The following is a 55,629-nucleotide window of genomic DNA, read 5'->3' as shown; positions in this document are numbered from 1 at the left end:
AGCTGGTCCGCCAAGCAATACGTCGCTTTTGAAGATGAACGCACACGCCCGGCTCGCGATTTGCTGGCGGCGATCCCGCCCGTGGATGCACGCTCGGCCATCGACATCGGTTGTGGCCCCGGCAATTCGACCGAGTTGCTGGTAGAGCGCTTCACCAACGCCACGGTGCGTGGCGTGGACAGTTCGAGCGACATGATCGATGCCGCTCGCAAGCGCTTGCCGCAGCTGCAGTTCGACACCGTTGATATCGGCACTTGGAACGACAGTGGCCCGTTCGACGTGATCTTCGCCAACGCGGTGTTGCAGTGGTTACCCGATCACGCAACGTTGCTGCCATCGCTGGCCGCCCGCCTGACCGAAGGTGGCAGCCTCGCGATCCAGATGCCCGATAACCTCAACGAACCGTCCCATCGCCTGATGCGCGAAGTGGCTGCCGATGGCCCGTGGGCGGGAAAATTGGCAAATGCCGCCGGGCAACGCACGGAGATGGCGAGTGCCAGCGCCTACTACTCAATGTTGCGACCGCACTGCGCGCGCGTCGATGTGTGGCGCACCACCTACCATCACCCGCTGGCGGGCGGCGCGTCGGGCGTGGTGGAGTGGTTCAAGGGCAGCGGTTTGCGGCCGTTTCTCGAGCCACTGAATGACGCGGAAAAGACTCAATACCTCAAGCAATATCACGCTGCGATCGAGCAGGCTTATCCGGCGTTGAGCGATGGTTCGGTGCTGCTACCGTTTCCGCGATTGTTCATCGTCGCCACCCGCTAAGCGCAAAAAAGGGACGGCTAACGTTGAACGTTATCTGTCCCTGCGCCGGGCACTCAAGTAGTCGAAAAGAAACGAGGCAAAGCCGAACAACCCAATCATTGAAATGATCATGAGCCCCAACTCTGAATTGTCCATGCTTATCTCTGCGTGAAAGGTGAGAGGGCAGAGTAGGGTGTTTTTCGACGGGTTTGATGCTGTGCTACGGCTTCTTTTACTGGCTCGCGAGGATCTATATGCAAAACATACGAGGGCATCGCGCAAAACTGGTCAGCCCTGCTGCAACACCTTCAGTGCTGCTGACGCCAGGAACCCCGAACGGCTTTTCTCCTCCGGATGATGCAACACGTACTCATCGATGCGGTTGAGCAGGTAACCCGGCAGTGTGATGTTCAGTTTCTGGGCTTTGCCCAGGTATTTGGTGACATCAATGTCGACCAGCGCCCAGGTGCAGCCCGCGTATTGCGGATTGGCCGCATGCAAGGTGACTTTATTGGCCGTCGGAATCGGCGAGCCGTCCTCCGCCAGAATTTCGAAATGGCCTTCAATGGCTTCTCGAGCCATGGCCATCGCGTCGTCCAGATCGTCGCCTGCCGAGTAGCAGCCAGGAATATCGGGGACTTCCACGCCCCAGGCGTGCTCGTTGTCGCCCGTTGAAATTGCTATTGGGTAAAGCATGTTCACTGTCCTCCATGGCCCGCCTACTGAGATCGTCAGAGCAGCGCCTGTTGCAAAATACTCATGGCTGTTTTTTTGAGCAGATCCTTTTTCGGATGAGGAACCGTCACCAGCCCCGGCTTGGTCGGATGCTTGAAGTGATGGTGACTGCCCCTGATTCGAACCAGACACCAGCCATCCGCTACGATTTGGCCTATCAAAAACCGGCTATTCACATCACCTCCGTGTGGTGTGCTCAGGTGGTTACTATACCCACTGAATTTTTATGATCAACACTATAACCACTGGACCCGATCGGGCACCGATGGATAGTTGGCAAGAAGCGAGTCTAGGAGGGTGCGAAGAAGGGAGGCGGGGATGGCCATAAATGAGTGGTTTTCTGTATTGCAGGGTTTTGCGAGTACCCACGCCACAAAACGCCAGACATAAAAAAACCGGCCAACAAGGCCGGTTTTTTCTTTACCTGCATCTCCCGTCAAAACACGACGTGAGACAAAAATTCGATTGGAGCGGGTGAAGGGAATCGAACCCTCGTTATCAGCTTGGGAAGCTGGAGTAATGCCATTATACGACACCCGCTCAGAGCGGTGACTTTGTACCAGATGTGCGCTTGGAAATGAAGTTTTTCTTTGCGCAGTATCACTTTAGCGCGGGTGAAACAGGTTCTGGACCGAGTGACGGTCATTCGCGGGCAAGCCTCGCTCCTACAGGTCGGGGCTTGCTCGCGATGACGCTGTTTCAGATGGCCAGTGCATGGTGATCCTGGACGTAGTGGTAACGCGGTCGGCTTTCATGCTGCGAAGGTTTCAGGAAACCCAGCAGTGCATGGCGGCTGTCTCGGCAGGCGGCTTTGTGTTCCATGTCGAGAAAGTGACCGGTCGCTTCCAGCGTCGTGAAGGTGGCCTGTTTCACGTGGTTGGCGAACAGTCGCGCGCCATCGGCGGCGGTGTATTCGTCCCATTCGCCATTCATGAACAGCACCGGCACGTCGATTTTTTCTGCGGCCTTGAAGAAGCACTGGCGATCGCTGTGCAGCAAATCGCTGATGTGGAAGTGCATCTGCCCGTACTCATGATCGGCCAGGCTGCTGACGTGCCGGTAGTTGAAGCGCTTGAACAGGGTCGGCAAGTGTTTGCCGATGGTGCTGTTCACCAGGGTGCCGACCCGGTCGCCATCCCGGCTGCCGAGGTAGTCGACGCCGCGCTCGAGGTAGTCGAGCATGTGCGCGTTGATCTCAGGGGAGAACGAGCTGATCACGGCTTTTTCGATGCGTCGTGGCCGGTGGGCCAGGGCGACCAGGGTCGCGGCGCCACCCCAGGAAAACGACAGCACGTGTTCGGCGGCGAAGTGGTCGATCAGCTCCAGGAGGATCTGCCCTTCAACTTCCTTGGTCAGCAATTTCTCATGCAGGTTGTGGGCTTTTGACCGGCCCGCGTAGGGCTGGTCGTAGCAGACCACGTTGAACTGCGGGTGGAGGTTTTTCACGGTCTGTGCAAACGACGCAGTCGTGGCCATCGAGCCGTTGACTAAGATAATGGTCTTCTCTGCGGCGTCTGCGCGATAGAACTCCGTGTAAACCCGATACTGACCCTGTATATCCAGCACAGCGATTTCTGGCCTCATGTCATAAGACTCCTGGCAAGCGGGTATGCGCGCAAATGAGATTGCACGAGCTTTGTGACAGGTAGGCATATGCCTTGGAATTTTGCGGCCCATGTCGATCCGGTGCTGCAGGTCGACGGGTATTATTATTGGCGGGCAGTCTGCCGGTCTGAGGCGGAGCCCGTGGGCTCACTAACCGGCAAAAAGTTTCTTAGAAGTATGTAGTGACTCGTCAGTCACATTTCGGCTGACGACCTGATTCAAGCAGGGGCAACGGCATCGCGCAAGTGCCATTCGTAAATTGTTCGACAACTTCTGCTGAGCGGTCGCCCGCTTAGATCAATCCGATCTCTTCATCGCTCAGCGGGCGGTATTCGCCCGGTTTCAACGTGCTGTCGAGTACCAGCGGACCCATGCGCTCACGGTGCAGGCGCAGCACTTTGTTGTCGAAATGGCCGAACATCCGCTTCACCTGGTGATAGCGACCTTCGACAATACTCAGGCGCGCAGCCTTCGGCCCGAGCAGTTCCAGCTCGGCCGGCAGCGTGGTGAGGTCTTCGAATGCGAAGTACAACCCTTCGCTGAATTTCAAGGCGTAGTGCGGGCCGATCTCTTGCTCGGTCTCGACGTAATAGACCTTGGGCAGTTTGGTTTGCGGTTGGGTCAGACGCCGCGACCAGCTGCCATCGTTGGTGATGATCATCAGACCGGTGGTGTTGAAATCCAGGCGACCAGCGATGTGCAGCTCATCCTTGTCCGGCTCGTGGATCAGGTCGAGCACGGTCGGGTGCTCCGGATCACGGGTGGCGCTGACGCAACCGGCGGGCTTGTGCAGCATAAAGTGACGAATCGGTTTGCCGACTTGCAGCACCTCGTCGTCGACTTCGACCCGACTGAATTCCCGCACCTCGGCGTGAGGGTCGCTGACGATATTTCCGTCAATCCTGATGCGTTTTTCCACCAGCAACAGGCGAACCTGCTTACGGTTGAAGCGCGGCAGGTTGCTGAGGAAACGGTCAACACGCATGTCTGGGGATCGGCAGGGAAAGGGCCGCGTATCTTACGTGATCGGCCGAGGCGCTGCTTACAACTGCGTTTCGACCTGCGCGCAGCGCGGGCACAGGCAGGATGTGTCGCGCAGCTCGGCCGGCAGCGCCTTGAGGACTGCCGGGTCGATACTGACGCCAAAGCACCAGCAGGCTCGATCGGCGGTGCGCGGATCGGCCAGGGTGCAGTCGTTGGAGGCCCCGCAGGCGGGGCATTGTTCAGGCGGGTTCTTGATAGTCATAACGGGAGTGAGACAGTTCCACGCAGGTGCGGTTACGGCCGGATTGCTTGGCCCGATACATCGCATGATCGGCCCGGGACAGCAGGGTATGCAAGGTTTCATCGGGCTGCAACGTGGTCAGGCCGATGCTGACGGTCAGCTGCAGCGTATGACCGTTGTAGGCATAACGCTGTTGTTCCACATGCTGGCGAATTTTCTCGGCGATCATCAGACCGGTCTCACCGTCCGTGTCCTTGAGCAGCACGATGAACTCTTCACCGCCCCAGCGGCAGACGATGTCGGAGTGCCGCAGGCAACTCTCCAGGTCACGGGCAAAGCCGATCAGCACCTGATCGCCGGCGAGGTGACCGTAGGTGTCGTTCAAGGCCTTGAAGTGGTCCAGGTCCAGCAGCAGCGCGGTCAGCGGTTTCGGTTCGCGCTGGGCTTCGTGCAAGGCTTGCGCGGCCAACAGGTCGAAGCCACGCCGGTTGGGTAGCTCGGTCAGGCTGTCGAGGGTCGCTTGTGCCTGGATCTTGACCTGATAGCTTTTGATCACCCGGTTGAGCAGGGCCAGCACGATCAACGTCACCACCAGGCAAATCAGCAGGTTGAGGTACAGCGACTGACGGATTTCACTGAGGGCGCCGTCTTCACGTTTGTCGACAAACAGGTACCAGTTCAACTCTGGAATGAACCGCACGTTGAGGAAATGTCCCTGGCCCTGGACGGAATATTCGTAGCTGCCTGTGTGGGGTTTGGGCAACTGGCTGATGAGCGTGTTCATGCTCTCAAGCTCGTCGAGTTTCTGGCCGATGTGCGCACCTTGCGGGCCGCCGTCGGCACCGGTGAGCACCAGGCGCCCGAATTTATCGACGAAATACACGCTGCGCTGGTAGCGCTGCTGATACTTGTCGATCAGCTTGATCACCGCATCGACCGTCAGGCCCACGCCCGCCGCGCCGATGAAACGGTTGTGGTAGTCGTAGACCTTGTAGTTGATGAAGAAGGTCAGGTTGTCCTTGTTGGCAAGGTCCGGATCGACGTTGATCTCGTAGGGATCGGCCATGTCCCGCACGCGGAAATACCACGTATCGCGCGGCTCGCTGGCTTTGACCTGTTTGAGCACTCCCTTGGCGTGGTAGTAGGTGAGGCTGGCGTTGGAGACGAAAAACGCGGTGTAGGCGCCGTAGTGGGTCATCACCTCGTTGAGGTAACGGGTCATTTTTTCCGGGTCGTTTTCGCCGTTCACCACCCAGTCGCGCATGAAGGTGTCGCGGGACATCATCGAAGAAATCAGGATCGGCCTGACCAGGTCTTTCTGGATTTCCGAGTAGACCGTGTCCGACGTCAGCGGCAGTTCGGTGTTGACGATGTTGTCGCGGATCGACGCGCGCGAGGCGTAGTAACTGAGGAAAGAGGTGGCGAGGAAACCTGCGCCCAGCAGCGCGATCAGCGTGAGAACCAGCGAACGTTGGGAATACAGCGGCGAGCGAAGCGGCATGACAGTTCCGTTGGCAGTGACCCGATGGCAAGCATTCTAGTGGCACTGCGGGGAAATAACTCCAGGATTTGTAGGGTGAATCGGCAAGGATCAGAGACGGAGGCGCCCTGGACGCCGCCGTTCCCCTGTGGGAGCGAGCCTGCTCGCGATGGCGGTATGTCAGTAAAAACAGCGTCGACTGACACATCGCTATCGCGAGCAGGCTCGCTCCCACGGGTTTTGTACTTCGCTTTTAGAGCTGGGATTTCAGGTAAGCCCGCCACCCCCCCAAATGGCTGATGTCGACCGCACCCTCCAACCCATACCCCTCACAGATAAACCCGCTCTCCCATCGCCCATCCGCCAATTGCACTTTGCCCAATCCGAGGGGCGCCGGAATCCCGGTCAGGAACGAGCCCAACTCACTGCTCGGCAATTGCCAGACCTCGACCGCAATCGCCACGCCGCCATCCTTCACCCGAACCATCCCCGGACGAAACGGCGGGCCACCGGCCAACGCATACAGTTGATAGTCCGGTGAACTGAACGTCGACTCGACCAACGTCGCGCCACGGCGCTTCAATTGCCAGTTCAGCGCCAGGCCATCCAGATGTGCGCCGCACACCACCAAGCGTGCCTGATCATTGCGCGCGATGGCCGACGGTGCTGGCGTTGCCAACCCTTGCCGACGTTGGAAGGCATCCGCCACGCCGAGCAAATACTGATCCGTGAACGCTCGGCCAAACAGCGTCACGCCCCATGGCAAACCATTGGCCATGAACCCGCTCGGCACGGCCACGGCGGCGTAGTCCAGCAGGTTCATGAAGTTGGTGTAGTAACCCAGTTCCGAATTGCGCAGCACCGGTTCCGCGTCCAGTTCTGCCAGGGTGACGGGGCGGCCGATGGTCGGTGTGACCACGCAATCCAGGCCTTGCAGCGCCTTGTCGCACAGGGCTTTCAGGGCTTGCAGCCGATACTGGGCGCGGAAGGTTTGCACGCCGCTCACCGCCGGCGCCTTGGCCAACACGGCTCGAATCACCGGCAGCACGGCTTCAGGGTTCTGCTCCATCAACTCACCGGCGACGCTGTAGCGCTCGGCCACCCACGGGCCTTCGTACAGCAAGCGCGCCGCTTCGAGAAACGGCGACAGATCCAGTTCCACCGCCTCGCCACCCAAGGCCTTGAGCTGATCGATTGCATCTCCGAACAGCAACGGGCCTTCGCTGCAACCGAAAAACTCCAGGTCTTGCGCACGCGGTACGCCGAAACGGAAGGGGCGCGGCGTGCCGAACGCTGAACCGTCATTCCACAGCGGATTGCTGCGGCTGTACGCATCGCGTGGGTCGAGGTGCGCCGTGAGCGCCAATAGTTGACTGGCTTCCCGAGCGGTCGCGGTGAACGTGGTCACGCAATCCAGCGTGCGACAAGCCGGCACCACGCCCGCCGTGGAGATCAGCCCCTTGGTGGCTTTCATCCCCACCAGATTGTTCAACCCCGCCGGCACTCGCCCGGAACCGGCCGTGTCGGTGCCCAAGGAAAAACTCGCCACACCCAATGCCACCGCCAGCGAAGACCCGGCGCTGGAACCGCCCGACGGATACTCCGGCAGCACGCTGTTCGGGCAGGCACCGTACGGTGAGCGACTGCCATTGAGCCCGGTGGCGAACTGGTCAAGATTGGTCTTGCCCAGCGGGATCGCCCCCAGCGCCAGCAATTGCTCGACGATGGTCGCCGACTGCTCCGGCACATAGGCAAACGCCGGGCACGCCGCCGTGGTTGGAATGCCCGCCAGATCGATGTTGTCCTTGATCGCGAAGGGCACGCCGTACAGCGGCAGGCTGTCGACATCGCGACCGTCGAGTGCGGCGAGGTACGGCTCCAGTTCTTCGACACTGAGCAAGTGGATGAACAGGTGATAGTCCGGGTTCAGCGCGGCAGCCTTGTCACGCAGGCCCAGCAGCAGTTTGCGAGGTGTGGTGCTGCCGTCGCGGTAGGCGCTGCGCAGGGTGTCGAGTTGCAGATTGATGTTCATGACATTGATCCTTTTCAAAATGGGTTCACTCGAGTTCCAGCACCACGACGCGCTGTCCGGCGCGCACCGCCGACCCCGGTTGCACACGAATCTCGCGCACCACGCCAGCAGTCGGTGCGAGCAGCGGAATCTCCATCTTCATCGACTCCAGAATCACCAGCACATCACCGGCCTCAACCCGGCTGCCGGTCTCGACCTGAACCTGCCAGAGGTTGCCGGCGATGTGGCTGTCGACGCTCATTTCGCCGTGGGCGAGTGGTGTGTCTTCGGTCGCTTCCGGGGCCGCTTCTTCGCTGTCGAAATGTGCCTGGCCGCTGGCGATCCAGCGTTCGCGCTCGGCGTTGAACGCGCCTTGTTGTTGATCGCGAAACGCGGCGATGGTCTCGGCTTCTTTGGTCAGGAACGCCTGGTAATCGGCGAGGTTCAACTGGCTGTGCTCGATGTTCAGGTCGAAGCGCCCGAGCGGGAAATCCCGGCGGATGCGCAGCAGTTCATCGGCGCTCACCGGGTAGAAGCGGATCTGGTCGAAGAAGCGCAGCAGCCACGGTTTGCCGTCGAACGCGGCGACTTCGCGGTAACGGTTCCACATCTGCAACGTGCGGCCCACGAACTGATAACCGCCGGGACCTTCCATGCCGTACACGCACATGTACGCGCCGCCGATGCCCACCGAGTTTTCGGCGGTCCAGGTCCGCGCCGGGTTGTACTTGGTGGTCACCAGCCGATGGCGCGGGTCGAGTGGGGTGGCGACCGGTGCGCCGAGGTACACGTCGCCCAGGCCCATCACCAGGTAACTGGCGTCGAACACCGTGCGCTGCACTTCATCGAGGTTCGGCAGGTCGTTGATGCGGCGGATGAACTCAAGATTGCTCGGGCACCAGGGCGCGTCCTTGCGCACGGTGGTCATGTATTTTTCGATGGCCAGCTGGCAGGCCGGGTCGTCCCAGGACAGCGGCAAATGAACGATGCGCGACGGCACTTGCAGGTCCTTGGCGGCGCACACGGCGTCCCATTCACCGGCGACGATACCGAGCAGATCGGCCAGCGACAGCTGCTCGGGCTGGTAGTGTACTTGCAGCGAGCGGATGCCGGGTGTCAGGTCGATGACACCGTGCAGGTGTTTGCTTTCCAGCGCTTGCATGAGGGCATGGGCGCGGAAGCGCAAAACCAGATCAAGTTCGGGGGCGCCGATTTCCAGGAGCAGATGCGTGTCGCCGGACAGTCGCGCAACCAACCGCGTATCCCCCTGACCCAAATCCAGCACCACAGGCGACACTATTCCCTGTGGGAATACATTACCTGTGGCGAGCGAGCTTGCTCGCGCTGGGTCGCGAAGCGACCCCAACCCCAGCGACTCGGTTACGACAGGCTCACCGCATGCGACTGATGGCGAGTGCTTCGCACTCGAACGGGAGCAAGCTCCCTCGCCACAAAGGGGCTGTGTCGCCAGCGAACGGGCGGTCTTGATATCGACGGGGTGGAACTGAACTTTGTCGCCGGCCTTCAATTGCCCAAGCTGCCAAAGATCCGCTTCGATGACCGTCACCGGGCACACAAACCCGCCCAGGCTCGGGCCGTCCGGGCCCAGGATGACCGGCATGTCCCCGGTGAAATCCACCGCGCCAATCGCATACGGGTTGTCATGAATATTCGACGGATGCAGCCCGGCTTCACCCCCATCGGCACGCACCCATTCCGGCTTCGGCCCGATCAGGCGAACGCCGGTGCGGCTGGAGTTGAAATGTACTTCCCACTGGGTGGCGAAAAAAGTGCCGATGTAGTGTTCAGTGAAATATTCCGGCGCGCCATGAGGCCCATAGATCACGCGAATCTGCCGCACGGCCGGTAACGCGGTGACCTGTTCTTCTTCCAGTTGTTGACCGGCGCTGTGATCGCTCAAGGCCGGGATATGCAACACGTCGCCAGCCCGCAACGCACGACCGCCATGACCACCGAACTGGCCAAGGGTGAAGGTGCTTTTGCTGCCCAGGTAATCCGGCACTTGCAGGCCACCGCGCAGGCACAGGTAGCTGCGAGCGCCGGCCCCGGCAATCGTGCCGAGGCTTAGCGTGGCACCGGCGGGTACGGGCAGTGCGGTGTTCATCGCCACGGTTTCGCCGTTCAACGTCAGCGGAATCACCGCCCCGGTCACCGCCACCACCGCCTCGCAATTGAAGCGCAGCAATGGCCCGCTCATGGTGATCTCCAGCGCCGCGGCGCCTTCGTCGTTGCCCAGCAAGCCGTTGCCCAGTCGCAGCGCCCGACTGTCCATCGGGCCTGATGGCGGCACACCGACGGCCCAGTAGCCGAGGCGGCCGGGATAATCCTGCACGCTGGTTTGCGTGCCGCCGCTGAGCACTTCAAACGTGTTGGCCTGATAGACCAGGTTTTCCAGGCAACGGGTCCACGGCTGGCCGCTGGCGAAGGGCGCGTCGAGCAGGATTTGCCGCAGGTAATCGCGATTGGTTTCCACGCCATACAGCAGGCTGTCGCCCAACGCCTGATGCAGATCGGCGCGTGCTTGCTCGCGGGTGGGTGCCCAACTGATGACCTTGGCGATCATCGGGTCGAAGTACGGCGGGATCTCGCAACCGGCTTCGACCCAGGTGTCGATGCGCAGCTGCTTGCCGTCGGCGGACGGGAAGTGCACGGCGGTCAGCAAGCCTGGGCTCGGCTGAAAATCCCGTCCCGGGTCTTCGGCATACAGGCGTGCCTGAATCGCATGGCCGTCGGCTTTCAAGCCCTGGCTCAATTCGCTCAGTGGCGGCAAATCACCGGCCGCCAGTTCCACCATCCAGCGCACCAGGTCCACGTCCCACACCTGCTCGGTGACGCCGTGTTCCACTTGCAGCCGAGTGTTCACTTCGAGGAAGTAGAAGCGCTGGTCTTCGCTGTCGAAGACGAATTCCACGGTGCCGGCGCTGCGGTAATTCACCGCTTTGGCCAGTTTGATCGCCGCCGCGCACAGCTCATCGGCCATGCCGTCGGGCAGGTTCGGTGCCGGGGTTTCTTCGAGTACTTTCTGGTTGCGGCGCTGTACCGAGCAGTCGCGCACACCGAGGGCAATCACGTCGCCGCGACCGTCGCCGAACACCTGCACTTCCAGATGGCGGGCGCGCTGGATGTACTTCTCGATGAACACGCCGGCGTCGCTGAAATTGTTCTGACCGAGGCGTTTCACCGCTTCAAAGGATTCGCTCAGTTCGTCGGCACTGCGGCACACCCGCATGCCGATGCCACCACCGCCAGCGGTGCTTTTGAGCATCACCGGGTAGCCGACCTGTTCCCCCGCGATCAGGGCCGCGTCGAGGCTGTCGAGCAACTCGGTGCCTTCGAGCATGGGCACGCCGTGTTGTTTGGCCAGGGCGCGGGCCGTGTGCTTGAGACCGAACACCCGCAGTTGCTCAGGCGAGGGGCCGATGAAGGCAATGCCGGCGGTTTCGCAGGCTTCGGCGAACGCGGCGTTTTCCGAGAGGAAACCGTAGCCGGGATGGATCGCCGTGGCGCCGGTGGCTTTGGCGATGGCGAGGATTTTGTCGACCGCCAGGTAGGTGCCGGCAGCGGCGCCTTCGCCGAGGCTGAGGGCTTCGTCGGCTTGAAGGATATGCAGGCTCGCGGCATCGGCCTCGGAGTAAACGGCCACGCCTTTGACGTGCAGTTCACGCAGGGTGCGCAGGATGCGGCAGGCGATGGCGCCACGGTTGGCAATCAGGACTTTTTCGAACATGGCATAACCCCTGGAGGGGATGCGGGCCGTCCCGCAGTTTTTCGTTGGGCGCCGGGGTCGTCCCCGGCGGGAAAATCAATTCACCTCAAACCACCACCGACCCCTGTAGGAGCGAGCCTGCTCGCGCTGGTCGTGAACGATTTCGCGTAAAACCAGATGCCCCGCGGCGCACTTTGGTTTTTCGCGAGCAGGCTCGCTCCTACAGTGGGTGGTGGTGTTCTTGAGGTTTTAGGCACTGCCCGGAACGGGCCTGGCACAGGGCAAACAGCCATTTACGCAACCACGCCATTTTCAGTTCCATACCAATAACTCCGCAGGGGTCGGGTTGTAGGCATTGCACGGGTTGTTCAGTTGCGGGCAGTTGGAGATCAGCACGATCACGTCCATTTCGGCCCGCAGGTCGACGTATTTGCCCGGTGCCGAAATGCCGTCTTCAAAAGTCAGGCCGCCATCGGCCGTGACCGGCACGTTCATGAAGAAGTTGATGTTCGGCCCGATGTCGCCCTTGCCCAGTCGTCCGTCGTGCACGCAGGCGCGCAGGTAGTTGTCGCGGCAGCTGTGCATGTAGCGTTTTTCCAGCGCGTAACGCACGGTGTTGCTCTCTTGGGCGCAGGCGCCGCCGAGGGTGTCGTGGCGCCCGCAGGTGTCGGCGACGATGGTCAGCATCGGTTTGCCGAGGTTGGAATACAGCACGCTGCCGGTGCTGAGGTAGACGCTGTTCTGCCGGCGCAAGGTGCGCTGCACGTCGTAGCGTTCCTTGGGGTTGGCGACGCTGTAGAACAAGGTGTCGACGGCCTGGTTGCCTTCCAGGTCGAGGATGCGCAGGGTCTGGCCAGCCTTGACCTCCATCAGCCAGGGTTCGCCGGCCGGGATGGTAGCGCGGTAGACCGCGGTGTCTGGGTGCTGTTGAGCGGTGGCGATTGCGAGTGACATGGCAGCGATCCTCAGGCGAACAAACGGTCGGTGTTGATGAAGCCACGCTCGTTTTCCGGGCGCGAAGTGCGGCAATGCTCGGCGACGCTGGCGTCAGCGTTCATCCAGCTCAACTTCAAGGGTTTCGGTGCGTATTCCGGCGAGGGATCCATCGGATGCTGCAACGCGGTCAGCACCACCAGCGTGTCCATCGGTGCGTACAGCTCGATGTAGTCGCCGGCCTTGGAGTTGCCGTCGACGAAATGAAAACGCCCGGCTTCATCGACGTTCACGCGGCTGAACAGGTTGAGCGTCATCAGCAAATCCGACAGCCCCAACCCCCACTTGCCGAGCTCCACCAGCAGGTTGTCGGTGCCGTTGCGGAAGAAGCCATTGCGCAGTTCCTGATAGCGGCCGGCGCCGTATTTTTCCGCGACTTCTTCAGCGCAGAGCACGCCGCCGAGGCTGTCGCTCCAGCCACAGGTGTCGGCGGTGATGGCCGCCAGCACGCGGCCCATGTCCGAGTACAGGCAATGGCCGGTGGTGAGCTTGGCGGTGTGTTGGCATTTGAGGCTGTCGGGCAGGTTCAGGCGTTCGGTTTTTTCGTTGGCGTTGAGCAGCGTCAGGCTGACGTTGGCGCCGCCGCGCAAATCGGTCAGGCGCAGCAGTTGGCCGCGCTTCAAGACGAAAGAACGATGGCCGCCGCCAGGAAGCATTTCTTCGGCGAACGGGGGAAACAGTTGAGTCGAATCAGTCATTGCCAAATTCCTCTAAGCGATACGAAGCGTGCCTGCCAACGGAGCGGGCGGGGCGTCGACGGCGGCGCGCTGGACGCGGCGGTCGCTGTTCAAAGGGATGTCGTAGGTGATGCGTGCGCCATAGGCGCCGGGGGCGTGCGGATCGACGCGGACCTTGTCGAACACCAGCAAACGTGTGCCGAGGCTGAAGCCTTCGGACAGGTCGTGAGTGACCATGAACACCGTCAGTTGCGTCTCGCGCCACAGTTCCAGCAGCAGGTGATGCATGTCTTTGCGGATGCCCGGGTCCAGCGCACCGAACGGTTCGTCGAGCAGCAACACCCGGGGTTTCATGATCAGCGCCTGGGCGATGGCCAGCCGTTGTTGCATGCCGCCGGAGAGTTGTGCCGGGTACTTGTCCAGCGAATGGCCGAGGCCGACTTTGCGCAGCAGGATCGAGGCCTGTTCCCGTGCATCGCGCTTGGCGCTGCCGAACAACCGCCCCAGCAACGGCGAGCGCGGCAGTTCGAGGCCGAGGGCGACGTTGTCCAGCACCGTCAAGTGCGGGAACACTGAGTAGCGCTGGAACACCACGCCCCGGCTCGCGTCCGGTTCGCCGGCCAGGGCCTGGCCATCCAGCAGAATCTCGCCACGACTGGCGCGTTCCTGACCGAGCAACAGGCGCAGGAAGGTCGACTTGCCGCAACCCGAGGCGCCCACGAGCGTGCAGAATTCACCCTCGTTGACGTTCAGGTTCAGCCCTTCGAGCACCACCTGATCGGCGTATTGCTGCCAGACGTTTTTCACCGTGATGAAGCTCATGCGCGGGCTCCTTCATACCAGGGGAACGCGCGTTGGGTCAGGCGCTTGAGGCCCCAATCCATCAACCAGGCGAGCAGGGTGATCCAGACCACGTACGGCAGAATCACGTCCATTGCCAGGTAGCGCCGCACCAGGAAGATCCGGTAGCCGAGGCCATCCGTGGAGGCGATGGCTTCGGCGGCGATCAGGAACAGCCACGCCGAGCCGAGCATCAGCCGCAACGAGATCAGCAGGCGCGGTAGCAGTTGCGGCAACACCACGCGCAGCATCAGGGTCCAGGTTGATGCGCCGAGGGTCTGGGCCTTGATCAGCAGCTCGACCGGAATCTCCCGGGCGCGTTGTTCCAGGTCCCGCGCCAGGCACGGGGTGATGCCGATCACGATCAGCATCACTTTCGACAACTCGCCCAGCCCGAACACGATGAACAGAATCGGCAGGATCGCCAGGGGCGGCACCATCGACAGCACCGTGAGCAACGGCGACAACGGCGCGCCAAACAGCGGCAAGGTGCCGGCGGCGATGCCCAGGCACAGCCCGGCCAGTGCGCTGATACCGAGGCCGATGGCCAGGCGCCGCAGGCTCGACGCAGTGTCTTGCCACGATACGTATTCACCGGTGCGCGAGTCGGCAACGAAGGCCAGGCGTTTGACCGCGTCGCTCATTTGCACCGCGCTCGGCAACAGCTTGTCGTTGGGGTTGTCCGTCAGCCGCTCGGCCGAGCCCATGAAGTAGGCGAACAACACCAGGGCGAACGGCAGGATCACCAACAGCAGGCGACTCGGGCGATCCGGGTGGCGATTGATCAGGCGCATGGCCAATTCCTCTTTTTACAGCTTGGCGTCGGCGGCCATCTGCACGTAGGTCGGATCGAAACGCAGCTTGAGGTTGGTCTTGTCGCCGCTGGTCACGCCGTTGGCGAAGGCCATGCCGACTGCGCTGGTGTCCTTGGCGCCTTCACCCAGCAAGCCATGCTGGAATGAGAATTCGGCGACCTTGCGCATGGTGTCCGGCAGTTGCCTGCTGGTGGAAAACGCCAGGGCTTCGTTCGGCGTGGCGAACAATTTGGTGGTGTCCAGTTGCGCCTGGAAACCCGCCAGGTCAGTGCCCGAGGCTTTGGCCATGTGTTCGAGTGCGACTTTGCTGGCGGCGTTTTTCGCGTTCATCAACTCGACCACTTCGAACCAGGCGCCGGTCAGGGCCTTGCCCAGGGCCGGGTTGTCTTTGAGGGTGGCGCTGTTGACCACCATCATGTCCATGATTTCGCCGGGGATCTGGCTGGAGTTGAAGACTTCGGTCACGCCGGGTTTGGCCTTGATGTCCGAAAGCATCGGGTTCCAGGTGGTGACGGCGTTGACCTGCGCGGTATTGAAGGCCGCGGAAATGTCGGCGTCGGAGGTGTTGACCACTTTCAGGTCTTTCTCGGTGAGGTCCACCGAATCCAGCGCCCGGGCCAGCAGGTAATGGGACACCGAGAGCTCGACCAGGTTGACGTCCATGCCCTTGAGGTCGGTGACTTTCTTGCCGTCACCCTTGAGCACGATGCCGTCGTTGCCGTTGGAGAAATCGCTGACGATCAGCGCGGTGCTGTCGACGCCACCGGCCGCCGGAATGGTCAGCGCATCCATGTTGGTCATGGTGCAGCCGTCGAACTGGCCGGCGGTGTACTGGTTGATGGATTCGACGTAGTCGTTGAGCTGCACCACATCGATCTTGATGCCGTACTTCTTCGCCCATTTGTCGACGATGCCTTGGCTGCCGGCGTATTCCCACGGCATCCAGCCGGCGTAGATGGTCCAGCAGACGCTGAAGTGGTCTTTCTGAGTGGCCTGGGACGAGACGCTGACGAGGGCTGCGAACGCAGCGGCGAGCAGGGCGGGTAAACGAAGCTGGGGCATGGTGATTCTCCAGTTGATCTAGGGCGGGCAGGAGTCAACGCGGCACCGCGAACGGTGGCTTGTCTCCCGGGCTTTTGTCCCGCCGTGTAACCTCAACTGGAGGTCGCCAACTCTCGGACCAGCCACTCGCTCAAAGCGAGCCGGAACCCTAGTCAGCCATTGCAAATTGTGGTGCCGCGAACCTGTGATGACTCCTGCACGGGTTTGCTAAAGCGAGAGCCGTGCCAAGTTGGCCGAAACGCTCTGGGCCGGGGAGTTGCGCGATTTTTATCGCTGGAAGGGGCGTGAGGTTGCCTTGTGATGGTGCGTGGCTGCACCGCAATGGAACGTGCTTGCCGCTGATCTGATGGTTGATGCAGGCCAGCACTTGGTGCCGGTTTTCAAGTCAAAAGTAGTGTCAGCCGGATGTGTGCCGGCTGTTGTCGCTGGTCTTCCCGGAGGCCGTCATGTTCGTTCAGAAAAAACGTTGTCGCCTGCTGCTGGGGGCGTTTTTCGCGTTGGGCCTGTCCGCTTGTTATTACTACGTCGGTCCCGCCGATGTGTACACCACACCTTATTACTACCCCGGTTATTACTCGCCTTATTACTACGGTGGCGCTTACGGACCGCGCTATTACTGGGGCGGCTATCGCTACTATCACTACGGGGGCTATGGCGGGCGTTATTACGGCGGTGGATATCACCGCTGGCACCATTAATCAGGGTGTGAATAGATGAAAAACCTTTCATCGGTGAGATGTTTCAACTTGTTGCAAGACCGCACCAGATTTCGAAATCGATGTCTGATCTTTCGACAGTCACCGAATAATTGACTGTCGCTCGCCAGCGTCGCTGGTGTGGCTCACTCGCGGTCCAGGAGGCCGCCATGCTGTGTCATAAATCGCTCCGCCGAATTTTTCTGATGGCTGTGTTGGGATTATCACTGGGTGCCTGCGTGCCCTATTCCGATGGAGGAGCCAGCTACTACAGTTCCGAGGTTTACACCTCGCCAACGCCGACCTATTACTCGGGTGGTTATTATTCAGGCGGTGGAGGTTATTACTCGCCTCCGCCACGGTACTACTCGCCGCCAGCCCGGTATTACCAGCCAACCCCGCGGTACTACTCGCAGCCGCGGATCTACCAATCGGCACCGCGCTATTACCAGTCAGCCCCGCGAGCAGACTACCGCGCCTATCAAAACCACGGCTGGGATGGCCGCAATCGTGGCAACTGGAACAATGACGATCACCGGGGTGGTGGGCACAACAATCACAACGGTCGCGGCGACCATGATGGTCGCGGCGATCACGATGGCCGGGGAGGTCGTCGGTAACAACGAATAAACGAATATCTGTAGGAGCGAGCTTGCTCGCGATGGTGTGTCAGTCAACATCAATGTTGTTGACCCACCATCACGAGCAAGCTCGCTCCTACAGTTTTTTCAGTACTCGGAAAGGTCGGCCAGCGGATGCCGACCCTCCCAAACCTTGTGAAAATGCGCCTCAACCACCGCATCCGGCACGTTATTAATGTCCGGCCAATGCCAGTGCGGTTTCTGATCCTTGTCGATCAACCGCGCCCGAACCCCTTCACTGAATTCCGGATGCCGACAGCAATTGAGACTCATCGTGTATTCCATCTGGAAAACCTGAGCCAGCGACATGTGGCGGGCGCGGATGATCTGCTCCCACACCAGATGAGCGGTCAGCGGTGAACCTTCGCTCAGGCTTTTCGCGGCGCGGCTCAATAGAAGGTCCGTGCTGTCGCGCAAATGGCTGATGGCCTTCCAGGCGCAACGCACATCGCTGACATCCAGCAGCTCATCGATCTGCTGGCGCCGTGGCAACCATTGGGCCTCGGGCATCTGCGCGATCGCTTCTTGCTGCAAGGCCTTGAACAGGCTGTTGAGCTGCATCGGCGTCTGTTCCTGCCAGTTCAACTGCAGCAAACCTTCAATCAGCTCCTCCTGTTGTTCATCGAGCAGGAAGCGGTCGGCGAGGTCCAGATCAATTGCATCGCGCCCGTTCATGTGTGCGCCGGTCAGGCCGAGAAACAACCCAAGCTTGCCGGGCAGCCGCGACAGGAACCAACTGGCCCCGACGTCCGGGTATAAACCGATGCTGATTTCCGGCATCGCCAAGCGGCTGCTCGGCGTGACAATCCGAATGCTCGCGCCTTGCAACAGGCCCATGCCGCCACCCAGAACGTAACCATGACCCCAACAGATCAGCGGTTTCGGGTAGGTGTGCAGATTGAAGTCCAGGCGATATTCCGCCGCAAAGAAATGCGCGGCCAAGGGCGGTACTTCGCCCGGGTGCGCGCGACACGCTTCCACCAGGCTGCGCACTTCGCCGCCGGCGCAAAACGCCTTGGCACCCTTGCCGCGCAATAATACGCAGACGATTTGCGGATTCTTGGCCCAGGCGTCCAATTGATCGCGCAGGGCGTTGATCATTGGCAAGGACAGGGCATTCAGGGATTTTTCAGCATCCAGGCTGGCGACGCCGATACGAGCGCCGTCGGTGCCGGTGAGTTCTTCGAAGTGCAGATTCATCATGACCTCGATCGGGAATTTGAACGTTCAGTATGATCGCTATGGTGGAAAGTGCCGGATCCGCGTCAGATCAATTGACAAGCGTGATGCGCCTTCTTAGGGTTCGCCCCATTGTTTTTGCCGGATGTAACCATGACTGACGACGACCGTATCAAACTCGAACCAAGCTGGAAGGAGGCACTGCGTGCTGAGTTCGACCAGCCCTACATGGCAGAGTTGCGCAACTTCCTGCAACAGGAGCGCGCGGCCGGCAAGGAGATTTATCCACCGGGCCCGTTGATTTTCAACGCACTCAACTCGACGCCACTGGACAAGGTCAAGGTCGTCATCCTCGGTCAGGACCCGTATCACGGCCCGGGCCAGGCCCATGGCTTGTGCTTCTCGGTGCAACCGGGCGTGCCGGCGCCGCCGTCGCTGGTGAACATCTACAAAGAATTGAAGCGCGACCTGAACATCGACATCCCCAATCACGGCTATCTGCAGAGCTGGGCCGATCAGGGCGTATTGATGCTCAACACCACCATGACCGTGGAGCGGGCCAACGCCAACGCGCACAAGGACAAGGGCTGGCAGTTTTTTACCGACCGGATCATTGAAGTGGTCAGTCAACAGCAACCGCATCTGGTGTTCATGCTCTGGGGCGCCCATGCCCAGAGCAAGCAGAAGCTGATCGATGCGACCAAGCACCTGGTGCTGACCTCGGTGCATCCGTCACCGCTATCGGCGTATCGTGGCTTTCTTGGGTGCGGGCACTTCGGCCGGACCAACAAGTTTCTTGAACAGAATGGCGAGACGCCGATCGAGTGGCGGTTGCCGCCGGTTTGATGTGTAGACTTCAGAGGCTTTTGTGGCGAGGGAGCTTGCTCCCGCTGGGCTGCGAAGCAGCCCCAATATCTGCAATCTGATTCCTTCTGATACACCCTAAACTCCGGGTTACGACTGCTTCGCAGCCGAGCGGGAGCAAGCTCCCTCGCCACGGGGTGGGTGTCAGGGCTGCTCCGGCACCCGGTTCCAATACTTGAACAACGGCTCCGCCAGAAACAACACAAACAACAGCCGCATCACCTGCATTGCTGTCACCAGCGGCACCGACAATTGCAGGGTCTCCGCCGTCAGGCTCATTTCGGCAATGCCGCCGGGCATCATGCCCAAGGTCAGTGAGCGCAGATCCAGATGGGTGAGGGCACTCAAGCCCAGTGCCGCTGCCGTGGCAATCAGCATGGTCAACACCGTGCCGATCAAAGTCCGGCCCATGAACGACGGGGCGCGACGGAAAAACTGCCGATTGAAGTGACAGCCCAGGCCGCTGCCGATCAGCCATTGGCCAATCTGGCTGCCGCCGTGGGGCAAGCCAATGTGCAGATCCCAACTGATGCTCACCGCCGCACTCACCAGCAGCGGCCCGAACAGCCACGGATTCGGTTGACGCAGACGCTCCCAGGCCCAGGCCGCCAACGCGCCTGCGGGAAACAGAAGGGCCAGCCAGCGCCAGTCCACAGCGCTCGCATGCACCACCGGCGCGCCGTCACCCAACAAATACTTGAACGCCGCCGGCACACATAGCACCACCACCAGCACCCGAAGGCTTTGCCCCGCCGCCACACGGCTGAGCACCGCGCCATTGCGCGCGCCGAGGTTGACCATCTCCCCGGAACCGCCTGGCATGCTGGAAAAGAACGCGGTGGCGCGATCCTCACCGGTACGCCGCATCAACCAGACCCCGACCACCGCGGACAGGCTGGTGACCAAGGCCCCGAAGAAGATCAGGCCAAAGTGACTCAGCACCTGCTCCATCACCACCGGGGTGAAGTGCAGGCCGATACCGATGCCGACCACCCATTGGCCGCACTTGCGGCCGCCGGGGATTTCCGCCAGTTGCCAGGGTGTCAGGCAGCGCACGAGGATGATCGCCAGCAACGAGCCGACCATCCACGGCAGCGGCCAGCCAATCTGACTGGCGAGGTAACCGCCCAGCGCGCCGACCAGCGGCGTACCCCACCAGGCGTTGAGAGGTGCTCGATCAGACATCGGCAACCGCGCGACGAGAGACTGAACGTTTGCGCCAGATCCGCACGATCGGCACCAGCAACATCACTACGATCAACGCCCAGACACCGAGCGTGATCCCGCTGGACCAGAGGATCTCCAGCGAGCCGTTGGAGATCGACAGCGCCCGACGCAAGTTCTGCTCCATCAAGCCGCCGAGGATGAAGCCCAGCAACACCGGCGACAACGGGAAGTCGAGCTTGCGCAGGATGTAGCCAAAGATGCCGATGCCGATCATCAGGAACAGGTCGAACGTGGTGGCATGCACCGCGTACACGCCGATGGCGGTAATGATCGCGATCATCGGCACCAGCGCCCAGTTCGGGACGGCGAGGATGCGGGTGAAGATGCGGATCATCGGGATGTTGAGGATCACCAGCATGATGTTGGCAATGAACAACGACGCAATCAGGCCCCAGACGATGTCGGGTTGCTGCTGGAACAACAGCGGGCCCGGTGTGATGTTGTAGAGCGACAAGGCGCCAATCATGACGGCGGTCGTTCCCGAACCGGGTACGCCGAGGGTCAGCATCGGCACCAGCGCGCCGCAGGCTTCAGCCCCGATGGCGGTTTCCGGCGCGGCCAGGCCACGTTTGTCGCCCTGTCCGAATTTGCCACTGGGGCCGGCGATTCGTTTCTCGGTCATGTAGGCAACGGCGCTGGCGAGCGTTGCACCGGCGCCGGGCAGAACGCCCATGATGAAACCCAGCACTCCGCAACGCATGTTTACCCAGAACACCGAAGCGGCTTCCTTGAAGTTGAACATCATGCGGCCGGTGGCCTTGAACGCTTCCTGGCCACGGTGGGTTTTCTCCAGCAGCAACAATATTTCGCTGATGGAGAACAGGCCCAGCACCAACACCACGAACTGAATGCCGTCGGTGAGGTGGATGTTGTCGCCGGTGAAGCGGTAGACACCGCTGTTGGCGTCGATGCCGACGGTCGACAGGAAAAGGCCGATCAACGCCGCAATAAAGGTCTTCAACGGTCGATCACCGGCCATCCCGCCGAGACAGACAATCGCGAACACCATCAGCACGAAGTACTCCGCCGGACCGAAGGCAATCGCCCATTTCGCCAGGATCGGCGCGAACACCACCATGCCGCAGGTGGCGATGAATGCACCGATGAACGAACTCCACGCCGACAGCGAAAGCGCGACGCCGGCCATGCCTTGGCGGGCCATCGGGTAGCCATCGAGGGTGGTCATGACGGTGGACGCTTCGCCCGGAATGTTCAGCAGGATCGAACTGATCCGGCCGCCGTACTCGCAACCCAGATAAACCGCGGCCAGCAGGATCAGCGCCGACTCCGGTGGCAGCCCGAGGGCGAACGCAATCGGGATCAGCAGCGCCACGCCATTGATCGGCCCGAGGCCGGGCAGCAGGCCGACGACGGTACCGATCAATGTGCCGCTGAGGGCGGTGACCAGGTTGTAAGGGGTCAATGCGACGCCGAAGCCGTGACTCAAGTAACCAAGCGTATCCATTTCAGTTCTCCAGAACGTCGAGCAGACCCAGAGGCAGCGGCACGTCCATCACTTTGTCGAACAGCAGGTACAGACCGATGCTCATCAGGCTGATGATCACTGCGCTTGGCAACCAGCGTCCGCCGTACAGGCGCGCCATCGGAATGCCGATCAGGATGCTGCTGAGAATAAAGCCCAACGGTTCGAACAGGCCGGCGAACACCAGCAGCAGTACCACGCAGCGACCGATCTTGTGCAGGGTTTCACGGTCCAGCGGCGGGTCTTCTTCGGTGTGTTTGAGCGGTGACGGGCGAAACACCATGTAGATCAGGCCCAGCCCCATCAGCCCCAGCATCAGCAACGGGAAGGCGCGAGGGCCGATCGGTTCGTAGGAAAAAGGTGCCTGGTAAGGCCAGGCCATCAGCACCAGGCTGACACAGGCCAGCAGCAGCACCGATGCGAAAATGCGTTGTACGAGCATGGGGAACTCCTGTGCCACGACCCCGGAGTGCGGGGCCGCAGCCGCTAGACAGAGGCGATCACTGGATCAGGCCGAACTCTTTGGCCAGCACTTTGTAGTCCGCGACCTGCTTCTTCACGTAGGTGTCCAGCTCTGGGCCGGTCATGGCGAACGGGAAGAGCTCACGCTGATCGCGCAACTTGGCGAAGTCATCAGAAGCCAGCAGTTTGTCAAAGGAGTCTTTCCACCAGGCGTAATCTTCATCGCTGACTTTTGGCCCGAGATAGAAACCGCGAACCACTGGCCAGACGATGTCGTAGCCTTGCTCTTTGGCGGTCGGGATGTCTTTCATTTCCGGTTCGTCCAGGCGCTTCTCGGCAAACACCGCCAGCAGGCGCATGTCGCCGCTCTGGATGTGCGGCATGGAGTCGGAGATGTCGGTGCTGCCGACCTGGATGTGGCCGCCGAGCAGGGCGGTGGCGATTTCACCGCCGCCTTCGAGGGCAACGTAACGCAGGTCTCGCGGGTTGATCCCGGCGGCCTTGGCGATCAGGGCGGTTTGCATCCAGTCCTGGCTGCCGACGGTGCCGCCGGAGCCGATCACCACTTTGCTCGGATCTTTCTTCAGCGCCTTAACGAGATCGTCGAGGTTCTTGTAGGGCGAATCGCTTTTCACCGCGATGGCGCCGTAGCTGGTGCCAACCGCTGCCAGCCAACGGACGTTGGTTTCATCAAAACGCCCGAACTTGCCCTGAGCCAGGTTCAGCAGCGAACCGCTGGACCACGCCACCAGCGTGCCGGCATCGGCGGGGCGCTGGGCGACCACCGCGTTGTAGGCCACGGCGCCGACACCGCCGGGCATGTAGGTCACGCGCATCGGTTTGCTCAACAGCTTTTCGTTCATCAGCGCGCTTTGCGCCAGTTTGCAGGTCAGGTCGAAACCGCCGCCCGGCGAAGCCGGCGCGATGCATTCCGGACGCTTGGGCTCAGCCATCAGGGGGCCGGCAAACAGCACGCAGCTGGCGGCAAGGGCGAAACGGCGCAGTGATCGATTCATTGTTGTCTCCACAGGAGTTTTTGTTTTTGGGGATGTTTCAGGTGCGACGATTTCGCGCTATGCAGCCGACAATGGCGTGGGCCGGCGTCAACCATCGGGATCGATGAAAGGAGTGGGGCGGATAAGCCTGAAGCGGTATGGACGGCATGGTGAAGTACCTCGTTATTGTTCTTATTGGCGAAAACGCATCAAGGCATTTTTCGGGAGCTACATTTCAAAGCACGGCTGGATGGCTTGCAGGCGAAACCCTCCATGGGCCGACTCTAACCGTCCAACCTTTCACTAACCTTTCAGCGGAGTTTCACGGTTTTCGGGCTTCACAGCGGCCGATGCGGCTGTAAACTCCGCGCCAAAGAATGGCGTCGACCATCCCTGAACGAGGTAAAAATCCATGCGTGTCCTGCTCGTCGAAGACCATCTGCAGCTCGCCGACAGTGTCGCCCAGGCGCTCAAGAGCACCGGGCTGACCGTGGATGTGCTGCACGATGGCGTGGCCGCCGACCTGGCCTTGAGCAGCGAGGAATACGCCATGGCGATTCTCGACGTCGGCCTGCCGCGCATGGATGGTTTCGAAGTGCTCGCGCGTTTGCGGGCGCGGGGCAAGAACCTGCCGGTGTTGATGCTGACCGCGCGCAGCGACGTCAAGGACCGGGTCCACGGCCTGAACCTCGGCGCCGACGATTACCTGGCCAAGCCGTTCGAACTGACCGAACTGGAAGCCCGGGTCAAAGCCTTGCTGCGTCGCAGTGTGCTCGGCGGTGAGCGTCAGCAGACTTGCGGTGTGCTGGCTTACGACCTGGACACGCGGCGCTTCACCCTCGGCGACGAATTGCTGACCCTGACCTCCCGCGAGCAAGCGGTGCTCGAAGCCTTGATCGCGCGCCCTGGTCGGGTGATGAGCAAGGAGCAACTGGCTTCACAGGTGTTCGGCCTGGACGAGGAGGCCAGCCCGGATGCGATCGAAATCTACGTCCATCGTTTGCGCAAAAAGCTCGACGGCCAACCGGTCGCCATCGTGACCTTCCGAGGGCTCGGTTACTTGCTGGAAAGCCGCGATGCATAAGCCCAGCAGCCTGCGCTGGCGGTTGCTGTGGAACCTGGCGCTGTTGCTGGTGGTGTTGATGCTGGCGAGTGGATTGAGCGCCTACTGGAATGGTCGCGAAGCCGCCGATACCGCCTATGACCGGACCTTGCTGGCCTCGGCGCGAACCATCGCCGCGGGCGTGTCCCAACGCGATGGCAGCCTCAGCGCCGACGTGCCGTACGTGGCCCTCGATACCTTCGCCTACGACAGCGCCGGGCGGATTTTTTACCTGGTCAACGACATCAATCAGAAACTGATTTCCGGTTACGAAAACCTGCCGCCACCGCCACCGGGTACGCCGCGCACCGACGACTATCCGGCGTTGGCGCGTTTCTACAACGCGACCTATCAAGGGCAGAATGTGCGCGTGGTCAGCCTGCTCAAACCCGTGAGCGAGCCGAACATGAACGGCATGGCGGAAATCCGCGTGGCGGAAACCGATGAAGCGCGGGTCAGCATGGCCCGCAGCCTGGCGGCGGACACATTGTTGCGCCTGGGCATGTTGGCGGTCGGTGCGCTGATGATGGTGTGGTTCGCGGTCAGCGCGGCACTGAGGCCACTGGAGCGTTTGCGCACAGCAGTGGAAGAGCGCCAGTCCGACGATTTGCGGCCATTGCCGTTGGTAGAAGTGCAGCGGGAATTGTGGCCGTTGGTGCGGGCACTCAATCACTTTACCGAGCGGCTGCGCGTCCAGTTCGAACGTCAGGCGCAATTTATTGCCGATGCGGCTCACGAACTGCGCACGCCGCTGGCAGCGCTCAAGGCGCGACTCGAACTGGGTCTGCGCTCCAGCGATCCCGACACCTGGCGCGGCACACTGGAAGGTGCCGCCCAAGGGACTGACCGGTTGACCCATCTGGCCAATCAGTTGCTGTCCCTGGCGCGGGTCGAGAACGGCGCGCGAGCCATCGCCGAGGGCGGTGCGCAGTTGCTGGACCTGAGTCAGCTGGCGCGTGAATTGGGCATGGCGATGGCGCCACTGGCCCATGCGCGGGGTGTGGCGCTGGCGCTGGAAGCGGATGAGCCGGTATGGCTGCGCGGAGAGCCGACGTTATTGAATGAGTTGTTGAGCAATCTGGTGGATAACGCGCTGGCGCACACACCTTCGGGTGGCAACGTGATCCTGCGGGTCATGGCGCCGGCCGTGTTGGAGGTCGAGGATGATGGGCCGGGGATTCCTCTCGAAGAACGTGATCGGGTGTTCGAGCGCTTTTATCGCCGCAACCAGCAAGTGGCCGGCTCAGGTTTGGGCCTGGCGATTGTCGGTGAAATCTGCCGCGCGCATTTGGCGCAGATCAGCCTGCACGATGGCGAGCAGGCGGGGCTTAAGGTTCGGGTGAGTTTTATTGCCGGGTAGTTTGCATGCCCACCTGTGGCGAGGAAGCTTGCTCCCGCTCGGCTGCGCAGCAGTCGTAAACATGGCAATCGTGGCTTGCCGGAAAAAATGCGGTGAATGGTTTTGGGGCCGCCCCGCGCCACAGGTTAATAAAACATCGAGCGTGATTCTTCCAGATCCTTGCACGCCGCCTCGTTATCCGGGTCAATCCCCAGCTTTTTAAACGCGGGAACATTGAACGCATCGATACGGGCGAGGGGATGTTCGGTGCCCTTGTGGCAGTACAAGGTGGCCACCTGGACCAGGTCCACATAATCGACCTGCTCGGACTGGCGTTTGAAGTCCAGATACGACCCTGGCAACTGCACCAGCATTTCCGGAAAATCCCAGACCCTGAGCAGCTTGTCGCCGAGCAACGGGTGAATGCGGTCGATCACATGGTTAAGGCTGACCGGGTCGGACAGCAGTTCATAGTGATCTTCGGCATACGTCAGGATCGGCAACACGCCGATCTGATGCACCAGTCCACCGAGAGCGGCCTGATCAGGCTTGAGTTGGGTGAATTTGCGGCACAACGCATAACTGACCCCGGCGATTTCCAGGCTTTTGCGCCAGACCTCGCGCATCTTCTGTTCCACGACTTCGGAGCGCGCATTGAAAATCTGTTCCATCACCAGGCCGATGGCCAGGTTGCTGCTGTAATTGACGCCCAGGCGCGTGATCGCGGTGTGCAGGTCCGTGACTTCCTGGGTGGCGCGCAACAGCGGGCTGTTCACCACCTTGATCAGGCGCGCCGTCAATGCGGTATCGCGGCCGATCACTTTGCTCAAGGCGCTGACACTGACTTCCGGGTCTTCAGCGGCCTTGCGAATTTGCAGGGCCACTTCCGGCAACGTTGGCAGAACCAGGTCATCGTTATCGATGGCCTCAACCAAATCCTGTTGGACCTTATCCGCCAGCTCGCTCATTTCATTTCTCTAGGTATTGCGACAAGTGCTGCGGTTAACGCTGGATTTCGCGGTCGCGATCCAATTCGTAAGGCAGGTCGAGGAGGTGCAGGGCCGGGCCCTCGAGAGTGCCCAAATGGACATCGCCCCCTTCTGCTGCTTCGGCCTGCAGCACGGCCAGGAGTTCAATTTGTTGCCCGGCGTTCGCGGCCAGCACCACTTCACCGATGGAACTGCCATGGGTCGGGGAAAACAGCGGCGTGCCTGGCTCAGGCAGCTCGCTGGCATCCAGCGTCAGGCGATACAAACGGCGCTTGAGTTTGCCCAGGTACTGCATGCGCGCAACGATTTCCTGTCCGGTGTAGCAGCCTTTTTTGAAGCTGACCCCACCGACGGCTTGAAGATTGAGCATCTGCGGGATGAACAGCTCGCGCGTGCTCGGCATGACCTGGCCAATCCCTGCGCGGATCTGGCCCAGCAGCCATTGATTCAGATCGCCTTCGGCCAACAGCGCCGACAGCTTGCCCTTGATGACATCGGCCTGATCGGCCGCGACCCAGAGTTCAGCACGTTGCGGTGACACGCGGATGGCAATCAGGCCGTCATTTCGCGCAACACTGTCCGTTTCTGTCGGCAGTTCAAGGCCAAGACTGCTCAGTGCTGCATCGCCATGCTCGACGCCGAAGCGCACCCACTGGGCGCTTTCATCGGTCAGTTTGGATTTGGAAAACACTGCGTATTTTTTAAGGTCCGCCAGTTGCGGCTCCAGAAGCTCGGTGGCCATGGCCAACAGAACACCGTCGCCTTCCAGCAGGATTCGGAAGCTCGACTGCATCCGGCCTTTCTGCGTGCAGCGGGCGCCGAGGCTGGCCTGGGTGTCGCTCAGGTAATTGAGGTTGCAGGTCAATTGGCCTTGCAGGAATTTGCTCGCATCCGCGCCGCGGACAGCAAGAACACCTTCGTGAGACAGCGTGCAGAAAAAAGCAGAATCGGCCATGGGTCATCGCAGGGTAAAGAGACTGAGAGACATCATAAGGGGGCGCTCTCGAAATGGGTAGTTTACAAAGGTTCGGTGTTGCCCGACCAAAGCCGAGTGTTCGGCTCCGTTCAGGGCTGTATACTTGCCGCCTATTTGAGGAGCGCTCCATGGTCGAAGATGTTGAACTGAATCGCCTCTACTGGCACAGCCGTCGCGGCATGCTTGAGCTTGACGTGTTGCTGGTGCCGTTCGTAAAAGAGGTCTACCCGCATCTCAATGATGTCGACCGCGATTGCTACCGCAAACTGCTCGAGTGCGAAGATCAGGACATGTTCGGCTGGTTCATGGAACGTGCCGAGTCCGAAGATCCGGAACTCCAGCGCATGGTTCGCATGATCCTGGATCGTGTCCAGCCCAAGTAATACGTTCGAATGCCGCTGGCATGCCTCTCGGCAGTTGCTGGCGGCGTATCTTCTGGCCCAGCTGTTCGCGCTGGGTACGCTGTTTCTTCTTTCTCTACCGCTTTGGGCCTGTCTGCTTGGCGTTGCTTTGTGCATGGCACATGGCGTCTGGGCATTGCCGCGGCAGATTTTACTGACACACCCACACGCTTTTCGCGGCTTGCGCCGGGATGCCGATGGCTGGCAGTTGTGGAGTCAGGCGGCGGGTTGGCAGGCCGTGCAGCTACGACGGGACAGCCTGGCGCTGCCGTTGGTCGTGGTGTTGCGCTTTCGTTTGCGCGGCGAGCGGCGGGTCAGGGCGGTCTGTGTGCCCAAGGATGCGCAGGCGGCGGATGTGCACCGACGCCTGCGGGTTCGGCTCAAGTTCAGTCGACGTAGGTGGGCGGCACCAGAATAGTGTCGAGGGCGACCGGCAGCAGGTTCGGGTAGTCGAGGGTGTAATGCAGGCCGCGACTTTCCTTGCGCTCCATGGCGGACTGGATCATCAGTTCAGCCACCTGGGCCAGGTTACGCAGCTCGATCAAGTCCCGGCTGACCTTATAGTTGCTGTAGAACTCGTCGATTTCGTCGAGCAGCAGCCGCACGCGGTGCTGCGCCCGTTGCAAGCGCTTGTTGGTGCGCACGATGCCGACGTAGTCCCACATGAAGCGCCGCAGTTCATCCCAGTTGTGCGCAATGATCACGTCTTCGTCGGAGTCGGTGACCTGGCTGGCATCCCACACGGGCAGGGCGACGGGGATCGAAATCTGTGGCAGCTGTTCAAGAATGTCCGCCGCCGCTGATCGCGCATAGACGAAGCACTCGAGCAACGAGTTGCTGGCCATGCGATTGGCGCCGTGCAGGCCGGTGAAGCTGGTTTCGCCAATGGCGTACAGCCCGGGAACGTCCGTGCGGCCGTTCTGATCGACCATCACGCCGCCGCAGGTGTAGTGCGCGGCCGGAACCACCGGGATCGGCTGCTTGGTGATGTCGATGGAGAATTCGAGGCAACGCTCATAGACCGTCGGGAAGTGCGTCTTGATGAACGTTTCCGGCTTGTGGCTGATGTCCAGGTAGACGCAGTCGACACCCAGGCGCTTCATTTCATGGTCGATGGCTCGGGCGACGATGTCCCGTGGCGCCAGTTCGGCGCGCGGGTCGAAGCGCTGCATGAAACGCTCGCCGTTGGGCAGCTTGAGGTGCGCGCCTTCGCCCCGCAGGGCTTCGGTGATCAGGAAACTCTTGGCTTGCGGGTGATACAGGCAGGTGGGGTGGAACTGGTTGAATTCCAGGTTCGCCACCCGGCAACCCGAACGCCAGGCCATGGCGATGCCATCACCGCAAGCGCCGTCGGGGTTACTGGTATAGAGATAGACCTTGGCGGCACCGCCGGACGCGAGAATCACAAAACGCGCCGCGTAGGTGTCGACTTCCCCGGTGCCGCGGTTGAGCACATACGCCCCCAGGCAGCGGTCGCCTTCCAGACCCAGGCGTTTTTCGGTGATCAGGTCGACGGCGACGCGTTGTTCCAGTAGTTCGATGTTCGGCCTTTGCTTGGCCTGGGCGAGCAGTGTTCTGAAAATCGCTGCGCCGGTGGCATCGGCGGCATGGATGATACGTCGATGACTGTGGCCGCCTTCTCGGGTCAGGTGGAATTCGAACCCGCCATCTTCGGTGCCGGACTGTTCATCGCGCGTAAACGGCACGCCTTGGTCGATCAGCCATTGAATTGCCTCTTTGCTGTGCTCGACGGTAAAGCGCACGGCGTCTTCGTGACACAGGCCACCGCCGGCATTGAGGGTGTCGTCGACGTGGGATTCAACGGTGTCGGTATCATCCAGAACCGCCGCGACGCCGCCCTGGGCCCAAAAAGTCGAGCCATTGGCGAGGTCGCCTTTGCTTAGTACGGCGATGCGCAAATGATCGGGCAAGGTCAGCGCAAGACTTAAACCGGCAGCGCCGCTGCCAATGACCAGAACATCATGTTGAAACTGTTGGCTCATTTCAGGATTCCGCTCAAAGCGACCCGGGTCGGGGTTGGCGCAAGACACCGTGATTGGCACGTCAGGCAGCCACACAGCCCACTAGTATATAGAGGGGGGGAGCGGCACAATAGCCGGGCACATATGGCATTGTGAAACTACTGTGACGGAAAATACCCGACGCTTCGTCGGATGCTTTTTCGGGCGGTTCGACGACAAGGCGACTGTATCGTCGATTTAACAGTCTTTTTCTATTCACGGTTGCACAATGTCGGCACAGCCCGGCTATAAATATTTGGAACTTTTGCCAAAGGCCCAAGATCAATAGACGGTGCCTGAAAAGAAGGACAGTGTCGGCTTCAGTGAGGATCTGCAGTTGGATCCTTGCCTTCGAATCCGATGACAAGATTATTCGCGCAGCCGGGTCATGCCGAGCTGCGCTTTTCGTGCGTGCCAAATCAGAGCCCGCAGGAAACTTGCTTGGAGGGGGAGAACTTTTGCGAAAAGCCCGAGTCTATGTTTGCAAGCCTGGTCGTTTAGTTATGCAAGCCTCCTCCGAGCTTATCGAGGAGTGTTCATGCTAACCCAGGAAGAGGATCAGCAGCTGGTCGAGCGCGTTCAACGCGGCGACAAGCGCGCATTCGATCTGCTAGTGCTGAAATACCAGCACAAAATTCTCGGGTTGATCGTGCGTTTCGTGCACGACACCCATGAAGCCCAGGATGTGGCACAAGAAGCCTTTATCAAGGCATACCGTGCGCTTGGAAATTTTCGCGGAGACAGCGCGTTTTATACGTGGCTTTACCGCATCGCCATCAACACGGCGAAGAACTATCTGGTTTCACGCGGCCGTCGGCCGCCGGATAGCGATGTCAGTTCCGAAGATGCAGAGTTCTACGACGGCGATCATGGCCTCAAGGATCTCGAGTCGCCAGAGCGCGCATTGCTGCGGGATGAGATCGAAGGCACCGTCCATCGGACCATCCAGCAACTGCCAGAAGATTTACGTACGGCGTTAACTTTACGTGAATTCGATGGTCTGAGTTACGAGGACATTGCGGCAGTCATGCAATGTCCGGTGGGTACCGTGCGCTCCCGGATTTTCCGCGCTCGGGAAGCCATCGATAAAGCCCTGCAGCCGTTGTTGCAGGAAAACTGAGACAGCGGCGACAGCCAAGAGAGGAACGCCATGAGTCGTGAAGCCCTGCAGGAATCGCTGTCCGCAGTGATGGATAACGAAGCGGACGAATTGGAATTGCGTCGGGTGTTGAATGCCTTCGACGATGTTGAAACCCGTGAAACCTGGGCTCGTTATCAAATCGCTCGGGCAGTGATGCACAAAGATCTGCTGCTTCCACGTCTGGACATCGCTGCGGCCGTCTCTGCTGCGCTGGCTGACGAAACCGTTCCGGCAAAAGCGTCCCGTGGTCCATGGCGCAGCCTGGGTCGTCTGGCAGTCGCTGCGTCGGTTACCCTCGCCGTATTGGCAGGCGTTCGTCTGTACAACCAGGACGAGATCGCTGGCGTTGAACTGGCTCAGCAATCCAGCCAGACAAGCTTGACCGCTCCTCAGGTCAAGGGTCCAGCTGTATTAGCAGGCTATAGTGAGAGTTCGGACGCCACAGGCCCTATGGCCAACGGCGTATTGCAAGGACAGCCAGGCTGGCACGATCAGCGCCTTCCAGGCTACTTGCGCCAACATGCTCAACAAGCTGCACTGAAAGGTACTGAGAGCGCTCTGCCTTACGCTCGTGCGGCCAGTATGGAAAACCGTTAAGGAGGATCATGCGCGCCATACCTCTACTATCGCTTCTGCTCGGTGGCTGGTTTGCAGTTCCAGCCCATGCTGATGAAGCCCAGGACTGGTTGACACGTCTTGGCCAAGCCGAGCAACAGCAAAGCTTTCACGGTACTTTCGTCTACGAGCGTAACGGTAGTTTCTCTACCCATAACATCTGGCACCGCGTCCAGGATGGCAAAGTCAGCGAGCGTTTACTCCAGCTCGACGGCTCTGCGCAGGAAGTCGTGCGCATTGATGGACATACTCAATGCGTCAGCGGCGCCTTGATCGCCGGGCTTGGGGACTCTCCCAATTCCTCGGCTCGTGCACTCGATCCACAGAAACTCAAGAATTGGTACGACCTTGCCGTCATCGGCAAGTCACGTGTGGCCGGGCGATCGGCGGTGATTGTTTCACTGACCCCCCGAGACCAGCATCGCTACGGCTTTGAATTGCATCTGGATAAAGAAACCGGCTTGCCACTCAAATCATTGCTGCTCAATGACAAGGGGCAATTGCTTGAGCGCTTCCAGTTCACACAGCTGGATACGGCGGACACCCCGTCGGACAGCGATTTGCAACCGGGCGCCGATTGCAAGGTTGTCAATCTCGACAGCGACAAGACGTCCGCGGTCAAGGCTGCTCAGGTTTGGCACTCTGACTGGCTACCGCCAGGTTTCGAGTTGACCAGCAGCTCGGCCCGCAAGGACCCTGAGACCAAGACCCAGGTCAACAGCCTGATGTATGACGATGGCCTGGCGCGTTTCTCGGTGTTTCTCGAACCGCTCAATGGCGCTTCAGTCACCGATACCCGCACTCAGTTGGGGCCGACCGTTGCAGTTTCCAGGCGGTTGACCACTCCTCAAGGCGAGATGATGGTCACCGTGGTCGGTGAGATTCCGATTGGTACCGCTGAACGGATTGCGCTGTCCATGCGCACCGATGCCACTGCATCCAAGCAGTGAGCCGAGATCGAAATGTTTGGTGAGCATTTCAATTTGCAAATATCCCGAAATTTTTCTATAGGTCAGAGCCCCTCGGCTCTGGCCTTGTTTGTTGTTCCCGGAACAAAAATACCGGCGTATCGTTCCCGGTGTTCCTTGCTCCATATCGCTTAACCATGCTCGTCGTAACGGGAGCCGTATGTCGATACCACGCTTGAAGTCTTATCTCTCCATTTTTGCCACCGTGCTGGTGCTCGGTCAGGCCGTCACTGCTCAAGCAGTCGAGCTGCCTGATTTCACGCAACTGGTCGAGCAGGCCTCGCCAGCGGTGGTGAACATCAGTACCACGCAGAAACTGCCGGACCGCAAAGTGTCCGGCCAGATGCCTGATCTTGATGGGTTGCCGCCCGCGCTTCGGGAATTTTTCGAACGAGGCATGCCACAGCAACGCTCGCCTCGCGGTGATCGCCAGCGTGAGGCCCAGTCCCTGGGGTCGGGTTTTATCATCTCGCCTGACGGCTACATTCTGACCAACAACCACGTCATCGCCGATGCCGACGAGATCCTCGTTCGCCTCGCCGACCGCAGTGAACTGAAGGCCAAGCTGATCGGCACCGATACCCGCTCTGATGTGGCGTTGCTGAAAATCGAAGGCAAGGACCTGCCGGTTCTGAAGCTCGGCAAATCCCAGGATCTGAAAGCCGGCCAGTGGGTCGTGGCGATCGGCTCTCCATTCGGTTTCGACCATACCGTGACCCAAGGCATCGTGAGTGCCATCGGTCGTAGCCTGCCGAACGAAAACTATGTGCCGTTCATTCAGACCGACGTGCCGATCAACCCGGGCAATTCCGGTGGTCCGCTGTTCAACCTGAACGGTGAAGTGGTCGGCATCAACTCCCAGATCTACACCCGCTCCGGTGGCTTCATGGGTGTGTCCTTCGCGATCCCGATCGATGTGGCCATGGACGTTTCCAATCAGCTGAAAAGCGGTGGCAAAGTCAGCCGTGGCTGGTTGGGCGTGGTCATCCAGGAAGTGAACAAGGACCTGGCCGAGTCTTTCGGGCTTGAGAAACCTGCCGGTGCATTGGTCGCACAGATCCAGGACGACGGCCCGGCTGCCAAGGGCGGCCTGCAAGTGGGCGACGTGATCTTGAGCATGAACGGTCAACCGATTGTCATGTCCGCCGACCTGCCGCATCTGGTGGGCGCACTCAAGGAAGGCGCCAAGGCCAATCTTGAAGTGATCCGCGAAGGCAAACGCAAAAATGTCGAGCTGACAGTTGGCGCGATTCCGGATGAGGGCAAAGAGCTGGATGCCGCCTCGCCCAAGTCAGGTGTGGAAACCAACAGCAATCGTCTGGGCGTTGCCGTCGCTGACCTGACCGCTGAGCAGAAAAAGACCCTCGACCTCAAAGGTGGCGTGGTCATCAAGGAAGTTCAGGACGGTCCTGCTTCGCTGATTGGCTTGCAGCCGAATGATGTGATCACGCACCTGAACAATCAGGCCATCAGTGACAGCAAGGAGTTCGCTGAAATCGCCAAGGCGCTGCCGAAGAATCGCTCGGTGTCGATGCGGGTCCTGCGTCAGAATCGCGCCAGCTTCATCACCTTCAAACTGGCTGAATAAACCGGTTTTGGCTGAATAAAAAACCGCCTCGAAAGAGGCGGTTTTTTTGTGTCCGGCGTTTTTGTAAGAGAACCGGATCAGCCCATCATGTCCTTGATCATCCGCTCCTGCTCCATCAGCTCCCGTTGCCGCGCGTCTATGCGCGACGATAGCGGGAAATTGGTGCCGGCCTTGCGCTTGGCAAAGTCCAGTTGCTGGATGGCCTGGCGATAGTCTCCCACCAGTGCGAAGTACTCGGCGCGAGCTTGATGCAGGCCGATGATGTTGCCCGACAGGCCGCGCGTCTCGGCCACCATGTACCAGACATCCGGATCATCCGGGCGGGACTTGAGGAGGCTCTCCAAGGCCTTTTCGGCGTCGGCCGCACGGTTCTGCTTCAACAGCAGATCGACGCGTACCGAATTCAGCGGGTAGTTGCCCGGGTACTGCGTCAACATCCGGTCCACCCGGGACTGAGCATCCGGCAGGCGATTATTGGTGATGTCCAGATCGATCTGAGCCAGGTTGTAAATGATTTCGTTCGGTGACTTGGCCAGCAGCACCTTGAGGTTCTCCCGAGCCTCGTTCAGCTGGCCACCCTTGATCTGGGCAATCGCCAGGCCATAGCGTGCTACATCGCTTTTCGGGTTTTCATCCAGTTGAGCGCGAAAGCGTTTGGCGCCCAGGCCTGGGGTTTCCTCATAGATCAGCTGGACCCGTGCGCGAATCAGCTGATAGCGCAGGGTGTCTTCGATACCGCCGGGTCTGGCCTGTTCGGCACGGTTGCGGGTATCGGCGATACGAGATTCGGTAACCGGGTGAGTCAGCAGGAATTCCGGTGGTTTGGCGTCGTAGCGGTATTGGCGCGACAAGCGCTCGAACATGGTGGGCATCGAGCGCGGGTCGTAACCGGCTTTTTCCAGATTGAGAATGCCGATGCGGTCGGCTTCTTGCTCGTTCTGGCGCGAAAAACGTCGTTGTTCCTGCATCGCTGCCGCTTGCGTGCCGGCAATGGCGGCGATCCCGGCATCACCGGCACCGGCGGCGGCAATCACGATGCCGGCCAGCAGCGCGGCCATCATCGGCACTTGCATGCGTTGTTGAGCCTCGACGCCACGGGCGAAGTGGCGTTGCGACAAGTGAGCCAATTCGTGCGCCAGTACCGAGGCATATTCGCCTTCGGTCTGGGCATTGAGGAACAGGCCGCCGTTGACCCCGACAATCCCGCCCGGCGCCGCAAAGGCGTTGAGTTGCGGGCTGTTGATCAGGATGAACTCCAGGCGCCGGTCATTGACCTGACTGGTTTCCACCAACCGGTAAACGCTGGATTCGACGTAGTCCTTGAGCTGTGGATCGTTGAGCTGGGACACCTGACTGCGCAACAGCGCCAGCCATGCGCGGCCCAGTTGGTATTCCTGTTGCGGCGAGACAATGGCAGAACTGGCGTCGCCGAGTGACGGCAAGTCGTCGGCGAAGCCTGGTGAGGCGAGCAGGCAAGCGAGCGTCAGCAGGGTAGGGCGCAAAAAAGTCATGCACAAAGCCTTAGTCGACAAAGACCTTACTGTAGCCGGACACTAAGCGCGGGACCAGATATTCTAAGCTGCTCGACCACAACACCCGGAGTAACGCGATGACCGACGCTGTAGCCCATGACGCCGAACTGGACGCCAGCGGCTTGAATTGCCCGTTGCCGTTGCTCAAGGCCAAGCTGGAACTCAATCGCCTGGCCAGCGGCGCAGTGCTCAAGGTGACGGCCACCGATGCGGGTTCCCAGCGCGACTTTCGCACCTTTGCCCGATTGGCCGGTCATACGCTGCTTCGTGAAGAAGACGACGCAGGCGTTTACCGCTACTGGTTGAAAAAAGCCTGATATCTGTTGCGTTCATTTCTAAGGATTTTTGATGTTCAAGGTGTTACGCGACTGGATACAGCGCTACTTTTCCGATGAAGAAGCCGTGGTACTGGCGGTTTTGTTGTTTCTGGCGTTTACCGCGGTGCTTACGCTGGGCGGCATGCTCGCGCCGGTGCTGGCAGGGATGGTGCTGGCGTACCTGATGCAAGGGCTGGTGGTGACGCTCGAACGCCTGCGCGTACCGGGTGGGGCGGCCGTGGGGCTGGTCTTCGCCTTGTTCATGGGTGTTTTGCTGGTGTTCATGGTGGTCGTGGTGCCGTTGCTCTGGCATCAGTTGATCACCTTGTTCAACGAATTGCCCGGCATGCTCGCCAAGTGGCAGTCACTGCTGTTGTTGCTGCCGGAGCGCTATCCGCATCTGGTGTCCGACGAGCAAGTGTTGCAGGCCATCGAAGTGGCGCGGGGCGAGATCGGCAAGTTCGGTCAGTGGGCATTGACCTTTTCGCTCTCGAGCCTGCCCCTGCTGGTGAACATCATGATCTATCTGGTACTGGTGCCGATCCTGGTGTTCTTCTTTCTCAAGGACCGCGAGATGATCGGCCAGTGGGTGCGCGGTTACTTGCCCCGCGAGCGGGCGCTGATCACGCGGGTCGCTCAGGAGATGAACCGGCAAATCGCCAATTACATTCGCGGCAAGGTCATCGAGATCTTCATTTGCGGAGGCGTGACCTACATCGCTTTCGTAGCGCTGGGGCTCAATTACGCTGCGTTGCTGGCCTTGCTGGTGGGCGTATCGGTGGTGGTGCCCTACGTCGGCGCGGTAGTGGTGACGGTGCCGGTGTTGCTGATTGCACTGTTCCAGTGGGGATGGAGCGATCAGTTCATCTACCTGATGGCGGTCTACGGAATCATTCAGACCCTGGATGGCAACGTGCTGGTGCCGCTGCTGTTTTCGGAGGCGGTCAACCTGCACCCGGTGGCGATTATCTGCGCGGTGCTGTTGTTTGGCGGACTGTGGGGCTTCTGGGGCGTGTTTTTCGCGATTCCCCTGGCGACGCTGTTCAAGGCTGTGCTGGATGCGTGGCCGCGCAAGGAGCCGGTGGTGGCGCCTCTGCTTTAGCGGTCTGTCCGGGTTATTCGGTGAGTGATGGCCTCATCGCGAGCAAGCTCGCTCCTACAGAGACCGCATCATCCCTGTAGGAGCAAGGCTGCCCGCGAAGGTGTCGGAACAGGCGCCAAATAACTCAGGCCTTGTCGAGCGCCTGCGCCGCAGCCAACACCGCATCAACATGCCCCGGCACCTTCACGCCACGCCATTCCTGGCGCAGCACGCCATTCTTGTCGATCAGGAACGTGCTGCGATCAACGCCCATGTATTCCTTGCCATAAAGCTTCTTCAGCTTGATCACATCAAACAGCTGGCAAAGCGCTTCTTCCTTGTCGCTGATCAGATCGAAGGTGAAGGCTTGCTTGGCCTTGAAGTTCTCATGGGATTTCAGGCTGTCACGGGACACACCGAAGACTTCAGTGTTGGCGGCTTTGAACGCGTCCAGCTGATCGCGAAAACCCTGGCCCTGGGTCGTGCAGCCCGGCGTGCTGTCCTTCGGATAGAAGTAAATCACCACCTGCTTGCCCTTGAGGCCCGCGAGACTGACGGTCTGCCCGCTGGTCGCAGGCGCTTCGAAGTCGGCAACCGGTTGATCAATGGCAACGGCCATGAAAGCTTCCTTACATTGGGTTTTGTGGGCGCCACGGTTCGATCAGGGCATCCAGGTTCAGCGCGTCGGCGAAATCCAGGAACTGATCGCGCAGCCAGCTGATTTGCACGCCGGCCGGCAGGGTCACGGTAAAGGTGGCATTGAGCATGGTGCCGCCGGTCTGTGGCGCCTGATAGGTGTCGCAGGTCAGGTTTTCCAGCTCGACGTTGTGGTCCATGAAGAACTGGCACAGTTCGTTGATGATGTCCGAACGGTAAGCCGAGCTGACATAAGCAACGTACGGCAGAGCTTGAGGACGGTTCTCCAGCGCCGCGCTGCGCACCACGTTGACCGTGAAGGCGTGCTTCTTGGCGAGGCCGGACAGGCTGCCTTCCAGGCGTGCCAGAGCGTCCCAGCTACCGGAAATCTCGAGGACCAACGCACTGCACTCACCATGACGGGTCAGGCGAGAGGTGACCACGGCGCAGCGGTTTTCATGGCTGGCGCGGCACAGGACGTTAGTCAGCTCCATGGGGTTGGCGCCGAGGGCACTGATGACAAGGAATTGTTCGCGAACTGTGGGGGTGGACATGCAGCATTCCTAAAGCGATGAGCGGTCGATACTTTTACGGGCTTTTATTACCGGGGGCGAGCCTGCGGATGCGAATTCAGAAAACCCGGGCCGAAGGTTGCGACGTGCTCCAGTGTGGCAAGAGCGAGGGGTGGCAACGCTGGATCGGGGCTTGTGATGCCGAAAAAGGAGGCTGGAACCGGGTGTACGAGCTTGTCAGTACCGATCAAAGTCTGAAGGGTAGCGAAAAGCGGCGCCAAGGGGAATGGCAGCAGCGCAGTACTTCGCTTGTACAAGCATCTTGGCGCCAGTACCATTACGGCTCTCTTTTTCCGGCAGGAGCGGTTGCATGATTGCGGGCAGTATGGTGGCACTGGTCACACCCATGGATGCACAAGGTCGTCTCGATTGGGACAGCCTGAGCAAACTGGTGGACTTTCACCTGCAAAACGGCACCGACGCCATCGTGGCCGTCGGCACTACAGGTGAATCTGCCACCCTAGACGTGAACGAGCACATCGAAGTGATTCGTTACGTGGTGAAGCAGGTGGCAGGGCGCATCCCGGTGATCGCCGGTACCGGCGCCAACTCGACGCGCGAAGCCATCGAGTTGACCACCAATGCGAAGAGCGCTGGCGCCGACGCCTGCCTGCTGGTCACGCCGTACTACAACAAGCCGACCCAGGAAGGCTTGTACCAGCACTTCAAGGCCATTGCCGAGGCCGTCGACATCCCGCAGATCCTGTACAACGTGCCGGGCCGTACGGCGTGCGACATGCTGACCGACACCGTGATCCGCCTGTCAACCGTGAAAAACATCATCGGCATCAAGGAAGCCACCGGCGACCTGTCCCGCGCCAAAGCCATCATCGATGGCGTGAGCGAAGACTTCCTGGTGTTCTCCGGCGACGATGCCACCGCTGTCGAATTGATCCTGCTCGGCGGCAAAGGCAACATCTCGGTGACGGCCAACGTCGCACCGCGCGACATGAGTGACCTGTGCAACGCTGCTCTGAAGGGCGATGCCGTCACGGCTCGTGCGATCCATGAAAAGCTGATGCCACTCAATAAAACCCTGTTTATCGAATCCAACCCTATCCCCGTGAAATGGGCGCTGCATGAAATGGGCTTGATGCCGGACGGTATCCGTCTGCCGCTCACCTGGCTCAGCACTGCCTGTCACGAACCGCTGCGGCAGGCCATGCGCCAGTCCGGCGTTCTGGTTTAATTGAGGAAGCACTACGCATGAAGCGATTGGCCGGACTTTCCGCACTTGCCTTGATTATCTCCAGCACCAGTGGCTGTGGATGGGTCTGGGGCCCGGAAGGTTATTTCCGCGACCGTGGTAGCGATTACCTGGAAGCGCAACAGACTGCACCCATGCAAATGCCGCCGGACGTGACTTCCAAGCGTCTGGACCCGCTGCTGCCGATCCCGCGCAACGTAGCCGATGACACCGCCAAGGGCGAATACATCGTCCCGCGTCCGCAACCTTTGTCGGCCGCGGCTGATGTCAGCGCCTACTCGCTGCAGAAAACCGGTGATTCGCGCTGGATCGTGGCCCAGAACCCGCCGGCTGAAGTCTGGCCAGTGGCTGTGCAGTTCTTCCAGGACAACGGTTTCCGCCTGGATGAACAGCGCCCACAAACCGGCGAATTCACCACCACCTGGCAACATTCCGACGAACTGTCCGCAGCGATGGGCAAGCGCCTGAGCGCGGCCGGTGTCGGCGCCGACAGTGAAACCCGCGTGCGGGTCCGCATCGAGCCGGGCGTACAACGCAACACCAGTGAAGTCTATGTGGTCAGCGCCGAGCGTCCTGCCGGCAGCACCGCCGACGTGGCCTTCACCAACCGTTCGGTCAACACCGGCCTCGACGCGGCACTGGTCGACGACATGCTGGCAAGCATGGGTCGCATTTCGGAGAAGGGCGGTTCGGTCTCCATGCTGGCTTCGCGTGATTCCGATACGCCAAACCGCGTCAGCCTGAGCGAAGACGGCAGCGGCAACCCGGTGTTGAACGTTGGCAAGGATCTGGATCGTGCGTGGTCGAGTGTCGGCCGCGCGCTTGAACAGGGCGATTGGCGCGTTGAAGACATCAACCGCAGCCTGGGCCTGTACTACATCAACCTGTCCGAAAAAGCCGAGAAGAAAGACGAGAAGCCTGGTTTCTTCAGCAGCCTGTTCGGCAGTGCGCCGAGCAAGGAAGAAGTTGAAGCCCGCGCCGAGCGTTATCAGGTTCGCCTGAGCAAGGTGGGCGACAGCGTTCAGGTCACCGTCGAGAAAAACATCAACACCGTTGCGCCGGCCGATGTGGCTCGTAAAGTGTTGAGCAAGATTCAGGACAACCTGGGCTGATCACATGCGTTTTGCCGTTCTCGGCAGCGGTAGCCAAGGGAACGGCACGCTGATAGCCAGCGCTGACACGTATGTACTGGTGGATTGTGGTTTCTCCCTGCGGGAAACCGAAAAACGCCTGCTGCGCCTGGGTGTGAACCCTGCGCAGCTGAGCGCGATACTCGTAACCCACGAACATGCCGACCACGTGCATGGCGTGGGTTTGCTGTCTCGGCGCTACAATCTGCCTGTCTACCTCAGTCGCGGCACCCTGCGCGGGATGCGCAAACCGATTGAACCGGCTGGCCTGTTGGCCGGCGGCGAGCAATTGCAGATCGGCGCACTGAGCATTGGCGTCATTGCCGTGGCCCACGATGCACAGGAACCGACGCAGTACGTCTTCAGTGACGGTGAGCGGCGCTTCGGCCTGCTGACCGACCTGGGTTCGTATTGCAACAAGGTGCTAGACGGCTATCGGGACCTCGATGCGTTGATGATCGAGTCCAATCATTGCCGTGACATGCTGGCTCGCGGTCATTACCCGTACTTCTTGAAGCAGCGGGTAGGCGGTGAACTGGGACATTTGAACAACCACCAGGCGGCATTCCTGGTGTCCGAGTTGGGCTGGCAAGGCCTGCAACATCTGGTCCTGGCCCATCTGAGCAGCAAGAACAACCTGCCGCAGCTGGCCCGGCAATGTTTTGTCGACACCCTCGGGTGCGACCCGGACTGGCTGCAACTGGCCGATCAAGATTCAGGGCTCGACTGGCGACACATCGCCTAGCCCACCTACTTAGCAAGCGGAGCCCATCATGGAAAAACGTGAAGAACTCTACCGCGGCAAAGCCAAATCGGTTTTCAAGACCGACGACGCTGACCGCTTGATCCTGCTGTTTCGCAACGACACCTCGGCGTTCGACGGCAAGCGAATCGAGCAGCTCGACCGCAAAGGCATGGTGAACAACAAGTTCAACGCCTTCATCATGCAGAAACTCGAAGCCGCCGGCGTGCCGACCCAGTTCGACAAACTGCTGGGCGACAACGAATGCCTGGTGAAGAAACTCGACATGATCCCGGTCGAGTGCGTCGTGCGTAACTACGCGGCTGGCAGCCTGGTCAAGCGCCTGGGCGTCGAAGAGGGCATGAAGCTCAACCCTTACACCTTCGAACTGTTCCTGAAGGACGACGCCAAGGGCGACCCGTTCATCAACGAATCCCACGTCGTGGCGTTCGGCTGGGGCACCGCCGAGCAACTGGTTCGCATGAAAGAACTGTCGCTCAAGGTCAATGAAGTCCTGAGCAAACTGTTCGACGACGCCGGCCTGCTGCTGGTCGATTTCAAACTCGAATTCGGTGTGTTCTCCGACGGCTCCATCGTCCTGGGCGACGAGTTCAGCCCGGACGGCTGCCGTCTGTGGGACAAGGCTACCGGCAAGAAAATGGACAAGGACCGCTTCCGTCAGGGCCTCGGTGACGTCATCGAAGCTTATGAAGAAGTCGCCAATCGTCTGGGCGTACCGCTTTAATCGACGCAAGCATCTGATAGCACAGAAATATTTCGCGTAGGGGGTTCGCTTCCGGCGAAAGTGTTGTTATGATGCGCGCCGTTGGAGAGATGCCAGAGTGGCCGAATGGGACGGATTCGAAATCCGTTGTACCTTCACCGGTACCTAGGGTTCGAATCCCTATCTCTCCGCCATTACATAGAAAAAGCCCCGTAACTGAAAAGTTACGGGGCTTTTTCGTTTCTGCGGTTTTAAAAAGTGAAACTTTTCCTGTGCGTACGGATATTGTACGGGCGGTAATTGACACTTCTCAATACGTACGGATAGCATCCGTACATTCCTTGGCCAGCCTGGGCCGTAGTTTTGACTACCCACGCCTCTGAGGCCTGGACAGCAACAAAATGACACTCAGTAAGGGAACACACTCTCCAAAAACGGGTACACCCTATGTTGGAAATTAACGAAATACTCAAAGCACCAAAAAATGCCCGGCTTGAACTCAAAACCACGGACGTCGCTAAAGAGTTCATCCGTAAGGCCGCTTCAATCTCAGGGCTGGATATGACGTCGTTCATTATTTCTTCTGCCTTCGAGAAAGCGGAGGAAGTGATGGAAAAGCATCGACGTATCGAGATGTCGGAACAAGCCTATGCCCGTGCATTGGAGATCCTCAACGAGGATACGGCCCCAACGCCCGGGTTACTGAACCTGATGAGAGGGAAGCATGGGGACAAAAGCGATTCCGGCTTTTGAAATCGACAATAATTTGCTGGCCCGTTTTGAGTCTTACGGCTATCTGAAAGATTTCGATTGCGGGCTTGGCATGATGGATGAGTACTACAAGAGCGGCTTGAAGCGCGCCTTGAAAAGCGAAAACATCAGGGGCATTGGCGCGATCAATTCGGCCGGAGAGGTCGTCGGCTTCGGCACGCTCACGCTGGGTCACATTGAAAAAACGCTTGCGAAAACCGCTATCAAAAAATCGAACCTGCCGTCTCGGCTGCCCGTTGTGAGAATGGTGATGTTTGGCGTGGATCGTCGATATCAGGGGCTTGGAGTCGGTCAGGAAATCCTGCGACATACGTTCATCCAGGCGGTTAAGGTCCACAAAGAGGTGCCTATCAAGGGCCTGTATCTGGACGCGGCGCCGAAGGCCGTTTCATATTATGAGTCGTTGGGATTTCAATCCCTGAGCGAACCAGATATCAAGGGGAGCACCCCGATGCTAATCAGCATCGAACCGATCCTGCGGGCGATCGCTGACCCAGAACCGTAGTGCTACGCAACGCGAAACCCCTGTTCCAAAGTCATTAGCTATCATGCATGCAGAGCAATTCACCGGATGACGGGAGGGGCGCATGAACAGATGGCAACGGCTTTGGTTGTCTGTGAAGCTGCTGGCGGCTGTAGCGGCCTGCCTGGCCGCTTCCGCCCTGGCGTTTCTCTACATGATGGACAGCCCTGATGCTGCGCGAATTCATCCGCTGAGCATCTTGGTGGTCGGGCTCATCTTTGGTTTCATTACCTTCGGCGTGCTGACAGTGTTTGAAAAGGGCGGGCGAGCACTCGTGACGCCTCGTCAACGCGCCGTCCCCGTGCCTCAGGCAAATCTCGAACAAGACGCGGACTTCGAGCCGGAACAGCCATTCACCATGCCAATGGACGACTCGAGCCGGCAGAAACATTAGCCGCATGAACTGTGATCACGGACTTCAGAACGAAGGCGGCGTAATCACCCAAATCACCACCGCATCCACCTCCCCAGGATTCCCATACCGATGCGGTTCCTGGCTCGAAAAGCTGAAACTGTCCCCTTCATTCAGCTGAAAGTGCCGCTCCCCGACCCATAACTCAAAGCTCCCCGACAGCAAATACCCGGCTTCTTCACCTTCATGGCTGTAGCTCTGCTGGCTATAAGTCCCCGGCGGAAATCGCGAATGCAGCATTTCCAGTTGTCGATTCGGTTGCGGTGTCAGCAGGTGATCGACGATGCCGTCCTCGTAATGCACGCTCATCCGGCTGTTTTTACGCACGACGATGCCGTCATCTTCCGGCGCCGTATTCGCTTCGCTGGCAAAGAACCACTGGATGGTCACGCCCAGGCTGCGGGCGATGTTGAACAGGGCGGGGATGGAGGGGTAGGCCAGGTTACGTTCGAGCTGGCTGATATAGCCCGCCGTCAGCTCACTTAGCTGCGCCAACTCGGCCAGGGTCATGCCCCGGCGTTTGCGCAGGCCACGAATGCGGGTGCCGAGAAAATGCGGCGCTGTCGCTGCGGCGTCCTGGGTGGGCGCGCTGGTGGCAGGCTGCAGTTTGCTGCTGTTGCTCATGGCGTGCTCCAAACCGGGGTTTCTGTGAAAACCCCGGAGTATAAACAGGCTTAAAGCTCCCAGGCGACTTTCAAACCTTCGTAAATCGCTTCTTCGGCGGTGCGCGGGGCGAGGCAGTCGCCGATGCGGCGGAACTCCACCAGGCCTTGCAGTTCGGCGCCGAGGGTGTCGACCGGTTGATGGCCCTGGCACAGCACGAGGGTGTCGATGTTTTCGAACAGCATCGGTTCGCCGCTGGCAGTGTGTTGCAGGTAGACCGTGTTGTCGTCGCAACCGTACAGGCGGGCGTAGGGCGTGATCGGAATGCCGAGTTTGTGCAGTTCGCCGGCCAGTTGATCGCGCACGTACAGCGGCAGGCTTTCCCCGCAATGGGTACCGTTGACGGCCAGTTGTACCTGATGCCCGGCACGTACCAGACGTTCGGCGATGCCCGGGCCGATCCAGTCGCAGCGCCAGTCGACGACCACCACCGAACGACCGATTTTCACTTCGTCGCGCAGCACCTGCCAGGCGTCCACCACCTGCAATTCGCCACCGCGCTCGAACGCTGGCCAGTAAGGTTCGGCACCCGTGGCGACGATCACCATGTCTGGCCGTTCACGTTCCACCAGCGCCCGGTCGACGCGGGTGTTGCGCACGACGCGCACACCGGCCAGTTCCATTTCCCGTTGCAGGTTGGTGCTGGCGCCCCCGAACTCGGCGCGTTTTGGTAACAGTTGCGCGAGCAATACCTGGCCACCGAGTTGCGAGCTGGCTTCGTAGAGGGTCACGTCATGTCCGCGCTGGGCAGCAACGGCGGCGGCTTTCATGCCGGCCGGGCCGCCGCCGGCGATCATGATGCGCTTGCGGCGGTGGGCCGGCTGGCGCTGGCCGAAGATCAATTCGCGGCCGGTTTCCGGGTGCTGGATGCAGGAAATCGGCAGACCTTTGTGGAAGTGGCCGATGCAGGCCTGATTGCAGGCGATGCAGGCGCGCACATCTTCGACGTGGCCGGTGTCGGTTTTGTTGGGCATTTGCGGGTCGCAAATCAGCGCACGGGTCATGCCGCACACGTCCGCCTGGCCGCGCGCCAGAATCAGTTCGGCTTCCTGCGGTTGGTTGATGCGCCCGGTGACGAATAGCGGAATCGACAGCCCGGCCTTGAACGTTCCCGCTTCCTTGGCCAGATAGGCCGCCTCGATCGCCATCGGCGGCACGATGTGCACGGCGCCGCCCAAGGACGCCGAGGTGCCGGCGACGATGTGCACGTAATCCAGAAGCGGTTGCACCGATTGCACCGCCGCCAGGGATTCATCTTCGGTCAAGCCTTCCGGGTCGCGCTCATCGGCGGAAATGCGCAGGCCAATGATGAAGTGTTCATCAGTGTTGTCGCGCACGGCGACGATCACTTCGCGCAGGAAACGCAGGCGCTGTTCCAGTTCGCCGTTGTAGCCATCGGTTCGACGGTTGACGCGCGGATTGATGAATTGCGCCGGCAGGTAACCATGGCTGGCGACCACCTCGACGCCGTCGATCCCTGCCTGATACAGGCGCCGGGCAGCGGCACCGTAACCGGCGACAATCTCGTCGATCATGGCTTGATCCAGCGCGCGCGGCATCACCCGGAAACGCTCGTTGGGTACCGCCGACGGGGAGTAGGCGACCGCCAGCAGGCCATCGCTGGACTCCATGATTTCCCGACCCGGGTGGAAAATCTGCGACAGCACCACCGTGCCGTGAGCGTGGCAGCTTTGGGCAATTTTCCGGTAACCCTCGATGCAGGCGTCGTCGGTGGCCATCAGCACATGCGAGGTGTATCGCGCACTGTCATGCACCCCGGCCACTTGCAGCACGATCAGCCCGACACCGCCTTCGGCGCGCGCGGTGTGATAGGCGATCAGTTGTTCGTTGATCAGGTTGTCGGTGGGCATCGAAGTGTCGTGACCGCTGGACATGATGCGGTTTTTCAGCCGTTTGCCACGCAGCTGCAAGGGTTCGAACAGGTGCGCAAAAGCGGTGGAAGTGGTCGGCATGGTGCGGGTACTCCAGCAGGCTGAAGCCGAAAGGCCGGGTTTTCGGCGTTGTTATTATTTTCCTATAGAAGTTTACCGCTAGTAAAAAATCAACTTGTTTTTTTACTGTGGCTCGCAGTAGATTCGTTCGGCACCCGCTCCTGGGGCAAACCTCACAACAATAAAAAGGGTCACGCGGCGTTTCGTCGAGTGGCACCCGCAAGAGGAACCACTGATGAAATCGAACACGCTCAAGCACGGTTTTTATCCCTTGTTACTGACCCTGGCCATGGGCCTCGGCAGCGCGCAGGCAGCACCGGACATGGTGGTGGTAGGTTACGGCGGCGCCGGCCAGAAAGCCCAGGATGTGGCATTTTTCCAGCCGTTCAGCGTCGCGGATCACAGCAAGTTGATCCAGAGCGAATACAACGGCGAGATGGCCCGGATCAAGGTGATGGTCGACACCGGCAATGCTGATTGGGACGTGGTGCAGATCGAAGGCCCGGACCTGATGCGCGGTTGCGACGAAGGCATGTACGAAAAACTGGACTGGAAAACCCTGGGCCGCGCCGAGCAGTTGATTCCTGATGCCGCGCAGACCTGCGGTTCCGCCGCATTGGTGTGGAGCGTGGCGATTGCCTACGACACCCAAAAGCTGGCGCAGGCCCCGACCTCATGGGCCGACTTCTGGGACGTGCAGAAAATCCCTGGCAAACGCGGCCTGCGCAAGCGCGCGGTGTACAACCTGGAATTCGCCTTGCTCGCAGATGGGGTGAAGGTCGAGGACGTGTATTCGGTGCTGAATACGCCACAAGGGGTCGACCGCGCGTTCGCCAAACTGACGCAGCTCAAACCGTACATCCAGTGGTGGGAGGCCGGCGCACAACCCGCGCAATGGCTGACGGCCGGCGATGTGGTGATGACGTCGACGTACAGCGGACGTGTGGCCGCCGCCGCGCAAAGTGGCAGCCACCTCGGGTTGGTCTGGCCGGGCAGTCTGTATGGCATGGATTACTGGGCGATCATCAAGGGCTCGAAACATGTCGATCAGGCCAAGCGCTTTATCGCGTTCGCCAATCAGCCGGATGCGCAGGTCAAGTACGTCGAGCAGATCCCGTACGGCCCGACCAACACCGAAGCCGCCGCGAAACTCGATAGCAAACTCGCGCAATGGGTGCCCACGGCGCCGCAGAATCTGAAGGGTGCGTTGTCGATGGACGTTGCCTTCTGGGTCGACCACGGCGAAGAGCTCGAAGAGCGTTTCAACGCCTGGGCCAGCAAATAATCGCCTGTGGCTGGACGATTCGCCCCGTCCAGCCTTACTGTTCCGCGCAGTCGAAAAGCCTGGAGACAAACAACAATGAACGAAATTGCTACCCACCTGCGCAGCGTCACGGAGCAACGTTTGCGTGAAGAACTGGCCGCCTGTTACCGCTTGATCGCGCACTTTCGCATGACCGATCTGATCTTCACTCACATCTCGGTGCGCATTCCGGGGCCTGAACATCATTTCCTGATCAATCCCTACGGGTTGATGTTCGATGAAATCACCGCGTCCAATCTGGTGAAAATCGACCTGGAGGGGCGGGCCGTGGAGTCGTCGCCGTACCCGGTGAATCCGGCGGGGTTTGTGATCCACAGCGCGATCCACGCTGCGCGCGAGGATGCGCAATGCGTGCTGCACACCCACACCAAATCCGGTTGCGCGGTCGCGGCGTTGAAGTGCGGGTTGTTGCCGGTGAACCAGATTTCCATGGAGTTCTACGGCCAGGTGGCCTACCACGACTACGAAGGCGTGGCGCTGGATTTGAGTGAGCAGCAACGGTTGGTGCAAGACATTGGCGCTAAGCCGGTGCTGATGCTGCGTAACCACGGTTTGCTGACCGTGGGCGAGACCGTCAGCCAGGCTTTCTTGCGCATGTATTACCTGGAGAAAGCCTGCGAAATCCAGTTGGCTGCGCAAGCTGCCGGTGAGCTGGTTTTGCCGCCGGCCGATGTGTGCGAGTACACCGAACGACAGTTCAACGACCCTGGTCGGCCTCTGGAGGAAGGCGAGTTGAGCGACCCGGACGGTATGCAATTGGCTTGGGCTGCGTTGTTGCGATTGCTGGATCGGGTGGCGCCGGGTTATCGCGACTGACTAGAGACTTGTGGCGCTCTTGCTGTACAGTCGTTCAGCTCGCGGTTTTTTCCAGCCGCGTTTCCAACGATTGATCCACGGAGAGAGTCGCGCATGAGTCAGGAAGCCCGTTTTTCCCGCATGGAGCCGGAGTTGCGCAAGGCCAACCTGATCGAAGCCACGCTGGTGTGCCTCAAGCGTCACGGCTTCCAGGGCGCGTCGATCCGCAAGATTTCCGCCGAGGCCGGGGTGTCGGTCGGGTTGATCAGCCATCACTACTCCGGCAAGGATGAACTGGTGGCTGAGGCTTACCGGGCCATTACCGGACGGGTCATGAGCTTGTTGCGCGAGGCCATGGAGCACGCGGCGCCCAATGCTCGGGAACGCCTGTCGGCGTTTTTTCGCGGGTCGTTTTCCGCTGAATTGCTCGACCCGCAATTGATCGACGCCTGGCTGGCGTTCTGGGGCGCGGTGCGGACGGCGGAGTCGATCAACCTCGCGCACGAGCATTCCTATGGCGAATATCGCGGCATCTTGCGCAAAGTGCTGAGCGAGTTGGCGCTGGAAGAAGGCTGGGAAAATTTCGATGCCGACCTGGCCGCCATCAGCCTCAGTGCCTTGCTCGACGGCTTGTGGCTGGAATCGGGCCTCAACCCCGGCACCTTCACGCCGGAACAAGGCATTCAGATTTGCGAAGCCTGGGTTGACGGATTGCAGGCGGGCGGACGCCAACGGTTTTGCGTCCAGACGACGGGCAGTTGATCGGTCGTTCAGCGGTCGATACGCTCTGGCGCCAATGCGGTAAATCACTCTAATAAGAAACACGCCTTCGGGCATTTGCGGGACACCTAGCGATGACTCCTCGGGTATTGATCGTCGATGACGATCCGCTGATTCGCGAACTGCTGCACGCCTACCTGTCCCAGGAAGGTTATGAAGTGCATTGCGCCGCCACCGCGGAACTGGCCGACACCTTTCTGGCCAGCCAGACAGTGGACCTGGTGATGCTCGACATCCGGTTGCCGGGCAAGGACGGCCTGACCCTGACCCGTGAGTTGCGGGTCCGTTCGGAGGTCGGGATCATTCTGATCACCGGGCGCAACGATGAAATCGACCGCATCGTCGGCCTCGAATGTGGCGCCGATGACTACGTGATCAAACCCCTTAACCCACGCGAGCTGGTGTCCCGGGCGAAAAACCTGATACGCCGGGTTCGTCATGCCCAGGCACCTGCGGTGAAGGCGGTGCCGCGTCCGGTCAAACAATTCGCCGACTGGGCGCTGGACACTGATCGCCGGCGACTGATCGACCACACCGGCAGCGAAACCCTGCTGACCCACGGTGAGTACCAGTTGCTCAGCGTGTTCCTGCGCAACAGCGGCCACACCTTGAGCCGCGATCAATTGATGGACCAGATCCGCAACCGCGAATGGGTGCCCAACGACCGCTCCATCGACGTGCTGGTCGGACGCTTGCGGCGCAAGTTGCACGACGATCCGGCCGAGCCGCAGTTGATCATCACCATTCACGGTGCCGGTTATCTGTTTACCGCCAGCGTCGCGGCCTGAAGTCGATGGGGCGGTTGTTCGGGCTGTTGCTGGCGTTGATCGCGGGCAGCGCAGAGGCGGCGGATAAAATTCGCTATTGCGACTATCCGGTTTACCCGCCGATCTCCTGGAGCGACGGCAAGCAGGTGCGTGGGCTGGCCCCTGGCGTGGTGAAAAATCTCTTTGGGCGGTTGGGCTACGACGTCGAGATCGTCGTGCTCGGCAACTGGAAACGTTGCCTGCTCGACGCCGCCGAAGGCCGGGTCGATGTGGTCCTGGCCTACAGCACCGCACAACGCGAACAGAGCATGCTGTTTTCGACGGTGCCGGTGTTGCGCGAAGAGGTCGCGCTGTTCGTTAACCGTCAGCGCCCTGTGAAGTTTGAGCGTCTGGAGGACCTGGCCAGTTACCGTGGCGGGTTGTTGTTCGGGGAGAGTTACGGCGTGGACTTTGACCGCTTCGTCGCTCAACACCAAAACATCGAATGGGTGTCTGACAGCCGCCAGAACTTCGGCAAACTGATTCGCGGGCGCATCGATTTCATCACTTCGGAGCGGCGCACCGGGCAGCTGTACGTCGAAAACCTGCCGGGCGCGCAAGACGTCGTCGCGTTGCCCAATGCCTTGAGCGTGGATTATCTGCGCATTGCCGTATCGCGCCACTCGCCCCTGGCCAGTCGCATGCCGGAGATTGATGCGCAGCTCAAACGCATGGTCGATGCCGGGGAAGTCGAACGCTTGCTCAACGAAAGCGAAGTCACCTACCGCGACATGATCAACCTGCCGGCGGATTCGCGATGATCCGCGCGCGGCCCGGCGGCTTGTTGCGGCGTCTGCTGCTGTTCATCCTGTTGTTCAGCCTGTGTTTCACCGTGCTGGCGAGCACCGTGCAGTTGTACTTCGAATACCGCCGGGAGATGCGCGATATCGACTCGCGCATGGAGTTGATTCGCGCAGGTTATCTGGCCAGCCTGGAGCGCAGTCTCTGGGACTTGAACCAGGAGCAATTGAACGTGCAATTGCGTGGCCTGGTGGATTTCTCCGACGTGGCGCGCGTGCACCTGATCAGTCCCGACTTCGACCTGTTGCAGGGCAATACCGAGCCGGTCGGGCCGTTGCGCGTCGAGCGTTTCGAGCTGGACTATCAACCGCCCTCCGGGCCGGTGCGGCATCTGGGGCAGCTGGAAGTCAGCACCGATCTGGGCGCGGTGCATCAGCGGCTGTACGCCACCGGGCTGACCAGCCTGCTGTGGATGAGCGTGTTTTTGTGCGGGTTGGCGGTGGCGCTGTCCGGGTTGTTTTACCGGTTGGTCACGCGACACCTGCAAGTTATGGCCGAATTTGCCCGGCGTATCGCCGCCGGGGATTGGCATGAACCGTTGCTTCTGGACAAAAACCGCAGCGCCAACGAAGACGAAATCGACACCGTCGCGCATGCCCTGGACGATATGCGCCGAGCGATCCTCACCGACATCGACCGCCGCGAAACCGATCGACTGGCCCTGCAGGATAATCGCGACGAACTGCTGCGAATGGTCGAGCGCCGCACGGCCAGCCTGATGCGCGCCAAGGATGAAGCTGAAGCAGCCAACCTCGCCAAGTCGCGATTCCTGGCGACCATGAGCCACGAGTTGCGCACGCCGCTCAACGGTATTCTCGGCATGGCCGAATTGCTGCGCAGCGCGAGCCTGGACGAGCGCGACGGTAAACGCCTGGATGCGTTGTACAAGGCCGGCGAAGGGTTGCTGTCGATTCTCAACGAAGTGCTGTATTTCGCCCGGCTGGAAGAGGGCGTGAGTCATCCCGAACCGGTCGACTTTTCGCTGCGGCAACTGCTCGACGAAGTGCTGACGTTGCTGGAACCGCGTGCGCTGAGCAACGACACGACATTGCATTGCCGGATCGATCCGCAGCTCGCCGACAGGCATCACGGTGCCGAGCAATTCCTGCGTCAGGTGTTGAGCAACTTGCTCGCCAACGCGATCAAGTTCACCGAGGGCGGGGAGGTCAAGGTCGACGTCGTGCTCTTGGCTCAAGCGCCTGAAGTGGTCGGGCAGCGGCTGCACGTCAGCGTGACGGACAACGGCATCGGCATTGCGCCGGCGATGCAGGAAAAGATTTTCGAACGCTTTACCCAGGCCAGCGAAGAGGTGGCGCAACGCTTCGGCGGAACCGGGCTCGGGCTGGCGATCAGCAAGCATCTGGTCGAGCAGTTGGGTGGGCGGATGGGGGTTGAAAGCGAAGTCGGGCGGGGCAGTTGTTTCTGGTTCGAACTGACGCTGGAACCGTCCGCCGGCAGGCCCGATGTTGCGCTAATCAGCGGCCCGGTCCAGGCGTTGAACATTCTGGTGGTCGAGGACGTGGCGCTGAACCGTGAAGTGGCGAGCGGTTTGCTGCAACGCGACGGGCATCAGGTCTGGTTCGCCGAGGACGGTGAGCAGGCGTTGGCGCAATGTGCCAGGAAGGCGTTCGATCTGATTTTGCTGGATGTGCATCTGCCGGGGATCAGCGGCGTCGAGTTGTGCACACTGATCCGCCGCAGCGACGGGCCGAACCGCCGCAGCCGAATTTTTGCGCTGACTGCCAGTGTGCAACCGGCGCTGGTGCGCGGTTATCTGGACGCAGGCATGGACGGCATTCTCGCCAAACCCCTGAAGCTCGACACGTTGCGCCAAGCGCTGGCCGGGCATTCTCCAATTCACGTGCAACCGCGAGATGACAAGGCCATCGACTGGCCGTTGCTGGACACCCATCGCACCTTGCTCGGTGAGCAGAAACTTCAGGGATTGCTGGCGGTGTTGAGTAGTTCGATCCGTCAGCATCGCGACGCGATCACGGAAGCGATCGAGGCCGACGATTGCACCGAGGTCGCTCATCTGGCGCACCGCCTGGCGGGCAGCAGCGATTCATTGGGCTTTCGCTCCTTGGCCAATGCGCTACGGGCGATGGAAGAGGCGGCGATGGTCAACGATGAGTCCGGGGTACTGGCGTTGTCAGCGCAAGTTGACGAGCAATTGCAGCACGCGCAACAGACGCTGGCCGATCTGCTGCGCTCCTGACGCACAAGTTCGTTACGACTTTTTACAACTTCGATCTTTACGGTCAACGGGACCTTACAAGGTCTTCCAATAATCGACGCAACCGCCGCAAGCGCGGTCTTCGAAGCTTATTGGAGATAATAATAATGAACTGCCGTAAAGCTGATCTTTCCCCGCGCCCCTTGCTGATTATCAAGGTGCGGACATGAGCGAATCTACCGAACGCAAAGGCATCCAACTGACCCGCGCCCTGAAAAGCCGGCACATTTTCATGTTGTCGCTGGGCGGCGTGATCGGCACCGGGCTGTTCATGGGCTCCGGCGTGACGATCAACCAGGGCGGGCCGGTGGGGGCGATTCTCGCCTACCTGGTCGCCGGTTTCCTGATGTACCTGGTGATGGTTTGCCTGGGCGAACTGTCCGTGCAGATGCCAGTCTCCGGCTCGTTCCAGACCCACGCCACAAAATTCATCGGGCCGGCCACCGGGTTCATGATCGGCTGGGTGTACTGGATGAGCTGGGCCACCACCGTGGGCCTGGAATTCACAGCGGCGGGGATGTTGATGGTGCGCTGGTTCCCGACCATCCCGATCTGGTACTGGTCGGCGCTGTTCGTGGTGGTGCTGTTTGGCCTGAACGCGCTGGCGACCCGCGCCTTCGGTGAAGCGGAATACTGGTTCTCCGGGATCAAGGTTGCGGCGATTCTTGGCTTCATCGTGGTTGGCGTTCTGGTGATCTTCGGTGCGATCCCGCTGACCAGTGGCGCACCGGCACCGATGATGAGCAACCTGATCGGTGACTCGCTGTTCCCCAACGGCCTGTCGGCGGTGTTCGCGGTGATGATGACCGTGGTCTATGCCTTCCAGGGTTGTGAAATCATGGGCGTGGCGGCGGGCGAAACGGATCAGCCGGAAAAAAGCATTCCGCGAGCGGTGCGCAACGTGGTGTTCCGCGTGCTGATTTTCTATGTGCTGGCGATTGTCGTGTTGTCGGCGATCGTGCCGTGGCAACAGGCCGGTTTGATGGAAAGTCCGTTTGTGCAGGTGTTCGACATGGTCGGCATTCCTTATGCCGCCGACTTGATGAACTTCGTGATCCTCACGGCGATCCTGTCGGTGGGCAACTCCGGGCTGTACGCCTCGACGCGCATTCTGTGGGCGATGTCGAAAACCGGCATGGCACCGAAAAGCCTGGCGCCGTTGAGCAAGCGCGGTGTGCCGTTGCGGGCGTTGAGCATCACTTTGTGTTTTGCGTTGGTGTCGTTGATGACCAGTTTCGTGGCGGCGGACACGTTGTTCATGGTGCTGATGGCGGTGAGCGGCATGTCGGGCACGGTGACCTGGATCGTGATTGCGCTGGCGCAGTACAAGTTTCGCAAGGCCTACCTGCGCGATGGCGGCCAGCTCAGCGATCTGAAATACCGCGCGCCGTGGTTTCCGCTGTTGCCGCTGACGTGCATTGCGCTGTGCTGTTCGTTGTTTGTGTTCCTGGCGCTGGATGAGACGCAGCGGCCCTCGCTGTATTGGGGGTTTGGGTTTATTGCGTTGTGTTATGGGGCGTACTTTTTGATTCATCGCAAGCGTGGGGTGGTTTTGGCTCCGGGGTTGTCTGGGGTTTGATGGTTGGGTGGGGTTGGGTTGGGTTGGGTTGGGGGCATATCCGTTTCTGCGGTCATGGCGGCTATTGGTTTCGCCCTTACGGCGAGTCACTTGGAAGAGCGCCAAGTAACCAAGCGCTCTTGCCCCACCACTCGGTGCCTCGCCTAGGCTCGGCATGCCCTCGCTCCGGTCCTGCTCCGTGGGCCCGCCGCCATCGGCCATCCATGGCCGGGGCGGCTAACCCGGCATCCATGCCGGGTTGCCCACTGCGCAGAACCTCCACTCGGCCTCTCGAGGCGGCAAGAAAGTCAAAAGCCAAATCAAAAGCAAGGCGGCCTGACAGCCGACCTGATTTTGGAGGATGTGCCCGGTTCAAAATGTGGGAGCCAGCCTGCTGGCGATGGTTGCACAGACACCGCGATCCTCCAGACAGTGCGCGTTATCGTTGACGCCATCGCCAGCAG

At 60.3% G+C, this 55,629-nt stretch carries 54 protein-coding genes, 2 tRNA genes and 1 riboswitch (1 of these 57 only partly in view); of the genes, 29 read left to right on the top strand and 27 right to left on the bottom strand.

What is annotated here, in order from left to right; translation table 11 throughout:
• Window positions 1-768 carry the 3' portion of a trans-aconitate 2-methyltransferase gene (gene tam / locus EJA72_RS14685; RefSeq protein ID WP_157712148.1) on the top strand. The gene continues 3 nt to the left of window position 1, outside the view, so only the last 768 of its 771 coding nucleotides appear in the window; its start codon lies off the left edge, out of view; its stop codon occupies window positions 766-768.
• A 267-nt stretch (window positions 769-1,035) separates the two neighbouring features.
• Here the strand turns inward: tam and EJA72_RS14680 are convergent, their stop codons facing one another.
• The 14 genes from EJA72_RS14680 to EJA72_RS14615 form a co-directional block, all read right to left on the bottom strand.
• A complete protein-coding gene (locus EJA72_RS14680; protein ID WP_157712147.1) occupies window positions 1,036-1,443 on the bottom strand; it encodes a type II toxin-antitoxin system HicB family antitoxin in 408 nt (135 codons plus the stop codon).
• Window positions 1,444-1,478: 35 nt separating this feature from the next.
• Complete coding sequence (locus tag EJA72_RS14675) at window positions 1,479-1,658, bottom strand: type II toxin-antitoxin system HicA family toxin (RefSeq protein WP_178129373.1); 180 nt, start codon at window positions 1,656-1,658, stop codon at window positions 1,479-1,481.
• A 290-nt stretch (window positions 1,659-1,948) separates the two neighbouring features.
• A tRNA-Gly gene (locus EJA72_RS14670) sits at window positions 1,949-2,022 on the bottom strand.
• Window positions 2,023-2,181: 159 nt separating this feature from the next.
• On the bottom strand, window positions 2,182-3,066 hold the full coding sequence (locus EJA72_RS14665; protein ID WP_157712146.1) for an alpha/beta fold hydrolase: 885 nt from the start codon (window positions 3,064-3,066) through the stop codon (window positions 2,182-2,184).
• A 313-nt stretch (window positions 3,067-3,379) separates the two neighbouring features.
• Complete coding sequence (locus EJA72_RS14660; protein WP_157712145.1) at window positions 3,380-4,072, bottom strand: pseudouridine synthase; 693 nt, start codon at window positions 4,070-4,072, stop codon at window positions 3,380-3,382.
• A 57-nt stretch (window positions 4,073-4,129) separates the two neighbouring features.
• On the bottom strand, window positions 4,130-4,333 hold the full coding sequence (locus EJA72_RS14655; protein WP_157712144.1) for a cysteine-rich CWC family protein: 204 nt from the start codon (window positions 4,331-4,333) through the stop codon (window positions 4,130-4,132).
• Entirely contained in the window at window positions 4,311-5,813 is a 1,503-nt protein-coding gene (locus EJA72_RS14650; RefSeq protein ID WP_157712143.1) for a diguanylate cyclase, read from the bottom strand. The genes EJA72_RS14655 and EJA72_RS14650 overlap by 23 nt, the downstream gene beginning before the upstream one ends.
• A 232-nt stretch (window positions 5,814-6,045) precedes the next feature.
• The gene (atzF, locus tag EJA72_RS14645; protein WP_157712142.1) at window positions 6,046-7,824 is read right to left on the bottom strand and encodes an allophanate hydrolase; all 1,779 of its coding nucleotides are present in this window, start codon (window positions 7,822-7,824) and stop codon (window positions 6,046-6,048) included.
• Window positions 7,825-7,849: 25 nt separating this feature from the next.
• Window positions 7,850-11,551: an urea carboxylase gene (gene uca, locus EJA72_RS14640; RefSeq protein ID WP_157712141.1), complete on the bottom strand. Its 3,702-nt coding sequence runs from the start codon at window positions 11,549-11,551 to the stop codon at window positions 7,850-7,852.
• 291 nt (window positions 11,552-11,842) lie between these two features.
• A complete protein-coding gene (locus tag EJA72_RS14635) occupies window positions 11,843-12,484 on the bottom strand; it encodes an urea amidolyase associated protein UAAP2 (protein WP_157712140.1) in 642 nt (213 codons plus the stop codon).
• An 11-nt stretch (window positions 12,485-12,495) separates the two neighbouring features.
• Window positions 12,496-13,221 (bottom strand): urea amidolyase associated protein UAAP1, encoded by a 726-nt coding sequence (locus EJA72_RS14630; RefSeq protein ID WP_157712139.1) that lies wholly within the window; start codon window positions 13,219-13,221, stop codon window positions 12,496-12,498.
• A gap of 12 nt (window positions 13,222-13,233) precedes the next feature.
• Window positions 13,234-14,022 carry an ABC transporter ATP-binding protein gene (locus EJA72_RS14625; protein WP_157712138.1) on the bottom strand — a complete coding sequence of 263 codons (789 nt, stop codon included), beginning with the start codon at window positions 14,020-14,022 and terminating at the stop codon, window positions 13,234-13,236.
• Window positions 14,019-14,834 (bottom strand): ABC transporter permease, encoded by an 816-nt coding sequence (locus EJA72_RS14620; RefSeq protein ID WP_157712137.1) that lies wholly within the window; start codon window positions 14,832-14,834, stop codon window positions 14,019-14,021. The genes EJA72_RS14625 and EJA72_RS14620 overlap by 4 nt, the downstream gene beginning before the upstream one ends.
• 15 nt (window positions 14,835-14,849) lie before the next feature.
• Window positions 14,850-15,917: a putative urea ABC transporter substrate-binding protein gene (locus EJA72_RS14615; RefSeq protein WP_157712136.1), complete on the bottom strand. Its 1,068-nt coding sequence runs from the start codon at window positions 15,915-15,917 to the stop codon at window positions 14,850-14,852.
• A 61-nt stretch (window positions 15,918-15,978) separates the two neighbouring features.
• Window positions 15,979-16,080: riboswitch (guanidine-I (ykkC/yxkD leader) on the bottom strand.
• 283 nt (window positions 16,081-16,363) lie between these two features.
• Here EJA72_RS14615 and EJA72_RS14610 point away from each other — a divergent pair.
• Window positions 16,364-16,615 carry a hypothetical protein gene (locus tag EJA72_RS14610; protein ID WP_157712135.1) on the top strand — a complete coding sequence of 84 codons (252 nt, stop codon included), beginning with the start codon at window positions 16,364-16,366 and terminating at the stop codon, window positions 16,613-16,615.
• A 167-nt stretch (window positions 16,616-16,782) separates the two neighbouring features.
• Complete coding sequence (locus tag EJA72_RS14605) at window positions 16,783-17,232, top strand: hypothetical protein (protein ID WP_157712134.1); 450 nt, start codon at window positions 16,783-16,785, stop codon at window positions 17,230-17,232.
• 108 nt (window positions 17,233-17,340) lie between these two features.
• On the opposite strand, the gene EJA72_RS14600 is transcribed toward EJA72_RS14605, so the two are convergent.
• Entirely contained in the window at window positions 17,341-18,453 is a 1,113-nt protein-coding gene (locus tag EJA72_RS14600) for an enoyl-CoA hydratase/isomerase family protein (protein ID WP_157712175.1), read from the bottom strand.
• A 132-nt stretch (window positions 18,454-18,585) separates the two neighbouring features.
• Here EJA72_RS14600 and ung point away from each other — a divergent pair, with 132 nt between their 5' ends.
• A complete protein-coding gene (gene ung / locus EJA72_RS14595; RefSeq protein WP_157712133.1) occupies window positions 18,586-19,278 on the top strand; it encodes a uracil-DNA glycosylase in 693 nt (230 codons plus the stop codon).
• 162 nt (window positions 19,279-19,440) lie between these two features.
• On the opposite strand, the gene EJA72_RS14590 is transcribed toward ung, so the two are convergent.
• Genes EJA72_RS14590 through EJA72_RS14575 form a run of 4 tightly spaced genes read right to left on the bottom strand, consistent with a single transcriptional unit; the run spans window position 19,441 to window position 23,484 of the window.
• Window positions 19,441-20,481, bottom strand: a complete 1,041-nt coding sequence (locus tag EJA72_RS14590; protein ID WP_157712132.1) for an AbrB family transcriptional regulator — start codon at window positions 20,479-20,481, stop codon at window positions 19,441-19,443.
• The gene (locus EJA72_RS14585) at window positions 20,474-21,988 is read right to left on the bottom strand and encodes a tripartite tricarboxylate transporter permease (protein WP_157712131.1); all 1,515 of its coding nucleotides are present in this window, start codon (window positions 21,986-21,988) and stop codon (window positions 20,474-20,476) included. Before EJA72_RS14585 ends, EJA72_RS14590 begins: the two co-directional genes overlap by 8 nt.
• A 1-nt stretch (window position 21,989) precedes the next feature.
• Entirely contained in the window at window positions 21,990-22,448 is a 459-nt protein-coding gene (locus EJA72_RS14580) for a tripartite tricarboxylate transporter TctB family protein (RefSeq protein WP_157712130.1), read from the bottom strand.
• A gap of 58 nt (window positions 22,449-22,506) precedes the next feature.
• A complete protein-coding gene (locus EJA72_RS14575) occupies window positions 22,507-23,484 on the bottom strand; it encodes a tripartite tricarboxylate transporter substrate binding protein (RefSeq protein WP_157712129.1) in 978 nt (325 codons plus the stop codon).
• 391 nt (window positions 23,485-23,875) lie between these two features.
• Here EJA72_RS14575 and EJA72_RS14570 point away from each other — a divergent pair, with 391 nt between their 5' ends.
• Window positions 23,876-24,547, top strand: coding sequence for a response regulator (locus tag EJA72_RS14570; protein ID WP_157712128.1), 672 nt, complete (start codon window positions 23,876-23,878; stop codon window positions 24,545-24,547).
• On the top strand, window positions 24,540-25,925 hold the full coding sequence (locus EJA72_RS14565) for a sensor histidine kinase (protein ID WP_157712127.1): 1,386 nt from the start codon (window positions 24,540-24,542) through the stop codon (window positions 25,923-25,925). The genes EJA72_RS14570 and EJA72_RS14565 overlap by 8 nt, the downstream gene beginning before the upstream one ends.
• Window positions 25,926-26,050: 125 nt before the next feature.
• Here the strand turns inward: EJA72_RS14565 and EJA72_RS14560 are convergent, their stop codons facing one another.
• Together EJA72_RS14560 and EJA72_RS14555 are read right to left on the bottom strand one after the other, a co-directional pair.
• Window positions 26,051-26,872: an HDOD domain-containing protein gene (locus EJA72_RS14560; protein ID WP_157712126.1), complete on the bottom strand. Its 822-nt coding sequence runs from the start codon at window positions 26,870-26,872 to the stop codon at window positions 26,051-26,053.
• A gap of 34 nt (window positions 26,873-26,906) precedes the next feature.
• Entirely contained in the window at window positions 26,907-27,848 is a 942-nt protein-coding gene (locus EJA72_RS14555; RefSeq protein ID WP_157712125.1) for a folate-binding protein YgfZ, read from the bottom strand.
• 149 nt (window positions 27,849-27,997) lie between these two features.
• On the opposite strand from EJA72_RS14555, the gene EJA72_RS14550 reads away from it, so the two are divergent.
• Together EJA72_RS14550 and EJA72_RS14545 are read left to right on the top strand one after the other, a co-directional pair.
• Window positions 27,998-28,252 carry a succinate dehydrogenase assembly factor 2 gene (locus EJA72_RS14550; protein WP_007944081.1) on the top strand — a complete coding sequence of 85 codons (255 nt, stop codon included), beginning with the start codon at window positions 27,998-28,000 and terminating at the stop codon, window positions 28,250-28,252.
• On the top strand, window positions 28,236-28,688 hold the full coding sequence (locus tag EJA72_RS14545; protein WP_178129371.1) for a protein YgfX: 453 nt from the start codon (window positions 28,236-28,238) through the stop codon (window positions 28,686-28,688). Before EJA72_RS14550 ends, EJA72_RS14545 begins: the two co-directional genes overlap by 17 nt.
• Here the strand turns inward: EJA72_RS14545 and nadB are convergent.
• Window positions 28,657-30,273: an L-aspartate oxidase gene (gene nadB / locus EJA72_RS14540; RefSeq protein WP_157712124.1), complete on the bottom strand. Its 1,617-nt coding sequence runs from the start codon at window positions 30,271-30,273 to the stop codon at window positions 28,657-28,659. The genes EJA72_RS14545 and nadB overlap by 32 nt on opposite strands.
• A gap of 556 nt (window positions 30,274-30,829) precedes the next feature.
• Here nadB and rpoE point away from each other — a divergent pair.
• From rpoE to EJA72_RS14520, 4 genes are all read left to right on the top strand, one after another.
• Window positions 30,830-31,411 (top strand): RNA polymerase sigma factor RpoE, encoded by a 582-nt coding sequence (gene rpoE, locus EJA72_RS14535; protein WP_007944079.1) that lies wholly within the window; start codon window positions 30,830-30,832, stop codon window positions 31,409-31,411.
• Between the two features lie 30 nt (window positions 31,412-31,441).
• On the top strand, window positions 31,442-32,029 hold the full coding sequence (locus tag EJA72_RS14530) for a sigma-E factor negative regulatory protein (protein ID WP_157712123.1): 588 nt from the start codon (window positions 31,442-31,444) through the stop codon (window positions 32,027-32,029).
• An 8-nt stretch (window positions 32,030-32,037) separates the two neighbouring features.
• On the top strand, window positions 32,038-32,997 hold the full coding sequence (locus tag EJA72_RS14525; protein ID WP_157712122.1) for a MucB/RseB C-terminal domain-containing protein: 960 nt from the start codon (window positions 32,038-32,040) through the stop codon (window positions 32,995-32,997).
• A 178-nt stretch (window positions 32,998-33,175) separates the two neighbouring features.
• Entirely contained in the window at window positions 33,176-34,603 is a 1,428-nt protein-coding gene (locus tag EJA72_RS14520; protein ID WP_157712121.1) for a DegQ family serine endoprotease, read from the top strand.
• 77 nt (window positions 34,604-34,680) lie between these two features.
• Here the strand turns inward: EJA72_RS14520 and EJA72_RS14515 are convergent, their stop codons facing one another.
• Window positions 34,681-36,114 carry a M48 family metalloprotease gene (locus tag EJA72_RS14515; RefSeq protein WP_157712120.1) on the bottom strand — a complete coding sequence of 478 codons (1,434 nt, stop codon included), beginning with the start codon at window positions 36,112-36,114 and terminating at the stop codon, window positions 34,681-34,683.
• Between the two features lie 98 nt (window positions 36,115-36,212).
• Here EJA72_RS14515 and EJA72_RS14510 point away from each other — a divergent pair, with 98 nt between their 5' ends.
• Window positions 36,213-36,452 carry a sulfurtransferase TusA family protein gene (locus EJA72_RS14510; RefSeq protein WP_157712119.1) on the top strand — a complete coding sequence of 80 codons (240 nt, stop codon included), beginning with the start codon at window positions 36,213-36,215 and terminating at the stop codon, window positions 36,450-36,452.
• 31 nt (window positions 36,453-36,483) lie between these two features.
• Entirely contained in the window at window positions 36,484-37,554 is a 1,071-nt protein-coding gene (locus EJA72_RS14505) for an AI-2E family transporter (RefSeq protein ID WP_157712118.1), read from the top strand.
• Window positions 37,555-37,678: 124 nt separating this feature from the next.
• Here the strand turns inward: EJA72_RS14505 and EJA72_RS14500 are convergent, their stop codons facing one another.
• Together EJA72_RS14500 and EJA72_RS14495 are read right to left on the bottom strand one after the other, a co-directional pair.
• Window positions 37,679-38,152 (bottom strand): peroxiredoxin, encoded by a 474-nt coding sequence (locus EJA72_RS14500; RefSeq protein ID WP_157712117.1) that lies wholly within the window; start codon window positions 38,150-38,152, stop codon window positions 37,679-37,681.
• Window positions 38,153-38,162: 10 nt separating this feature from the next.
• The gene (locus tag EJA72_RS14495; RefSeq protein ID WP_045058768.1) at window positions 38,163-38,723 is read right to left on the bottom strand and encodes a glycine cleavage system protein R; all 561 of its coding nucleotides are present in this window, start codon (window positions 38,721-38,723) and stop codon (window positions 38,163-38,165) included.
• Window positions 38,724-39,051: 328 nt separating this feature from the next.
• On the opposite strand from EJA72_RS14495, the gene dapA reads away from it, so the two are divergent.
• The 8 genes from dapA (at window position 39,052) to EJA72_RS14455 (ending at window position 44,232) form a co-directional block, all read left to right on the top strand.
• A complete protein-coding gene (dapA, locus tag EJA72_RS14490; protein WP_157712116.1) occupies window positions 39,052-39,930 on the top strand; it encodes a 4-hydroxy-tetrahydrodipicolinate synthase in 879 nt (292 codons plus the stop codon).
• A gap of 17 nt (window positions 39,931-39,947) precedes the next feature.
• The gene (bamC, locus tag EJA72_RS14485; RefSeq protein ID WP_157712115.1) at window positions 39,948-41,060 is read left to right on the top strand and encodes an outer membrane protein assembly factor BamC; all 1,113 of its coding nucleotides are present in this window, start codon (window positions 39,948-39,950) and stop codon (window positions 41,058-41,060) included.
• A 4-nt stretch (window positions 41,061-41,064) separates the two neighbouring features.
• Window positions 41,065-41,823 carry an MBL fold metallo-hydrolase gene (locus EJA72_RS14480; RefSeq protein WP_008153089.1) on the top strand — a complete coding sequence of 253 codons (759 nt, stop codon included), beginning with the start codon at window positions 41,065-41,067 and terminating at the stop codon, window positions 41,821-41,823.
• Between the two features lie 28 nt (window positions 41,824-41,851).
• On the top strand, window positions 41,852-42,565 hold the full coding sequence (gene purC / locus EJA72_RS14475) for a phosphoribosylaminoimidazolesuccinocarboxamide synthase (protein WP_008034929.1): 714 nt from the start codon (window positions 41,852-41,854) through the stop codon (window positions 42,563-42,565).
• Window positions 42,566-42,648: 83 nt separating this feature from the next.
• Window positions 42,649-42,738 (top strand) — tRNA-Ser (locus EJA72_RS14470).
• Between the two features lie 253 nt (window positions 42,739-42,991).
• Complete coding sequence (locus tag EJA72_RS14465; RefSeq protein WP_157712114.1) at window positions 42,992-43,297, top strand: DUF1778 domain-containing protein; 306 nt, start codon at window positions 42,992-42,994, stop codon at window positions 43,295-43,297.
• On the top strand, window positions 43,269-43,820 hold the full coding sequence (locus EJA72_RS14460; RefSeq protein WP_157712113.1) for a GNAT family N-acetyltransferase: 552 nt from the start codon (window positions 43,269-43,271) through the stop codon (window positions 43,818-43,820). The genes EJA72_RS14465 and EJA72_RS14460 overlap by 29 nt, the downstream gene beginning before the upstream one ends.
• Window positions 43,821-43,902: 82 nt before the next feature.
• Window positions 43,903-44,232: a hypothetical protein gene (locus EJA72_RS14455; protein ID WP_157712112.1), complete on the top strand. Its 330-nt coding sequence runs from the start codon at window positions 43,903-43,905 to the stop codon at window positions 44,230-44,232.
• Between the two features lie 24 nt (window positions 44,233-44,256).
• Here the strand turns inward: EJA72_RS14455 and EJA72_RS14450 are convergent, their stop codons facing one another.
• Complete coding sequence (locus tag EJA72_RS14450) at window positions 44,257-44,874, bottom strand: cupin domain-containing protein (protein WP_157712111.1); 618 nt, start codon at window positions 44,872-44,874, stop codon at window positions 44,257-44,259.
• Between the two features lie 50 nt (window positions 44,875-44,924).
• Window positions 44,925-46,886: an FAD-dependent oxidoreductase gene (locus EJA72_RS14445; protein WP_157712110.1), complete on the bottom strand. Its 1,962-nt coding sequence runs from the start codon at window positions 46,884-46,886 to the stop codon at window positions 44,925-44,927.
• Window positions 46,887-47,100: 214 nt separating this feature from the next.
• Between EJA72_RS14445 and EJA72_RS14440 the strand changes: the two genes are divergently transcribed.
• The 7 genes from EJA72_RS14440 to EJA72_RS14410 all read left to right on the top strand — a co-directional run bounded on the left by EJA72_RS14440 (window position 47,101) and on the right by EJA72_RS14410 (window position 55,186).
• A complete protein-coding gene (locus EJA72_RS14440) occupies window positions 47,101-48,150 on the top strand; it encodes an ABC transporter substrate-binding protein (RefSeq protein ID WP_157712109.1) in 1,050 nt (349 codons plus the stop codon).
• Window positions 48,151-48,225: 75 nt separating this feature from the next.
• A complete protein-coding gene (locus EJA72_RS14435) occupies window positions 48,226-49,005 on the top strand; it encodes a class II aldolase/adducin family protein (RefSeq protein ID WP_157712108.1) in 780 nt (259 codons plus the stop codon).
• Window positions 49,006-49,098: 93 nt separating this feature from the next.
• Window positions 49,099-49,746, top strand: a complete 648-nt coding sequence (locus EJA72_RS14430) for a TetR family transcriptional regulator C-terminal domain-containing protein (protein WP_157712107.1) — start codon at window positions 49,099-49,101, stop codon at window positions 49,744-49,746.
• Window positions 49,747-49,838: 92 nt separating this feature from the next.
• Window positions 49,839-50,552, top strand: a complete 714-nt coding sequence (locus EJA72_RS14425) for a response regulator (RefSeq protein ID WP_157712106.1) — start codon at window positions 49,839-49,841, stop codon at window positions 50,550-50,552.
• A 5-nt stretch (window positions 50,553-50,557) separates the two neighbouring features.
• The gene (locus EJA72_RS14420; RefSeq protein ID WP_157712105.1) at window positions 50,558-51,331 is read left to right on the top strand and encodes an ABC transporter substrate-binding protein; all 774 of its coding nucleotides are present in this window, start codon (window positions 50,558-50,560) and stop codon (window positions 51,329-51,331) included.
• Window positions 51,328-53,589 carry an ATP-binding protein gene (locus tag EJA72_RS14415; protein ID WP_157712104.1) on the top strand — a complete coding sequence of 754 codons (2,262 nt, stop codon included), beginning with the start codon at window positions 51,328-51,330 and terminating at the stop codon, window positions 53,587-53,589. Before EJA72_RS14420 ends, EJA72_RS14415 begins: the two co-directional genes overlap by 4 nt.
• A gap of 184 nt (window positions 53,590-53,773) precedes the next feature.
• Window positions 53,774-55,186, top strand: coding sequence for an amino acid permease (locus tag EJA72_RS14410; RefSeq protein WP_157712103.1), 1,413 nt, complete (start codon window positions 53,774-53,776; stop codon window positions 55,184-55,186).
• Window positions 55,187-55,629 lie beyond the last annotated feature (443 nt).

This window comes from Pseudomonas sp. PB120 (assembly GCF_009761815.1).
Lineage (GTDB): Bacteria > Pseudomonadota > Gammaproteobacteria > Pseudomonadales > Pseudomonadaceae > Aquipseudomonas.
This window is presented reverse-complemented; position numbering and strand designations above follow the sequence as displayed.

Excerpts from the sequence above, each read along its gene's own strand:
- EJA72_RS14660 (WP_157712145.1), bottom strand. The coding sequence starts at position 4,072 with ATGCGTGTTGACCGTTTCCTCAGCAACCTGCCGCGCTTCAACCGTAAG.
- EJA72_RS14420 (WP_157712105.1), top strand. The coding sequence starts at position 50,558 with ATGGGGCGGTTGTTCGGGCTGTTGCTGGCGTTGATCGCGGGCAGCGCA.
- EJA72_RS14565 (WP_157712127.1), top strand. The coding sequence starts at position 24,540 with ATGCATAAGCCCAGCAGCCTGCGCTGGCGGTTGCTGTGGAACCTGGCG.
- EJA72_RS14450 (WP_157712111.1), bottom strand. The coding sequence starts at position 44,874 with ATGAGCAACAGCAGCAAACTGCAGCCTGCCACCAGCGCGCCCACCCAG.
- EJA72_RS14680 (WP_157712147.1), bottom strand. The coding sequence starts at position 1,443 with ATGCTTTACCCAATAGCAATTTCAACGGGCGACAACGAGCACGCCTGG.
- EJA72_RS14650 (WP_157712143.1), bottom strand. The coding sequence starts at position 5,813 with ATGCCGCTTCGCTCGCCGCTGTATTCCCAACGTTCGCTGGTTCTCACG.
- EJA72_RS14550 (WP_007944081.1), top strand. The coding sequence starts at position 27,998 with ATGGTCGAAGATGTTGAACTGAATCGCCTCTACTGGCACAGCCGTCGC.
- EJA72_RS14410 (WP_157712103.1), top strand. The coding sequence starts at position 53,774 with ATGAGCGAATCTACCGAACGCAAAGGCATCCAACTGACCCGCGCCCTG.
- EJA72_RS14615 (WP_157712136.1), bottom strand. The coding sequence starts at position 15,917 with ATGCCCCAGCTTCGTTTACCCGCCCTGCTCGCCGCTGCGTTCGCAGCC.
- EJA72_RS14555 (WP_157712125.1), bottom strand. The coding sequence starts at position 27,848 with ATGGCCGATTCTGCTTTTTTCTGCACGCTGTCTCACGAAGGTGTTCTT.
- EJA72_RS14520 (WP_157712121.1), top strand. The coding sequence starts at position 33,176 with ATGTCGATACCACGCTTGAAGTCTTATCTCTCCATTTTTGCCACCGTG.
- EJA72_RS14505 (WP_157712118.1), top strand. The coding sequence starts at position 36,484 with ATGTTCAAGGTGTTACGCGACTGGATACAGCGCTACTTTTCCGATGAA.
- EJA72_RS14605 (WP_157712134.1), top strand. The coding sequence starts at position 16,783 with ATGCTGTGTCATAAATCGCTCCGCCGAATTTTTCTGATGGCTGTGTTG.
- EJA72_RS14530 (WP_157712123.1), top strand. The coding sequence starts at position 31,442 with ATGAGTCGTGAAGCCCTGCAGGAATCGCTGTCCGCAGTGATGGATAAC.
- EJA72_RS14415 (WP_157712104.1), top strand. The coding sequence starts at position 51,328 with ATGATCCGCGCGCGGCCCGGCGGCTTGTTGCGGCGTCTGCTGCTGTTC.
- EJA72_RS14625 (WP_157712138.1), bottom strand. The coding sequence starts at position 14,022 with ATGAGCTTCATCACGGTGAAAAACGTCTGGCAGCAATACGCCGATCAG.
- EJA72_RS14570 (WP_157712128.1), top strand. The coding sequence starts at position 23,876 with ATGCGTGTCCTGCTCGTCGAAGACCATCTGCAGCTCGCCGACAGTGTC.
- EJA72_RS14515 (WP_157712120.1), bottom strand. The coding sequence starts at position 36,114 with ATGACTTTTTTGCGCCCTACCCTGCTGACGCTCGCTTGCCTGCTCGCC.
- EJA72_RS14665 (WP_157712146.1), bottom strand. The coding sequence starts at position 3,066 with ATGAGGCCAGAAATCGCTGTGCTGGATATACAGGGTCAGTATCGGGTT.
- EJA72_RS14575 (WP_157712129.1), bottom strand. The coding sequence starts at position 23,484 with ATGAATCGATCACTGCGCCGTTTCGCCCTTGCCGCCAGCTGCGTGCTG.
- ung (WP_157712133.1), top strand. The coding sequence starts at position 18,586 with ATGACTGACGACGACCGTATCAAACTCGAACCAAGCTGGAAGGAGGCA.
- EJA72_RS14460 (WP_157712113.1), top strand. The coding sequence starts at position 43,269 with ATGGGGACAAAAGCGATTCCGGCTTTTGAAATCGACAATAATTTGCTG.
- EJA72_RS14635 (WP_157712140.1), bottom strand. The coding sequence starts at position 12,484 with ATGTCACTCGCAATCGCCACCGCTCAACAGCACCCAGACACCGCGGTC.
- nadB (WP_157712124.1), bottom strand. The coding sequence starts at position 30,273 with ATGAGCCAACAGTTTCAACATGATGTTCTGGTCATTGGCAGCGGCGCT.
- EJA72_RS14560 (WP_157712126.1), bottom strand. The coding sequence starts at position 26,872 with ATGAGCGAGCTGGCGGATAAGGTCCAACAGGATTTGGTTGAGGCCATC.
- EJA72_RS14510 (WP_157712119.1), top strand. The coding sequence starts at position 36,213 with ATGACCGACGCTGTAGCCCATGACGCCGAACTGGACGCCAGCGGCTTG.
- EJA72_RS14590 (WP_157712132.1), bottom strand. The coding sequence starts at position 20,481 with ATGTCTGATCGAGCACCTCTCAACGCCTGGTGGGGTACGCCGCTGGTC.
- EJA72_RS14435 (WP_157712108.1), top strand. The coding sequence starts at position 48,226 with ATGAACGAAATTGCTACCCACCTGCGCAGCGTCACGGAGCAACGTTTG.
- EJA72_RS14620 (WP_157712137.1), bottom strand. The coding sequence starts at position 14,834 with ATGCGCCTGATCAATCGCCACCCGGATCGCCCGAGTCGCCTGCTGTTG.
- EJA72_RS14585 (WP_157712131.1), bottom strand. The coding sequence starts at position 21,988 with ATGGATACGCTTGGTTACTTGAGTCACGGCTTCGGCGTCGCATTGACC.
- EJA72_RS14425 (WP_157712106.1), top strand. The coding sequence starts at position 49,839 with ATGACTCCTCGGGTATTGATCGTCGATGACGATCCGCTGATTCGCGAA.
- EJA72_RS14580 (WP_157712130.1), bottom strand. The coding sequence starts at position 22,448 with ATGCTCGTACAACGCATTTTCGCATCGGTGCTGCTGCTGGCCTGTGTC.
- purC (WP_008034929.1), top strand. The coding sequence starts at position 41,852 with ATGGAAAAACGTGAAGAACTCTACCGCGGCAAAGCCAAATCGGTTTTC.
- EJA72_RS14445 (WP_157712110.1), bottom strand. The coding sequence starts at position 46,886 with ATGCCGACCACTTCCACCGCTTTTGCGCACCTGTTCGAACCCTTGCAG.
- rpoE (WP_007944079.1), top strand. The coding sequence starts at position 30,830 with ATGCTAACCCAGGAAGAGGATCAGCAGCTGGTCGAGCGCGTTCAACGC.
- atzF (WP_157712142.1), bottom strand. The coding sequence starts at position 7,824 with ATGAACATCAATCTGCAACTCGACACCCTGCGCAGCGCCTACCGCGAC.
- EJA72_RS14495 (WP_045058768.1), bottom strand. The coding sequence starts at position 38,723 with ATGTCCACCCCCACAGTTCGCGAACAATTCCTTGTCATCAGTGCCCTC.
- bamC (WP_157712115.1), top strand. The coding sequence starts at position 39,948 with ATGAAGCGATTGGCCGGACTTTCCGCACTTGCCTTGATTATCTCCAGC.
- dapA (WP_157712116.1), top strand. The coding sequence starts at position 39,052 with ATGATTGCGGGCAGTATGGTGGCACTGGTCACACCCATGGATGCACAA.
- uca (WP_157712141.1), bottom strand. The coding sequence starts at position 11,551 with ATGTTCGAAAAAGTCCTGATTGCCAACCGTGGCGCCATCGCCTGCCGC.
- EJA72_RS14440 (WP_157712109.1), top strand. The coding sequence starts at position 47,101 with ATGAAATCGAACACGCTCAAGCACGGTTTTTATCCCTTGTTACTGACC.
- EJA72_RS14610 (WP_157712135.1), top strand. The coding sequence starts at position 16,364 with ATGTTCGTTCAGAAAAAACGTTGTCGCCTGCTGCTGGGGGCGTTTTTC.
- EJA72_RS14430 (WP_157712107.1), top strand. The coding sequence starts at position 49,099 with ATGAGTCAGGAAGCCCGTTTTTCCCGCATGGAGCCGGAGTTGCGCAAG.
- EJA72_RS14455 (WP_157712112.1), top strand. The coding sequence starts at position 43,903 with ATGAACAGATGGCAACGGCTTTGGTTGTCTGTGAAGCTGCTGGCGGCT.
- EJA72_RS14630 (WP_157712139.1), bottom strand. The coding sequence starts at position 13,221 with ATGACTGATTCGACTCAACTGTTTCCCCCGTTCGCCGAAGAAATGCTT.
- EJA72_RS14465 (WP_157712114.1), top strand. The coding sequence starts at position 42,992 with ATGTTGGAAATTAACGAAATACTCAAAGCACCAAAAAATGCCCGGCTT.
- EJA72_RS14480 (WP_008153089.1), top strand. The coding sequence starts at position 41,065 with ATGCGTTTTGCCGTTCTCGGCAGCGGTAGCCAAGGGAACGGCACGCTG.
- EJA72_RS14500 (WP_157712117.1), bottom strand. The coding sequence starts at position 38,152 with ATGGCCGTTGCCATTGATCAACCGGTTGCCGACTTCGAAGCGCCTGCG.
- EJA72_RS14600 (WP_157712175.1), bottom strand. The coding sequence starts at position 18,453 with ATGAATCTGCACTTCGAAGAACTCACCGGCACCGACGGCGCTCGTATC.
- EJA72_RS14655 (WP_157712144.1), bottom strand. The coding sequence starts at position 4,333 with ATGACTATCAAGAACCCGCCTGAACAATGCCCCGCCTGCGGGGCCTCC.
- EJA72_RS14525 (WP_157712122.1), top strand. The coding sequence starts at position 32,038 with ATGCGCGCCATACCTCTACTATCGCTTCTGCTCGGTGGCTGGTTTGCA.